Consider the following 57,671-nt stretch of genomic DNA (forward strand, 5'->3'; position numbering starts at 1 on the left):
GGGTTGCGCCCGGCTGGTGCGCCAGCGCATGCACCAGACCCAGACCGGCGCTGTTAAATGCCATACCCGCCAGATACTGACCAAATGCCATTTGTTCACGGGCTTCGAGGTTATGACCATCGTCAACCGCTTTCGGTAGCCACAGATTGATTAAGCGAATCGCTTCCAGCGCGTTGGCGTCAGTGAGTGGATGCGCGCCGACGGAAACATAGGCTTCCACCGCGTGGGTCAGGGCGTCCATACCGGTTGCGGCGGTAACGGAAGCCGGGATTTCCAGCATCACGCTGGCATCATCCACGGCGATATCCGGGATGATGTTCGGGTCGATGATTACCTCTTTAACCTTGCGAGCAGAGTCGATAATCACCGCATTGCTGGTCATTTCTGCAGCTGTACCGGCGGTGGTATTGATGGCGACCAGCGGAACGCCAGCATTTTTCACTTTGCCCACGCCGGAGTATGCGGTAGAAGGACCCGGGTTGGCGGTCAGGATTTTCACCGCTTTAGCGGTATCGATCGGGCTGCCGCCACCGAAGGCGATAATGTAGTCACATTCTGCGCTCTGATACGCCGCAAAACCTTTCTGCACCAGCTCTTCTGTCGGGTTTGGGAACACCTCATCAAACAGGTGGTAAGACATTTGATGTTCATCCAGCGCGCTAAACAGGCTATCCAGTAGGCCCAGCTTTACCAGTTGACCATCGGTAACGATCAGCGCTTTGCCCCATTGCTTATTCGCCACGAGGTTCACCATATCGGCAATCGCTCCAGCGCCATGCAGGCTAATTTTGGGTAGTGCCAACATAAAGCTCATTACTATTCTCCTTATAATGCTAGTGCGCTTGCCAGTGGAGTCACACCAAAACGTTTGCCGAGTGCGACCAGTTCTTCACGCGTGATGGTCTGCCTCATACCGCCCATCGAATAGATTTTGACTAAAACTTCTGCTGATTTCTCTGCGGTGTCGATCAGACCGAATGCTTCATCGAGGGAGGGGCCGCTGCCGAACACGCCATGGAACGGCCAAAGAACAAGCGAATGCTTCTGCATTTCCTGCGCGGTCGCCTGGCCGATTTCATCCGTACCCGGCACCATCCACGGCAAGATGCCGACGCCATCCGGGAACACCACCAGGCACTCGGTGCTGCCTTCCCACAGTTTGCGGGTCATCAGCGCGGTGTCGTTTTCCAGCACATAGGTCAGGGCGATCAGGTTGGTGGCGTGGCAGTGCATGATCACGCGATCTTTGCCGTTCGTCGCTTTAATACGTTCGCAGTGAGAGAGGAAGTGAGCCGGCAATTCGGAGGTTGGTACCGCTTCGTGGGTCAGACCCCAAAGGATGTGATAGCCCGCGCCGTCGCTGTCCACTTTTACTACGCCTAAATTTGCCGCCGGATCGAGCTGAACGTTACGGAAAAATTTACCCGAGCCGGTGACGATAAAGGACGTATTCGCCAGCAACGGCATAGGCTGACTCAGCGCAATATAGCGCGGTTTTTCGTGAAAGTCGGCGCTAAATGGCGCGATGTCTGCTTCATCCAGCCGCAGCGTCAGGTTGCCGCCGTTACGCTCGTCCCAGCCTTTTAGCCACGCATCAGAAGTGGCTTTGATCATCCCCTGGACGAACCAGGAAGTAGTAATGTTTTGCATCTTCGGTGTTCCTGTTTATTGCCCGAAGGTTATCGGGTCTTACGTAGGCCGGATAAGCGCAGCGCCATCCGGCAATCGTGTTTCATTTATTGCCGGATGGCGATGCGAGGCGTCGTATCCGGTCTACAGATCAGGTGTCGCAATCAGCTACGTTTGCTCAGGATCTCTTTTTCATAGGCGCGAACGCTGTCCAGCCACTGGCTGCCCGCTGGCGTGTCGTGGCGCTGGCAATACATTTCCCAAACGGCCTGCCATGGCAGTGATTTTTGCTCTTCCAGCAGCGCCAGACGTGCGGTGTAGTCGCCGCTGGCTTCGAGCTGACGCAGTTGCTCGGTTGGTTCTAACAACGCGCGCAGCAGGGCTTTTTTCATATTGCGGGTGCCGATAACCCACGCGGCGATGCGGTTAATAGAGGCGTCGAAGAAGTCGAGACCGATGTGTACGCGGTCAAACAGGTTGTGGCGGACGATCTCGCTGGCAATCGCCTGAGTTTCATCATCCAGCAGCACCACGTGATCGCTGTCCCAGCGCACCGGACGGCTGACGTGCAGCAGCAGGCGCGGTACATACAGCATGGCGGCGGAGATTTTGTCGGAAATCACTTCAGTCGGATGGAAGTGACCCGCATCCAGGCACAGCGCGGTCTGGCGGCTGGTGGCGTAGCCCATATAGAACTCGTTGGAGCCGACGGTGTAGCTTTCGGCACCGATGCCAAACAGCTTGCTCTCAACGGCGTCGATATGGTGCGCCGGGTCGAGTTTCTCGCTGATCACTTCGTCCAGTGCTTCCAGCAGGCGCTGGCGCGGCGCTAAACGGTCAACGGTGATATCTTTCATACCGTCCGGGATCCAGATGTTCATCACCGACGGTGTACCCAACTGCTCGCCAAAATACGCCGAGACGCGACGGCTGGCTTTGCAGTGATCGATCCAGAACTGGCGAATGTGGTCATCGGCGTGGGCCAGCGTGAAGCCGTCGGCGCTCAGTGGGTGAGAGAAGCAGGACGGATTGAAATCTAACCCTAACTGGTTTGCTTTCGCCCACTCAACCCAGTTTTTGAAGTGTTCCGGTTTGATTTGGTCGCGGGCAACCGGCGTATCAGATTCCAGATAGATCGCATGCAGGTTCAGACGTTTTGGTCCCGGTATCAGGCTCAGCGCCTGCTCAAGATCGGCACGCAGTTCGGTCGCGTTGCGCGCTTTGCCCGGATAGTTGCCGGTAGCCTGAATTCCGCCAGTGAGCGAGCCTTCCGGGTTTTCGAAACCGGCGACGTCATCGCCCTGCCAGCAGTGCATGGAGACTGGCAGACGATCGAGCTGGCGTAAGGCCGCCTCGACATCAATACCTACCGCGGCGAAACGCAGTTTTGCCAGTTCCCAGGCTTGTTCAAGTTGAGTGGTCATGCGCAAAGCTCCTTTGTCTGTCGTAGTGATTGAAACTGCGCCTGGTAGCGGGCAATTTCACTTTCCGGATTGGGAATGAAGGTGGTCAGGTCGTAGTTGGCGCGCACTACCTGACGGAAATCATCGACGTTGTTAAGCTCGTCCAGCGCCATCAACTGGATGCCGATGTTGCCGAGCGTGGAGGCCTCAATCGGGCCGGACATAACGCGAATACCGCAGGCATCCGCGCACAGCTGATTCAGTAACGCGTTCTGGCAACCGCCACCAACAATGTGCAACTGGCTAAACGCTGCACCACGCAGGTCTGCTAACTCTTGCAGAATGTCGGCATACAGCAGCGCCAGGCTGTCGAAGATGCAGCGCGCCAGTTCGGCGTTTTGCAGTGGAACAGGTTGGCCAGATTCACGACAGGCCGCCTGAATTTCCGCACTCATATCGTCGGGGTTGATAAAGCGATCGTCGTTCGGGTTGATCAGGAACTGGCAGGCTGGCAGCGCTTGCGTTTCGGCGATAAGCGTTGGCAGATCGTCGATCTGGCGCTCTTTTAATACGCGCTGGAGCAGCCATAGTCCCATGATATTTTTCAGTACCCGGTAGCGCCCTTCCGCGCCGCCTTCGTTGGTGATATTCGCCGCCAACGCCGCATCGTTGGTATACGGTGTGCTGCTCTCAAACCCCATCAGCGACCAGGTGCCGGAAGAGAGATACGCGCTGTTTTTATCGGCGAGCGGCGAAGCAATGACCGCGCTGGCCGTGTCGTGACTGGCAACCGCCACGACCGGAATTTGATTTTTCTGCGGGCAAATCCAGTGGCCAATGACGTTCCCCGGATGCGTCGGGCGACCAAACCAGGCTTTGTCTGCCCCGGTCCACGCCAGCAGCGTGTCATCCCAGTCGTCGGTATTGATATTGACTAACTGGGTGGTGGTGGCGTTGGTGTATTCCCAGTTCATTTCACCGGTCAGGCGAAAGCTGAAGTAGTCGGGGATCAGTAGGGCATGCGCTACCTGCGGAATCAGTTCTGGTTGCTGTTCAACCAGCGCGCGCAACTGATACAAGGTGTTAAAGGGCAGAAACTGAATACCGCTACGACGGTAAATTTCATTTTTACCCGGCTGCTTCATCGCCTGCGCCATAATGCCCGTCGTGCGGTTGTCACGGTAAGAAACCGGCAGACCGACGCGCTGACCGGCGTTATCGACCAGCACGTAATCCACCCCCCAGGTATCAATGCCGATGCTGTCTATCCGAATGCCTTCATCGCAGACTTTCTTCAGACCCAGACGAATGTCGTTTTCCAGGCTGTCGATGTCCCAGGTGTCAAAACCGTCCGTTTTTTGCAGGCTGTTAACGAAGCGGTGGATTTCACGTAGCGTCAGGGTGCGGTGTTCACTGTCGTAACGCGCCAGCATTACGCGCCCGCTGGATGCGCCGAGATCGACAGCGACACAATGGCGAAAAGTCATAGCGAGGTCCTTCTGAGTTTTATTGCACTCAGTCTAAGAACCCCCAATAAGGCGTACCTTCTCAACAGTGACAGGCATAATTAGCGGCTGGCAACATGGCAAAGGTGAACGTGATGATGTTCACAGTTTCTACTCATGGGGCGGATTCGGGCAGATGTGACGCCTTCCGCAATTCCCGATCTTTCCCGCCGTATCTTGAAGAATTGACCGTGTTTACGCACTTTGGCGTCAAAAATTTAAGGTGAGGGTAGTAACCCTTAATTACTATTCAGCCATATTCGCTAAACAGGGGGAGCCGTCATGACAGTACTGCATTGCGTAGACTTTTTTCCGACAGGTAAAGCGCCAGTGGCTATTGAACCACGGCTTCCTCAACCCGCATTTCCGGAACATCATCATGATTTTCATGAAATTGTGGTGGTTGAGCATGGTACGGGAATCCATGTGTTCAACGGACAGCCTTACACCATCAGCGGTGGTACGGTGTGTTTCGTCCGCGATCATGACCGGCATTTATATGAGCATACGGACAATTTGTGTCTGACCAATGTCTTGTATCGATCCCCGGATGCGTTTCAATTTTTAGCCGGGCTGAATCAGCTTTTACCTCAGGAACAGAATGGGCAGTATCCATCCCATTGGCGGGTAAACCAGGGGGTATTACAGCAGGTCCGACAGTTGGTGGGGCAAATGGAAGCGCTTGGTGACGGGATGGATACGCCAACGGCAGCAAATCGTGAAATTCTGTTTATGCAGCTACTGGTCGTGTTGCGTAAAAGCAGCCTGATGGCAGCGGCAACCGATAACGACGCGCGGCTTAACCTTCTGATGGCGTGGCTGGAAGATAACTTTGCTGACGAGGTGTGTTGGGAGGCGCTGGCCGAGAAGTTTTCGCTCTCTTTGCGCACACTGCACCGCCAGCTTAAACAACAAACGGGATTGACGCCCCAGCGCTACCTTAACCGTCTGCGGCTTATTAAAGCGAGACATCTGCTTCGCCACAGTGATGACAGCGTGACCGATATCGCGTATCTCTGCGGTTTCGGCGACAGTAATCACTTTTCGACGCTTTTTCGCCGTGAGTTCGAGTGGTCGCCACGCGATATTCGCCAGGGGCGCGATCTCATGGCGGGAAGCAGCCTGCAGTAACGCGAAAGCTATCAACGTTTTTTACCGCCCGTTTGCTGATAATCATACCCTTTCATGCCGGATGGCGGCTGCGCCTTATCCGGCAAGTGTCCAGGTTGAGGTAATGCGGTGGCGAATCAGCTAATCCTTCTGAAATCAGATTTTTTTGCGCATGAGCAGCAGGCTGTTGCCGTGGCTGACCGCTATCCGCAGGATGTCTTTGCGGAGCATACCCATGAATTTTGCGAGCTGGTCCTGGTCTGGCGCGGCAATGGTCTGCATGTCCTTAACGATCGTCCATACCGAATAACCCGTGGCGATCTGTTTTACATTCGCGCCGAAGACAAACATTCCTACACTTCCGTAAACGACCTTGTGTTGCAAAATATCATCTACTGCCCGGAGCGGTTGACGCTGAATGTTGACTGGGAAGGGGCGATCCCCGGATTTAACGGTACGCCGCGGCAGCCGCACTGGCGACTCGGCAGCGTTGGCATGACGCAGGCCCGGCAGGTGATAAGCCAGCTTGAGCATGAAAGTAATCAACGCGATGCGCAGGCTTTTAGCATGGCGGAACTGCTATTCGGGCAACTGGTGACACTCCTTAAACGCCATCGTTATGCCACAGATACGCTCCCGGCAACGTCGAGTGAAACGCTGTTGGATAAACTCATTACCGCGTTAGCCGGGAGCCATGAGCATGCTTTCGCACTGGATAAATTTTGCGAGCGCGAACAGTGCAGCGAGCGCGTTTTGCGCCAGCAGTTTCGTAGCCAGACCGGGATGACCATCAACCAGTATCTCCGCCAGGTGCGGGTCTGCCATGCTCAATATCTGCTCAAGCATAGCCGGTTAATGATTAGTGAGATTTCCATGCGCTGCGGCTTTGAGGACAGTAACTACTTTTCGGTGGTGTTTACGCGGGAAACCGGGATGACGCCGAGCCAGTGGCGTCATCTCAGTACCCAGCATGCTTAGCTGGCCATTCCCAGACCAACAATATTTGCCGCGACGATAATCACCACGCAGCCGAGGCTCAGTACGCTGACCGGACGGCGACCCGCATTCTTCCACTCTTTCAATACCAGACCAACAATCCCACCGCACAGGACATAAAAACTCATGTGCAGCATCCAGCTTACATAGTCATACTGTGCCGGAATACGCGCGTGGCCCCAGGCGTAGAAGAAAAATTGCAGATACCACATCAAGCCACCGAGCGCGGAGAGCAGCACGTTGCTGATGATCAGCGGTTTAGCTAGCGAGAAGTCGGCTTTTATCGACAAGTTCTTCACTTTTGCCAGACGAATGAAGCAAAAACCCAGGTTGACCAGCGCACCACCGCCCATGATAACCACATAGCTGGGCAGGGCGACATACAACGGGTCTACACCCAATGCGGCGGCGGCATCGTGCATCGGTTTCGCGGCGTTCATCGCAAATGACATCCCTGCGGAGAAAATGCCGCACATGACCGCCAGAACCAACCCTTTTTTCAGGTTGAACTCTTCGGCTTTGATGCCCATTTTGCGTTCTTTTAATTGACCCGCACGGGTAACAATGCCCACGCCAATCAGTGCGACCAGTACGCCAAGCAGCGTCATGCGTCCGCCGGAGGTGTTGATCAGCACGTCAAAGTTGCCGTTGATAATCGGGGTCATCAGTGTGCCGACAATCAGCGTAATACCTATCGCAATGCCGATACCCATCGACATACCGAGATAACGCATAGTCAGGCCATAGTTAATGTTGCCAATCCCCCACATCGCACCGAAAAGAAATACCGGGGCCAGTGTGGAAAGGCTGAAGGAGCTGAAATAGGCCCAGAAATTGGGAAGTAACATAGCGCTGATAGTCCACGGAAGGATAAGCCAGGAGACGATCCCGCCCACCGACCACATCGTTTCCCATGACCAATGTTTGACCTGCTTGAACGGGGCATAGAAACAGGCGGCACTGGCTGCGCCTATCAAATGCCAAAAGATACCCATCGTAATCGCGTTACTCATGACTTAATCCTCGTTATTTTTTATCGTCGGTAATGACCCCTCCGACCTAACGAGTTTAAAAATTACGCAAGGTGTTAACCTTTTAACGCTTGCCGCCATTTTACGCATGTTGGCAATCATCACGTTAAGTGGGTGATTCGGTTCACAACTTTTGCAATAGACTGAATGACTAAAACCTTGTAAAAAGTACGGCATTGATAATCATTTTCAATATCATTTAATTAACTATAATGACCCAACTGCTTACGCGGCGTTAACACTGGCCGCCCGACAACACTGGAGATGATTATGAGTTATACACTGCCATCCCTGCCGTACGCTTATGATGCCCTTGAACCGCACTTCGATAAGCAGACGATGGAAATTCACCATACCAAACACCACCAGACTTACGTAAACAACGCCAACGCTGCGCTGGAAAGTCTGCCTGAATTCGCCAGCCTGTCGGCTGAAGAGCTGATCACCAAACTGGATCAACTGCCAGCGGACAAGAAAACCGTACTGCGCAACAACGCAGGCGGCCACGCTAACCACAGCCTGTTCTGGAAAGGCCTGAAAACCGGCACTACGCTGCAGGGCGAGCTGAAAGCGGCTATCGAACGCGACTTCGGCTCTGTTGATAACTTCAAAGCTGAATTCGAAAAAGCAGCGGCCACCCGCTTTGGTTCCGGCTGGGCGTGGCTGGTGCTGCAAGGTGACAAACTGGCTGTCGTTTCCACCGCTAACCAGGATTCCCCGCTGATGGGTGAAGCAATTTCTGGCGCTTCCGGCTTCCCGATCGTTGGTCTGGACGTTTGGGAACACGCTTACTACCTGAAATTCCAGAACCGCCGTCCGGACTACATTAAAGAGTTCTGGAACGTGGTGAACTGGGATGAAGCTGCTGCGCGTTTCGCCGCTAAAAAATAAGTTCTACGCTTAAATAATGCCCCTACAAGCGCTGCTTGTGGGGGCTTTTTTGTGATCAAAATCAACATGGGAACATTGATCCATTTAAATTGAAACAATGTTTTATTGTGCGGGTGGGATCACTTTTATAATCCCTCTGAATGTCTATCTTCTGTTCATCAAGACGGGCGCATCTCAAAAGTAAGATGCAATCGCCCATAAAAATTGCCCCATTTTTATGTCTACAGGTGATGGAAATGCAGATCAAACGAACGATAGAGAGAATCCCTGGCGGGATGATGCTGGTGCCGCTTTTCCTCGGCGCGTTATGTCACACCTTTTCACCCGGCGCCGGGAAATATTTCGGCTCATTTACCAACGGTATGATCACCGGTACGGTGCCTATTCTGGCGGTCTGGTTCTTTTGTATGGGCGCGTCGATTAAGCTAAGCGCAACCGGCACCGTGCTGCGTAAATCAGGCACGCTGGTCATCACCAAAATTCTGGTGGCGTGGGTGGTAGCGGCGATTGCCTCACGCATCCTGCCGGAACACGGTGTGGAAGTCGGGTTCTTCGCCGGGTTGTCCACGTTGGCGCTGGTGGCCGCCATGGATATGACCAACGGTGGGCTGTACGCCTCGATTATGCAGCAGTATGGCACCAAAGAAGAGGCCGGGGCATTTGTCCTGATGTCTCTGGAATCAGGCCCGCTGATGACCATGGTGATTCTGGGTACCGCGGGGATTGCTTCGTTTGAACCACACGTGTTTGTGGGGGCCGTATTACCCTTCCTGATTGGTTTTGCGCTGGGTAATCTGGACCCTGAACTGCGGGAGTTCTTCAGCAAAGCTGTGCAGACTCTGATCCCGTTCTTCGCCTTCGCGCTGGGTAACACCATTGATTTGAGCGTGATTGCGCAGACCGGCGTGCTGGGGATTCTGTTGGGCGCGGCGGTGATTATCATCACCGGGATCCCATTGATTATCGCTGATAAACTGATTGGCGGCGGCGATGGAACAGCGGGGATTGCCGCTTCCAGCTCAGCGGGTGCGGCGGTTGCTACACCGGTACTGATTGCTGAAATGGTTCCGGCATTTAAACCGATGGCGCCAGCGGCAACCTCTCTGGTGGCGACCTCGGTGATTGTGACCTCCATTCTGGTACCGATTATCACGTCCATCTGGTCGAAAAAGGTCAAAGCCAGGGCGGCGGAAATTGATCTTCGTGGTACCGTGAAGTAAGCCTCTTTTGCCGGATGGTCTGCGCCATCCGGCTTAGTCAGTTAACCTTTGACGACGAACACCTCATCAATAGTCCGACATTCCCCCTCATTCAACTCTCCGCCAGCATTACGTGACACACCGGTGCAGTAGCCAAACTTACGCGATACCACGGTTTTGATGGTGGTGACAAAATCTTCGCCAATGGCGTAGATGGACATATAGGTGCCAATCTGGTCCTGAATATCGAGAAGCGTCGCCAGATCGCCCTGCTTAAACGCCTCCCGCGCACTGACAAACAGTTCCGGCATAACGTTGTTCAACCCTGAAATAATCCCCGCCCCGCCTGCCAGCAGGTTAGGAATGTAGTATTCGTCATAACCGGACAGTACGGCAAAATCTTCCCGCACGGCGCGCGTTGTCTGAATCATGCTGCGGGTATGTGACTGACAGTCGACGGTATCTTTGATGCCTGCGAAATTTGGGAACTCGGCAGCGAGAGTGGCAACCAGCTCCGGCGTTAAATCACAGCCGGTACGCGCCGGGAAATTATAGGCAAACCATTTACCGCTGAGTTTCTGTCCCAACTGGCGGAAGTAACTCAGCAGCTGTTTCGCCGTTTGTCCGTAGTAATAAGGCGGCAGGATCATCACGGCATCATAACCTGCGCGATACGCTTCCTGCGCCATCAACAGAACATCATTCTGGCAGGTGGATGAGACGTTGGCGACCATCTTCAGCGAGCTCATGGCCCGGGCTTCACGGATCAGCAGCAGTCGTTCTTCGAGCGTAAAGGAAGCAAACTCCCCGATGCTGCCCATCAGCAAAATCACGTCGATTTTGGCCTCGGTAAGGCGTTTAAGATGCTGGCTCAGACCGTTGAGATCGATCTTGCCGTCATTGTCCATTGGCGTAATGGAAGGGCACCAGACGCCAGCAAATTGCGATTGACCAGTCACGTAGTCGACTCCTTATTTGAAATGATGTTTCAAAACCAGATTACATTGATAGCATGTGTCCTTAAGTTTCATGTGAACCGTGCTCTCATTTTGAGCGACTGGGATAAAATAAATATGGTGTAATGGGGGAAATTTATCGGGAGAGGGAACAGATGCGATATCCGGTCGATGTTTTTACAGGCAAGATTCGGGACTATACGGGAAGTCGTCCCAGCGCGATTGCTAAAGTTCAGGTCGATGGTGAGCTGATGCTGACCGAGCTGGGCCTGACGGGGGATGAACAGGCGGAAACGAAAATTCATGGCGGGCCGGATCGCGCGCTGTGCCATTATCCGCGTGAACACTATCAGCACTGGAGACAAGAGTTTCCGGAGCAGGCGGAGTTATTTGTTGCCCCCGCTTTTGGCGAAAACCTCTCCACTGAGGGGCTGACAGAAGAGAATGTGTATATTGGCGACATTTTCCAGTGGGGAGACGCTCTGATTCAGGTCACACAGCCGCGCTCGCCGTGCTTTAAGCTGAATTTCCATTTTGGCATCAGCGATATGGCCAGCCAGATGCAGGATGCGGGCAAGACGGGCTGGCTGTGTAGCGTCATCGCTCCCGGTCAGGTGTCGGCAGACGCGCCGTTGATCCTGGCGTCACGCGTGAGCGACGTCAGCGTGCGCGAGGCGATTGCCATTGCCTGGCATATGCCGTTTGATGACTCGCAGTATCACCGTTTACTGTCGGCTGCCGGGTTATCGAAGAGCTGGACCAGAACGATGCAAAAGCGCCGTTTAAGCGGCAAGATCGAAGATAATTCCCGCCGTTTGTGGGGCAAATAACTCTCACCTTTAGCTTGCCATTAAATCAGGTGGCGACACCTGATTTATCTTCCTCATGGTTCATCTCCTCACGTACTAAAACCTGCCTGTCGCGCCATGTGTCCAGGCCATTCTTGATACCTGGCCCACAAAAAGAAACGCTGCGTTGAAAAAAAACTTGAGTATTTCGTGCACTCAAATATCTTAGCTTCAAATTGGTTTAAACCAGATTGAATGAGATGAAAAAGAAAAACAATGTTGATGTGCTCAGAGAGCGCTTTGAAAGCTGGTTAAACGAGAATAATTTGCCTGCGGGCTCCAAATTGCCTTCGGAGAGAGAGCTATGTGAGCTGCTGGATGCAAAGCGCATGACCTTACGTCAGGTTCTGATCGAGCTGGAGATTGATGCACGTATTTTCCGCAAGAACCGTAGCGGGTGGTTTATTTCATCGAAGCGATTCATTTATAACCCGAAATCACTTTCCAGCTTCAATGCCGAGGCCTGTGCCCAGGGACGTAAACCTTTTTGGGATTATTTGACCAAGGAAACGATTGAGACGGTTCCGCACCATGTTGATGATGTTTTTCTCTCCTCCGGAGATCGTTATTTAGTTACCGGCTGGTGTGGTCTTGATTCACATAAAGTGTTTTACCATGAATCCTATATTGATGCCGATGTTGCACCGGGATTCATAAACAAACTTGGCAATCAGTCTTTTGCCAGCGTCTGGGAAGATGCGTTCGGTCATGTTTTAAATATCAAAGAGATGATTTTTAAACCGGTCAATATGCCGGAAGTGGCCTGCAAAGAACTGGGCGTTGCGCCAAATACTTATGGAATTTTAGTAGAAAAACATCGGGCAACCCGAGACAAAAAAGTGGTTCAGGTTGATTTTGAATACTGGCGACTTGAATCAGTGGAACTTGTTATTCGTGATGAATGAGAAAACTATGGGAAAATATAACCAGGAACTTCTCGCTGAACGCGCGAGAAATATACCGCTGTACCTACATGCTTATGCCTTTCATCTGAATATGCGCTATGAGAGAGTCCTCCCTGGCGATCTTCTGGATATTGCATATCAGCAAAAATTAAAAGGTGTAAAAATACATGTTGAGGATGGCGAGTCCCAGTCACTGCAGAAACTAAACGATCGGCAGTTACACGATTTTAAAGAAAAGGCCAAAAAATATAATTTGGATGTGCATATTGAAACCAGCGCATCGGACCAGGCGACATTGACGGATGCGATCCGTATTGCCATGGCAACTGGCGCAACGTCAGTTCGTTTCTACCCGCGCTATGAAGGGCATCTCAACGATGTTATGGCGAAGATCGCCAATGATATTGCGTGGTTGTCTCAGCATGATGACTGCGGCCTAAGCTTTACCATCGAACAGCATGAAGATCTGCAAGGTCATGAACTGGTGACGCTGGTTAAGAACAGTGGGATGAAGAATCTCTCTATTCTGTTTGATTTTGGCAACATGATTAACGCTAATGAGCAGCCGCTTTCTGCGTTAGAGGTCATGTCTCCTTGGATCACTCAGGTACATATTAAAGACGCTAAAATTATTAAAGAAGGTAAAGGCTGGGGGCATGAGGCTTGTCGTTCAGGATACGGCGACTTACCCATGGAGGAGATGCTCAAGGCATTATTACTCTTAGGTGAAGATAAACCACAAGTACATGCTTTTGGTCTGGAAGAAGAAGTTGAATATTATGCTCCGGCATTTCGTTTCGATGATGAAGGTGATAATCCCTGGATCCCATGGCGCGATGCAAGTTATACGCCGCTACCCGACGCTGACATGATTGATGCGCGACTGGCGCAGGAAAAAGAACATGCTCTGGCTCAAATAAAATATATTCGTGACTTGTGTAATAAATTTATAGGTAATCAATAACTTTTTAAAATTTTACTAAATGCGAACAGGGTTATGAAAATAACTCTACAATTTTATTAATTATATAAATTAATCTTAATATTTCTCTCAACAAGCAATGAGGGTTTACTCATGTTCATGAATAAATGGGCAAGGCTTTGTTTTTTGATTTTAGGCGGCGGCACAATATTCAAACTTTCAAGTATGAAAGATGTTTTCTATGTGCCAATGCAAAATGACTGGGGTTTAACCAATACGCAGATTGGCTTGAGTTTTACGGTTTATACGATTGTTCAGACAACCGGCCTGTTTCTTTCGCTCTATATTGCAGACCGTTATTCTAAGAAAATATTATTACCCTTTGGTCTGATCGGTGTTGGGCTTTGCGGTTTATATCTGGCAACGCTACCGTCATTTACCGGTTATCTCATTTGCTTTGCCGCAATGGCGTTTTTTGCCGATGTGGTGTATTGGCCGGTATTGCTGAAAGCCGTACGTCTGCTGGGTACGAAAGAAGAACAAGGCCGCATGTTTGGCTTTTTAGAAGCCGGACGTGGCGTGGTGGATGTCATCGTCGCTTCTGGTGCCCTGTTTGTTTTTGTTCAGTTTGGTGAAGGCAAAGCGGGAATGCAGGCGGGTCTGTTGTTTTATACGGTCATTACGCTTGCGGCAGGTATTGTGACGTACTTTATAGTCGATGACGACAAAGTGAAAGGCGGCGAGAATACCAGTGCCAATATGGAAGTGTTAAAGGGGATTAAACATGTTTTGTCCTGTCCTAACGTCTGGTTGGCTTCTTTAGGGATTTTCTTCGTTTACGCCGCATATTGTGGGCTGACTTACTTTATCCCCTTCTTAAAAGACATCTACATGTTGCCGGTAGCACTGGTAGGCGCGTACGGCATCATTAACCAGTATGCGTTAAAAATGGTAGGAGGGCCGATTGGTGGGCTGCTGGCGGATAAGGTTGCTAAATCGCCTACGGTGTACCTGAAATGGACCTTTCTGATCTCTGCCGTTGCGATGCTTGTTTTCATGCAGTTGCCGCATCAAACAATGAACGTGTATATCGGTATGGCCGCGACATTAGGATTCGGGGCGATTATCTTCTCACAGCGTGCGATTTTCTTCGCGCCGATGGATGAGATTGGTACGCCACGTGAGTATGCCGGTTCGGCAATGGCGTTTGGTTGCATCATCGGTTATATGCCCGCCATGTTTGCGTACACGTTATACGGATATTTGCTGGATACCAATAGCGGCATCACAGGCTACAACTATGTTTTTAGCGTGATGATTGCGTTCAGCTTAATGGGCTTTATCTGTTCGACAATTCTGGTGAAGCGGATCAAAAAGCAAAAGCTAGCGGCTGCGACCGCAACTGCATAATGTGAGTGCTTCCCCGGCGATACGTGACCGGGGAAGCCTGTTAAGCGCGTTTATACAGCGGTAACCAAATCACCAGCCGTAAACCACCCAGCGGGCTGTCTTCGGCCTTCACCCAGCCACGATGCTGCTGGATCGCGGTTTCCACAATCGCCAGACCCAGACCCGTTCCGCCAGACTCGCGATCGCGCGCCTCATCGGTACGATAGAACGGACGGAAAATCTGCTCCCGGTCCTCAGGGCTGACGCCCGGACCATCGTCGTCAACGGTGATGGTGATCCCGTCTTTATCCACCGCGAAGCCCACTTCAATCTGCGTGTGTGAATAGCGTAGGGCGTTGCGCACAATATTTTCCAGCGCGCTTTCCAGCGCATTTGGGTTGCCGTACAGCGGCCACGGACCCGGCGGGAAATTCACCGTGAGCGATTTACCCATCTGCTCGGCTTCAAAGGCGGCGTTATCCAGTACTTCGCCCCATAGCTGATTGGCTTTCACCGTTTCACTGACCAGCGCGTTTTTCTGCTGATTACGTGACATCACCAGCAGGTCGTTGATCATGCTGTCCAGCCGATGCGCTTCTGTTTCAATGCGCTCCAGCTCTTTGCTCTCACCGCTACGACGGCGCAGCAGAGCGGTTCCCAGTTGCAGACGTGTCAACGGCGTTCTCAACTCGTGAGAGATGTCCGACAGCAGGCGCTGCTGCGTGGTCATCATCCGCTCCAGCGCCGTCACCATCTGGTTAAAGCTGGCGCCCGCCGCCAGAAACTCCTGCGGACCGGCTTCCAGCTCCGGATGCTGACGCAGGTTGCCCTGGGCCACTTCATCCGCTGCATTTTTCAGCTTACGCGCCGGTTTCGCCAGGCTCCAGGCAAGCCAGAGCAATAACGGAGAGCTGACTAACATGGTGACGATCAGCAATAACAGCGGTCGGTCGAACAGCAGGTTGATAAAGTCAGATTGCGAGCTGCTGGCAGGTCGAATGAGATACAGCTGGTAGTTATCTTCACCGTCTCTGACGGAAAAAGGCCCGACCATCTCCACGCGACCGTATTTTTTCTTTTGCGGATGGTCGGCGTTATCGGCTTGACCAATAAAGTTACGAATGATCTGCATTTCGTTGCGTTCTGCGCCGATCACGCGTCCTTCCGTGGTAACAAGTAATAACCGCTGTCCTGGCGGCGCCCACTTGTCTATCGCCCGAAACAAGCGACGCCACCACATTAAATCGTTGGGTGGATCGTTCGCCAGTTCAGCTTCAACGTGTTGCTCAATCATCAACCCCTGGCGCTGCTCGCTGTCCAGTAGCTCGGTCATCTGACGTGAGTCGAGCTTGGGTAGCATCAGTACCAACATCAACACCAGTGCCAGCGTCAACCAGAAGATGGCAAAGATGCGTGCGGTTAAACTCCCTATCATGAAGCGGAGACCATCAGGTAGCCGCGACCACGTAGCGTTTTAAACCACGGATGCCCATCTTTACGCTCTGGCAGCTTACGACGCAGGTTCGAGATATGCATGTCGATCGCGCGATCGAAAGGCGTCAGGCGTTTGCCCAGCACTTCCTGGCTCAGATGTTCACGCGAAACCACCTGGCCGAGATGCTGCGCCAGCAAATAGAGCAGGGTGAATTCGGTGCCGGTTAGCTCCAGCGTTTGCCCGTCGAAGCTGGCTTCCTGGCGACCCGGGTTGAGGCTTAACGCATCCACTTCCAGAGTCGGTGAGCCGTTGTCGCTGCTCTGCTGCTGTTCGCTCCAGTGCGAGCGACGCAGAATAGCGCGGATGCGCGCGACCAGTTCGCGGTCGTTAAACGGTTTAGGTAAATAGTCGTCCGCGCCCAGTTCAAGGCCAAGTACGCGATCCAATTCGCTGCCGCGAGCGGTCAGCATGATTACGGGTGTCTGGTGTGTCTGGCGAAGCGCTTTCAGTGTATCGATGCCGTTTTTCTTCGGCATCATGACGTCGAGCAAAAGTAAATCGATGCTGTCATCCAGAAGCTCGAGCGCCTGTTCCCCATCATGGGCAACCAGCACATCGAAACCTTCCATTTCGAGCAACTCCTTTAACAGGGAAGTCAGCTCTCGGTCATCATCAACTAACAGGATTTTATTCATTGTTTACGTACCTCCGAGGCAGAAATTACGTCATCAGGCGTCGCTAATCTATGACTTTACGTTGTTTTACACCCCCTGACGCATGTTTGCAGCCCGAATCGTAAACTGTCTCTCGTTGAATCGCGACAGAAAAGATTTTGGGAGCAAGTGATGGGCAAAGTAACCGCTGCCGTCATGGCCTCAACGCTGGCACTCAGTACTTTAAGCCATGCAGCTGAAGTCGTCACAGGCGATCACTGGCACCTGGGTGAAGGCTCCTCGCAACGCAGCGTACAGAGCCACATGTTTGACGGTATCAGTTTAACCGAACATCAACGTCAACAGATGCGAGATTTAATGCAGCAGGCAAGACACGAACAGCCTCCTGTTAATGTTAGCGAAATGGAGACAATGCATCGCCTTGTCACCGCAGAGAAATTTGATGAAAGCGCTGTGCGCGCTCAGGCAGAAAGAATGGCGCAGGAACAGGTTGCCCGCCAGGTTGAAATAGCCAAGGTTCGCAACCAGATGTATCGCCTGTTAACGCCCGAGCAGCAAGCGGTTTTAAATGAGAAACATGAACAACGAATGGAGCAACTGCGCGACGTCGCGCACTGGCAAAAAAGCTCATCGTTGAATTTATTGAGTAGTAGCAACTCACGTTCCCAGTAGTAACCCTGTTTTCCTTGCCATAGACACCATCCCTGTCTTCCCCCACATGATGTGGGGGTTTTTTTTGCCCAAAATTTGTCACTCGGTAATTGCCTGACTGTTTTACTTCATCCGTTATACTAGCGGCATATCCTGGCAGGAGTGTTTATGAATCAAACCTATGGGCGGCTGGTTAGCCGGGCGGCAATCGCGGCGACCGTGATGGCATCGCTGTTACTTTTGATCAAAATTTTTGCGTGGTGGTACACCGGATCGGTCAGTATTCTGGCTGCACTGGTGGATTCTTTGGTGGATATCGCGGCGTCGTTAACCAATCTGTTGGTGGTGCGTTATTCATTGCAACCGGCCGATGATGAACACACGTTTGGACACGGTAAAGCGGAATCATTGGCGGCGTTGGCGCAAAGTATGTTTATTTCCGGTTCGGCGCTGTTTTTATTCCTGACCGGGATTCAGCATCTTATCCAACCCACGCCGATGAAAGATCCCGGCGTCGGGGTGATTGTCACCATCATTGCGTTAGTGTGCACCATCATACTGGTCTCGTTTCAGCGCTGGGTGGTGAAGCGTACGCAAAGTCAGGCCGTTAGGGCGGATATGCTTCATTATCAGTCTGATGTTATGATGAACGGTGCGATTCTCATTGCGCTTGGGCTGGCATGGTATGGCTGGCATCGCGCAGATGCCTTGTTTGCGCTCGGAATTGGCATCTATATTTTATATAGCGCATTACGCATGGGGTATGAGGCGGTGCAGTCATTGCTGGATCGCGCTTTACCCGATGAAGAACGTCAGGAAATTATTGATATCGTGACGTCATGGCCGGGAGTCAGCGGCGCTCACGATCTTCGCACGCGGCAGTCAGGGCCGACCCGCTTTATTCAGATTCATTTGGAAATGGAAGATAATCTGCCGCTCGTTCAGGCGCATGTAGTGGCTGAGCAGGTCGAGCAGGCAATTTTGCGACGTTTCCCGGGATCGGATGTCATTATTCATCAGGATCCCTGTTCCGTCGTACCCAAGGAAGGCAAGATGTTTGAGCTTTCATAATTCGTTGTAAAAAAAGTGAACCAGGCCAGCATTTTGTGTATAAATTACCACCATTTGGCCTGACCTGAATCAATTCAGCAGGAAGTGATTGTTATACTATCTGCATATTCGTTGGATCGTTTCGATATGCGGAATCGACTTCCGGCAGCAGATTTCATTTTGCATTCCAAAGTTCAGAGGTAGTCATGATTAAGAAAATCGGTGTGTTGACAAGCGGCGGTGATGCGCCGGGCATGAACGCAGCAATCCGTGGTGTTGTGCGTGCAGCGTTGACGGAAGGGCTGGAAGTCATGGGGATCCATGATGGCTACCTGGGTTTGTATGAAGACCGTATGGTCCAGCTTGACCGCTATAGCGTGTCCGACATGATCAACCGTGGCGGTACCTTCCTCGGTTCTGCCCGCTTCCCGGAATTCCGCGACGAAAACGTGCGTGCGGTGGCTATCGAAAACCTGAAGAAACGTGGCATCGACGCCCTGGTTGTTATCGGCGGTGACGGTTCTTACATGGGTGCGAAACGCCTGACTGAAATGGGCTTCCCGTGCATCGGTCTGCCGGGCACTATCGACAACGATATCAAGGGCACCGACTACACCATCGGTTATTTCACCGCGCTGGGTACTGTAGTCGAAGCGATTGACCGTCTGCGTGATACCTCTTCTTCTCACCAGCGTATCTCTATCGTTGAAGTGATGGGCCGCTACTGTGGTGATCTGACCCTGGCGGCAGCGATTGCCGGCGGTTGTGAGTTCGTGGTGGTTCCGGAAGTAGAATTCAGCCGTGACGATCTGGTTGCTGAAATCAAAGCCGGTATCGCGAAAGGTAAAAAACACGCGATTGTAGCGATCACTGAACACATGTGTGACGTTGACGAACTGGCGCATTACATCGAGAAAGAAACGGGCCGTGAAACGCGTTCAACCGTACTGGGTCACATCCAGCGTGGTGGTTCTCCGGTTCCTTATGACCGTATTCTGGCGTCCCGTATGGGCGCGTATGCCATTGAACTGCTGCTCGAAGGTCATGGTGGCCGTTGCGTAGGTATTCAGAACGAAAAACTGGTTCACCATGACATCATCGACGCTATCGAAAACATGAAGCGTCCTTTCAAAGGTGACTGGCTGGACTGCGCGAAAAAACTGTACTGATTGTTTTTTGCGCGTCTGATGGCGCTACGCTTATCAGGCCTACAGGTTGCAGAAACGTGTAGGCCGGATTAGGCGTTAGCCGCCATCCGGCAATCCCTCAGATTTATTCCTCGAAGTTATAGCAAATCTTTTTTTATTCTTTAATGTTTGGATCGCTTTCTGGCACGCTTTGCTCATCACAACACCACATAAGAGAGCTGGGCGATGAACAAATGGGGCGTAGGGTTAACATTATTGCTGGCATCGACCAGCGTTCTGGCAAAGGATATTCAGTTACTTAACGTATCGTACGATCCAACGCGTGAGCTGTACGAGCAGTACAACAAAGCTTTTAGCGCGCACTGGAAGCAGGAAACCGGCGACAACGTCGTGATCCGCCAATCGCACGGCGGTTCGGGTAAACAGGCGACTTCCGTCATAAACGGCATTGAAGCCGATGTCGTGACGCTGGCGCTGGCTTACGATGTGGACGCTATTGCTGAACGTGGTCGTATCGATAAAAACTGGATCAAGCGTCTGCCGGATAACTCAGCACCTTACACTTCCACCATCGTTTTCCTGGTCCGCAAGGGCAATCCAAAACAAATTCATGACTGGAACGATCTTGTCAAACCGGGTGTGTCCGTCATTACGCCAAACCCGAAAAGCTCAGGCGGCGCACGCTGGAACTATCTGGCAGCATGGGGCTACGCCCTGCACCACAACAATAACGATCAGGCCAAAGCCCAGGACTTCGTCAAAGCCCTGTTTAAAAACGTTGAAGTGCTGGACTCCGGTGCGCGTGGCTCAACCAATACCTTCGTTGAACGCGGTATCGGTGATGTGCTGATTGCCTGGGAAAACGAAGCGCTACTGGCGACGAACGAACTGGGTAAAGATAAATTCGAGATAGTCACTCCGAGTGAATCTATTCTCGCGGAGCCGACCGTTTCCGTGGTCGACAAAGTGGTGGAAAAGAAAGACACCAAAGCGGTAGCGGAAGCCTACCTGAAGTATCTCTACTCGCCGGAAGGTCAGGAGATAGCAGCGAAAAACTTCTACCGTCCGCGTGATGCTGAAGTGGCGAAGAAATACGAAAATGCCTTTCCGAAGCTGAAGCTGTTCACCATTGACGAAGAGTTTGGCGGCTGGACGAAAGCACAGAAAGAGCACTTCTCTAACGGCGGTACGTTCGACCAGATCAGCAAGCGTTAAATAAATCTGTGAGTTACCAACCCGGTGGCATAACGCGACCGGGTTTTTTATTTGTCATGGTTTTGCGTTACTCTTGCCCCTCAATAGGATACAGGGAACGCGTAATGAAAAAAGCAGGCTATCTTTTACTGGCGGTGATTGTGGTGGCTGCCGCTGCTGGCATTGGTTACTGGAAATTCACCGGCAACCCGGACGCGTTACGCCAGATTGTTCTTCAGCAATGCTTGCCGCACCAGTTGCAGCAGCAGGATCCCGCACCGTGCGTGGAAGTGAAACCAGACGCCGGATATGTGGTGTTCAAAGATCGTAATGGTCCGCTGCAATATCTGTTGATGCCTGGTTACCGTATCAATGGTACGGAAAGCCCGTTGCTGTTGGAATCAGGCACGCCGAACTTTTTCTGGCTGGCCTGGCAGGCGCGTAGCTTTATGAGCCAAAAATACGGTCAGGAGATCCCTGACAAAGCGGTATCGCTGACCATTAACTCGCGTAGCGGGCGTACGCAAAATCACCTGCACATTCATATCTCCTGCCTGCGAACCGATGTCAGAAAGCAACTGGATGACAACATGGCGAAAATCAGCACCCGCTGGTTGCCTTTGCCGGGTGGATTACGCGGGCATGAATATCTGGCGCGTCGCGTCACGGAAAACGAACTGGCGCAACGCAGCCCGTTTATTATGCTGGCGGAAGAAGTACCGAATGCGCGAGAACATATGGGCCGCTATGCGCTGGCGATGGTGCGCCAAAGCGATGAGTCTTTTGTCCTGCTGGCGACTCAGCGTAACTTGCTGTCGCTGAATCTCGCTTCTGCTGAGGAAATTCAGGATCATCAATGTGATATTCTGCACTAACCCTACCTAATCTGGCGTTTACTCCGCATGCCTGTCCCCGTATTCTTGTTGAAAAAAACAACAGGAGACAGGCATGTCGCTCTGGCTTTCACACCCTCTGTTTATTCCTTCTCTGGTGGTTGGCATCACCATTATTCTCTGGGCGACATCGCTACTACCGGAATTTATAACGGCGCTGCTGTTCTTTGCTGTGGCGATGGTGGCCAAAATCGCGCCACCGGATGTGATTTTTGGCGGCTTTGCGTCATCGGCATTCTGGCTGGTCTTCAGTGGCTTCGTGCTGGGTATCGCGATTCGTAAAACGGGATTGGCGGACAGGGCGGCGAGGGCGCTGTCATCGCGATTGACCGACTCCTGGCCGTTAATGGTAGCGAGTGTGGTACTGCTAAGTTATGCGCTGGCGTTTGTAATGCCGTCCAATATGGGGCGCATTGCGCTGCTGATGCCGATTGTCGCGGCGATGGCGAAACGGGCGGGAATTAACGACGGCACGCGAGCCTGGTATGGTCTGGCGCTGGCCGTCGGGTTTGGGACGTTCCAGCTTTCCGCGACGATTTTACCCGCTAACGTGCCGAATCTGGTGATGAGCGGCGCAGCGGAAGGTTCTTACGGTATCCACCTGAATTATCTGCCCTATTTACTGTTACATACGCCGGTTCTGGGCTGGCTCAAGGGCGCGGTACTCATCGTACTTATCTGCTGGCTGTTTCCTGGTAAGCCCCATGCGCCGCGCGATCTGACGCCGCCTGAGCCGATGAGCCGGGATGAAAAACGTCTGGCATGGATGTTAGCGGTGGTGTTGTTTTTGTGGGTAAGCGAAAGCTGGCACGGCATTGGTCCAGCGTGGACCGGACTGGCGGCGGCGGTTATCACGCTGCTACCTCGGGTTGGCTTTATTAATGGCGAGGAGTTTTCCAGTGGGGTCAATATCCGTACCTGTATCTATGTGGCGGGTATTCTGGGGCTGGCGATCACCGTCACGCAGACCGGTATTGGCAGTGCGGTGGGCGAGGCGCTGTTACAGGTGATGCCGCTGGACGCGGAAAAACCGTTTACCAGCTTCCTCGCGCTGACTGGCATTACCACCGCACTCAATTTTATTATGACGGCAAACGGCGTTCCGGCGCTATATACCACGCTGGCGCAAAGCTTTGCCGATGCGACGGGATTCCCGCTGCTGTCGGTGATTATGATTCAGGTACTGGGATATTCCACACCGCTACTTCCGTATCAGGCTTCACCCATTGTTGTGGCGATGGCGCTTGGGAAAGTGCCTGCGAGGGCGGGGATGCTGCTGTGTATTGCGCTGGCGGCGGCAACGTATCTGGTGCTTCTGCCGTTGGATTACCTCTGGTTCAGTATGCTGGGTAAATTATAACTGTATCTAAATGTTAATTTTTTGTTTTGTGAGATGATGAATTGTTTTATTTGGGCTGATGGCGGTTAATACCGGGGCGCAGATTTGTGCACTGGAAACTCAAGGATTGATTCATGGACAGTTTGACCCCTATCCGCTGTTGGCCTGCCATCATTTCGCTCGCGATCACGCTGACCATCTGGTTTGTTATCCCGTGTCCGCCTGATGTCACTCCGCAAGCGTGGCATCTGCTGGCGTTGTTCATAGGTACGATCGCAGCGATTATCGGTAAAGCCATGCCCATTGGCGCCATTGCGGTTGTGGCGATTATGCTGGTGGCGATGACCGGCGTCACTAACCCCGGTAAACCCTCGGCCGCACTGAACGATGCGTTGAGTGGCTTTTCTAACCAGTTAATCTGGCTGATTGGTTTATCCATTATGCTGTCGCAAAGTCTGTTAAAGACCGGCCTGGGGGCGCGAATTGGCTACGGGTTTATTGCGCTGTTTGGTAAAAGAACGCTGGGTATTGCGTGGGCATTAACCCTTGCGGAAACGCTGATTGCGCCGGTTACGCCCAGCAACACGGCGCGTGGCGGTGGTATTATCCACCCAGTAATGCGGGCGATTGCGGAAAGCCTCGGATCGCAACCGGGAAACAACGAGAATGGTTCAACGGGTCGCTATCTGGCGCTGGTGAATTACAACATTAACCCCATCAGCTCGGCAATGTTCATCACCGCGACCGCACCTAACCCCTTAATCGTTAGCTTTTTAACGAAGGGGACGGATGGCGTGCTGAACATGACCTGGGGAATGTGGGCTATTGCGGCGCTGCTTCCCGCTGTGGTCTCGCTGGTCGTCATGCCGATTGTAATCTGGTGGCTCTATCCGCCAGCTATCACGCGCACGCCAAATGCGCCGCAGTTCGCACGACAAAAACTGGAGGCGCTAGGTCCGCTTTCACTGGCAGAGAAAATTACCCTGGCCGTCTTCATTTTGCTGCTCTGCCTGTGGGCGGGAGTGCCCGCGATGTTGATGGGCAGCGCCTGGAGCGTAAACCCCACAAGCGCCGCGTTAATTGGTTTGTCGATTCTGTTGATGGCGGGTGTATTAAGCTGGGAAGACATTCTTAAATGCCGTGGAGCGTGGGATACCATAGTCTGGTTTGCCGCGCTGGTGATGATGGCGGATTTTCTCAGCAAGCTTGGGTTGGTCGGTTGGCTGGCGACCAGCGTGGGTAGTGCAATCGACCATCTGGGTGTGCACTGGAGCATTGCGACGCTGTTGTTGATTCTGCTTTACGTCTATTCGCACTACTTTTTCGCCAGTACAACTGCGCATATTACGGCGATGTTCGCTGCGTTCTTCGCTGCAGGTTTAGGCCTCGGCGCGCCGCCAGCGCTGCTTGGTTTAATGCTCGGTTTCTCCTCCTCCTTGATGATGTCGCTCACGCACTATGGCACGGGTACTGCGCCTATTATCTTTGGTTCGGGCTATGTCACGCTGGCGGAGTGGTGGAAAACGGGGCTGGTGATGAGTGTGGTCAACCTGACCATTTGGGGTGTGACCGGCGCCTTCTGGTGGCACTGGTTGGGATACTGGTAGTTAATACAGCGGGAGGAGTGCTCCTCCCGCCTTAACAACTTAAGCCTGTTTAGCGGCTTCTGCTGCTTTAACGATGACTGCGAAAGCGTCTGCTTTCAGAGAAGCACCGCCAACCAGCGCGCCGTCGATGTCTGGCTGAGCGAACAGTTCTGCCGCGTTGCCCGCATTTACGGAACCGCCGTACTGGATAATAACCTGTTCAGCGATTTTCGCGTCAGCTTTAGCAATGTGGTCACGGATGAATTTGTGAACAGCCTGAGCCTGAGCCGGAGTTGCAGATTTACCGGTACCGATAGCCCATACTGGTTCGTAAGCGATGACTACGCCTTCGAATGCCGCAGCGCCCTGAGTTTTCAGAACGGCGTCGATCTGACGTGCGCAGACTTCTTCAGTTTTGCCCGCTTCGTTTTCTGCTTCGGTTTCACCGATGCACAGAACTGGAGTCAGACCCTGCTCTTTCAGCACAGCGAATTTCTTCGCGATCAGCTCGTCAGACTCTTTGTGATAAGTACGACGCTCAGAGTGACCGATAATGATGTACTGCGCGCCGATATCTTTCAGCATTTCAGCGCTTGTTTCACCGGTGAATGCGCCAGACAGGTTCAGGTCAACGTTCTGCGCGCCCAGGATGATGTGGCTACCGGCAGCGGCGTGTTTCGCCAGGTCGATATACATTTCCGGCGGAGCAATCGCTACTGCACAGCCAGCAACGCCAGCCAGTTCTTTACGCAGATTAGCAACCAGTTCGTTTACCATATGGCGGCTGCCGTTCAGTTTCCAGTTACCCATCACTAAAGGATGTCGCATTTCATTTCTCCACGCTTGTCAGCGAATTAAGGAATATGGCCGCCCGTCAGGGCAGCATGGTCTGTGAAACAGTATAGAGATTCATCCCCAGAAAGGCTTTGCTTTTTGTCACTTATTCGACCCTTCGAGGTTTTCAGATAGAGCCAGCTTAATCGGTTCAACAGCGAAGGTCAGCCCCTTTTCACCGTTATCTGCTATGACATAGCGAATAGCGCCTTCTGTTTCGGCGTAATAGTGCTTACCTTTGCCTGCGGCGAGCAATTTTTGCAGCTTTTTCTGGCTCTGTTCTTTCGTCAGCAGCGGCGCGACGGTGCGGATGACGGCGCTCATATATTCCAGCGCTTTCGCTTTCGCCGCCTTTTGTTCTGGCCCCTGAATCGGCAGCCAGGTGATCTGCATACTTTTGATTTTCAATGTACCGCGCTCAAGGGCCGAGGACGCATACAGGTTTTCGTTGATTTTACTGGCGGCGCGGGTGAGATTCGCTCGGTCGCGACTGCTGTCGATGGCGCGGAACTCATTGAGGATAAGCTTCGGATTCTGTGTATTAAAGTTTTCACGAAACTGGCTAATCGATAGATCAAAAGTTGGCGCGCCCGCCAACAAATAGGGGGCCGTGATTGCCGTCGATGGCTCTTCCGCCTGCGCCGTAGTGCTTACGGTTAAGGCTGAAAACAGTAATAAAAACAGTGTAAATCCTTGCTTCATCAATTGTACCTTTCATTCTCACTGCTCACGATTAAAACGGTAACCGTCCGGCTTGTCAAAAGGGTAAACTGTCCTGGAAGGTAATAATAAAGGAACCTACATGACCATACAGCAGTGGTTATTCTCATTTAAAGGGCGTATTGGACGCCGTGATTTCTGGATTTGGATAGGTCTGTGGCTCGTCAGTATGTTGGCGTTGTTCTCCCTGGCGAGTAAGCAATTACTCGATATTCAAACCGCGGCATTTTGTCTGGTGTGTCTGCTATGGCCGACGGCGGCGGTGACGGTAAAGCGTCTGCACGATCGGGGACGTTCAGGGGCGTGGGCGTTGCTGATGATTCTGGCGTGGATGCTGCTGGCCGGAAACTGGGCGATGTTACCTGGCGTCTGGCAATGGGCGGTAGGCCGTTTTCTTCCGACGCTGATTCTGGTCGGCATGCTTATCGATCTGGGCGCGTTTGTCGGCACCCAGGACGAAAATAAATATGGTAAAGATACGCAGGACGTAAAGTACAGAGCTGACTCGTAGGCCGGATAAGGCGCGTTAGCGTCGCCATCCGGCAAGCCCTTACCAGTAGTGCTCAGCAGTCATATGGCCTGGTCGACGGCGCAGGTGTTTGGTCATCTGCCGGGTCTCTTTCAACAGTTGCTGCGTGTCGCGTACCATTTGTGGATTTCCACACAGCATTACGTGGCTGGTTTCTTTATCCATTGGCAGACCTACCGCTTTTTCCAGCTCACCGCTTTCAATCAGCGCCGGCACTCGCCCGGTCAACGAATTTGCCGCAGTTTCACGGCTAACAACGGTCTGGATACGTAATTTACCTTCGTAGCGCTTTTCCAGCGCCTGCATCAATGGCAGGTAGCTTAAATCGGCGGCATAGCGCGCGGCGTGGACCAGCACCAGATTTTTAAAGCGATCCAGATCTTTGCCTAACTGCAAAATCGACAAATACGGGCCGATAGCCGTGCCGGTCGCCAGCATCCATAGCGTATCGCAATCGGGGATCTCATCCAGCACGAAGAAGCCAGCGGCTTCACTGACCACCTGAACGTCATCGCCAGGTTTCAGCGCGGCCAAACGAGGGCTGAGTTTGCCGTCGGGAACTGTCACCAGATAAAACTCTAAATCGGGATTGTCGGGCGCATTGACGTAGGAATAGGCGCGCTGGACGCGCTCGCCGTCGATTTCCAGGCCAAGCTTGGTAAACTGGCCAGCAGTAAAAGGAAGAACTGGAGCTCGCACGGTCAAACTAAATAAGGCATCGGTCCAGTTCTGCACCTTTGTGACTTTGCCTGTTACCCAATCTGCCATGGTTTTCTCCTGTCTGCTTTGATTGCCTTATCTTCGTTCGTTGGACGAAAGATTTCCAGCCCGGATGGGCTGGAAGGCTCTATTGATCAAATCAATTACAGGATGTGCGCCTGCACATCGGGATCTTTGCGATCGAGATAGTGAATCGACTGAATACGGCGGATTGTGCGCGATTTGCCGCGGATCAGCAGCGTTTCGGTGGTCGCGATATTGCCTTTGCGGCTAATGCCTTCCAGCAGATCGCCTTTGGTGATGCCGGTGGCAGAGAAAATGACGTTGTCGCTGCGCGCCATTTCGTCCAGACGCAGCGCTTTGCCCGCTTCAATGCCCATCGCGGTGCAGCGGGCCAGTTCCTGTTCGCCAATGCGGCGGTTTTCTTCGCTGTCGCCTTTGACGTCATGACGCGCCAGGAGACGGCCCTGCATATCGCCATCCAGCGCGCGGATAACGGCGGCGGAGACCACACCTTCCGGTGCGCCGCCAATGCCGTACAGCACGTCAACTTCGCTGTCAGGCATGCAGGTCAGAATTGAAGCCGCAACGTCGCCGTCGGGAATAGCGAATACGCGCACGCCCAGTTTCGTCATCTCTGCAATAACGTCATCATGGCGAGGTTTCGCCAGAATAGTGACGGTCAGGTCACTCAGGGGTTTGTTCAGCGCGGCGGCAATGTTACGCAGGTTAGCTTCCAGCGATAGGTTCAGGTCAATGGACCCTTTTGCGCCTGGGCCGACAATCAGCTTTTCCATATACATGTCCGGCGCGTTCAGGAAGCAGCCTTTGTCGCCCACGGCCAGTACCGCCAGCGCATTTGCCTGGCCCATTGCCGTCATACGCGTGCCTTCGATAGGATCGACGGCGATGTCTACCGCATCACCAAGACCCGTACCGACTTTCTCACCGATAAACAGCATCGGCGCTTCATCGATTTCACCTTCGCCAATCACGATGGTGCCGTCGATGTTGACCTGGTTGAGCATAATACGCATGGCGTTCACCGCCGCGCCGTCAGCGGTATTTTTATCGCCGCGGCCCAGCCATTTGTAGCCAGCCAGCGCGGCCGCTTCGGTCACGCGTGAAAATTCAATGGCAAGTTCTCGTCTCATTGCAAACTCGTAGCTGAAAGGAATGGCGCGAAGTGTAGCACAGGGGAGGGGGCGAGATTATTGATGTGTGTGCGGGTTGTCCCCGCACGAAGATATTGCCGGATAAGACACCTTAGCGTCGCCATCCGGCAATGACGTATTACTCGTCGTGATCTTCCCACGCCATGGCGCGTTTGACTGCTTTTTTCCAGCCGCTGTAACGGAAGTTACGTTCGGTAGTTTCGATGCCGGGACGGAATTCACGCTCGATGACCGCTTTTTCCTGCAGCTCATCCAGGTTTTGCCAGAAGCCGACCGCCAGACCGGCCAGGTACGCCGCACCCAGCGCAGTGACTTCGCGGACTTCCGGACGCTCAACGCGCGTGCCGAGAATATCCGACTGGAACTGCATCAGGAAGTTGTTGGCGACCGCACCGCCATCGACGCGCAGGGCGTGCAGGCGAATGCCGGAGTCAGCCTGCATCGCTTCCAGTACGTCACGGGTCTGGTAAGCGATAGACTCAAGCGTTGCGCGAATGATGTGGTTGGAGTTTACACCACGGGTCAGACCGAAGATGGCGCCACGCGCGTAGGGGTCCCAGTACGGTGCGCCCAGACCGGTGAATGCCGGAACGACGTACACGCCGTTGGTATCTTTCACTTTGGTGGCGAAATACTCAGAGTCGAATGCATCGCTGATGAGTTTCATTTCATCACGCAGCCACTGGATAGAGGCACCCGCCATAAATACTGCGCCTTCCAGGGCGTAGTTCACTTCCCCGGTCGGTCCGCAGGCGATGGTGGTCAGCAGCCCGTTTTCGGACTTAACGGCTTTCTCGCCGGTGTTCATCAGCATGAAGCAGCCGGTACCGTAGGTGTTTTTCGCCATCCCTTCTTTCACGCACAGCTGGCCGAACAGCGCCGCCTGCTGGTCACCGGCGATACCGGAGATTGGAATACGAATGCCGCCTTTACCACCGATGTTGGTCTGACCGTACACTTCAGAAGAACGACGTACTTCCGGCAGCATGGCGCGCGGAATATCCAGCGCATCCAGCATCTTGTCGTCCCAGTCCAGGGAGTGAATGTTGAACAGCATGGTACGTGAGGCGTTGGTGTAATCGGTGACGTGTACACGCCCCTGCGTCATTTTCCAGATAAGCCAGGTGTCTACGGTACCAAACAGCAGTTCACCGCGACGAGCGCGCTCACGCGAGCCTTCTACGTGGTCGAGGATCCACTTCACTTTGGTACCGGAGAAGTACGGGTCAATCACCAGGCCGGTGTTGCTACGAATGTACTCTTCCATACCGTCGCGCTTGAGCTTCTCGCAGATATCCGCGGTACGACGACACTGCCACACAATGGCGTTATAGATAGGTTTACCGGTCTCACGTTCCCAGACGATGGTGGTTTCACGCTGGTTGGTAATACCGATCGCGGCAATTTCATCGGAACTGATATCGGCTTTCGCCAGCACTTCTACCAGCGTGGAGCTTTGGGTCGCCCAAATTTCCATTGGGTCGTGTTCTACCCAACCTGCTTTCGGGTAGATTTGCTCGAATTCGCGCTGTGAAACGGCAACGATATTCGCATCGTGGTCCATTACGACCGCGCGGGAGCTGGTGGTGCCCTGGTCGAGCGCAACGATATATTTTTTTTCAGTCATAATTTTTTGTCCCGTAGTCACATTACTGCGAAGCTTTTTGTTGAGTGTTGGCCGCAACGTCTTTCTCTTCAATCGCGCAGACATCGCACGGTAAATGACGACCAATCAGTTTGCGATAGGCCCATGCGCCCAAAATTGCGCCAGTAATTGGGCCAAACACTGGTACCAGGAAGTAAGGGATATCACGACCACCCGTGAAGGCAATCTCACCCCATCCGGCCAGTCCGGCGAACAGTTTCGGTCCGAAGTCACGCGCCGGGTTCATCGCAAAACCGGTTAGCGGCCCCATGGAAGCACCAATAACGGCAATCAGTAAGCCGATCAGCAGTGGTGCCAGAGGACCACGAGGTACACCGTTACCATCGTCGGTCAGGGCCAGAATCAGCCCCATTAGAATAGCGGTAATGACCATTTCAACCGCGAAGGCCTGCACAAAATTGATATGCGGGTTCGGATAGGTGGAGAAAGTACCTGCCAGACCCAGGCTTTCCGTACTGCCGCGCACGATATGGTTGGTTTGTTCGAAATCGAGGAAAAGATTGTAATAAAGCCCGTAAACCAATGCCGCTGCGCAAAAGGCGCCGGCAATTTGTGAAATAATAAAAGGGATGACTTTGCGTTTATCAAAACAGGCGAACAGCCAGAGTGCGATGGTGACCGCTGGATTCAGGTGTGCGCCAGAAACGCCTGCGGTCAGATAGATAGCCATCGCTACCCCCAGACCCCAGATGATGCTGATTTCCCACTGACCAAAAGTAGCCCCGGCCACTTTGAGTGCAGCGACACAGCCCACACCGAAGAAAATCAACAACCCGGTACCGAGGAATTCAGCAATGCACTGGCCTTTTAAGGTTGATGTTTGACTCATAATCGGATCCTGAAGAGAGTTTAATGTTTATTGTGTGCGAGAAGGTCACTGACATCCCCGGAGCCGGTAGGCACACTGTTAATTTATCGTTAACGCTCAAAAACGAGAAATATCGAAATTAAAATGTGTGTACTGCATCAACAAAATGAGCGTTTTCGCGCCATTGCGCGGTATTTGTTATACAAAAATAGTGTGAGCTGAATCATTTCACCGATCAATCTCTTAACACTTAAGCGTTATGACAGCCATGTCACCAGGAGAAAGACTAAAAGTGTTGCAAACCGCAATCTGCGCGGGATGCCGCTGGACAGGGATGACGCGGCTTCATACAATCGGTGTTAAGTAGAGTGCGCTCGTTTTTATTAAGGCGTCGCCGGTTATCGGGACGAGGATTTTTATCCATCAACGCCTTGCAATTCAGGAGAGGTATGACGATGTCATTAGAAGTGTTTGAGAAACTGGAAGCAAAAGTACAGCAGGCGATTGATACCATCACGCTGTTGCAGATGGAAATCGAAGAGCTGAAAGAAAAGAACAACTCACTGTCGCAGGAAGTTCAGTCTGCACAGCAGCAGCGTGAAGAACTGGAGCGTGAGAACAACAATCTGAAAGAACAGCAGAACGGCTGGCAGGATCGTCTGCATGCCCTTTTAGGCCGTATGGAAGAAGTCTAATTACGCTTTATCTTTCGCGTAATCGCCCCTGTTTGTAGGCCGGATAAGGCGTGAGCCGACATCCGGCAATCAGCGACAACGCATAAAAAAAGGCACCTTGCGGTGCCTTTTTGATCACTCGATATCGAGCGGGTCTTCGGAGAGAATTATCCCGGTGTTGTCGGCGTACAGGTGGTCGCCGGAGAAGAACGTCACGCCGCCAAAGTTGACGCGCACATCGCTTTCCCCAATGCCTTCACCGGAAGCGCCTACCGGAATTGCGGCAATCGCCTGAATGCCGATATCCAGTTCTTCCAGATCGTCTACCTGGCGTACTGAGCCGTAGATGACCAGACCTTCCCATTCATTCTGTACGGCCAGCCGCGCCAGTTCGGCATCGACCAGCGCGCGACGGACAGAACCGCCGCCATCGACCAGCAGAATGCGACCACGGCCGTTTTGTTCGAGCAGATCGTACAGCAACCCGTTGTCCTCGAAACATTTTACCGTGATGATTTGTCCGCCAAACGACGACCGTCCCCCAAAGTTAGAGAACAGCGGTTCCACGACGTTGACATCTTCCTGATAGATGTCACAAAGCTCGGATGTATCGTATTTCATAGGCTTAACGTTTAGTTGCTGCGAGAATTTTTAGTATATCGCGCTATGTGTACTGTTGGCAAAATCATCAATTGTTAATTGATATTTGTCAGTTAAAGAGACCACTGACTTAAGAAAATTCCAACGACAAACAGCAGGTTAGTTAATAGTGCCGCTTTTACGGTGCGTTCCAGCATCGGGCGCATTGCCTCAGGGTTCATCTCACGCATCACGTAACGCGCCTGTTTGAAAAGCAGCGGAGCGGCGAGAATAAACAGCCATCCCCACAGGCTTTGCAGCGAGAACAGGTTAAACAGCGCCAGACAGACCAGCGTACCCATCAGCAGGCAGGCATGGTAGCGGCGGGCATTCACGGCGCCTAAACGCACGACCAGCGTGTTCTTGCCATTCTCTCTGTCGCTGTTGATATCGCGCAGATTGTTGACGTTGAGCACAGCGGTTGCCAGCAGGCCGCAGGCGGTGGCAGGCAGAATCAGCGCCGGAATCAGCGTATGGGCCTGTAAATACCAGCTTCCCATCACGCTGAGCCAGCCGAAGAATACCAGCACGGAAATATCGCCCAGACCGATATATCCGTAAGGGCGATTACCCACGGTGTAAGTGATCGCGGCGATAATTGACAGGCCCCCGAGCACCAGGAAACCGACAAAATCCGCCAGCGTGTGACAGGCCACGGCAACCAGGGCCAGACCAGACAGACAGATCAACACTACGGTGACGATCAGCGCGCGCTTCATCTGCTCTTGGGTGATAACCCCTTTTTGCATACCGCGCAGTGGTCCAATGCGGTCGGGCTTGTCGCTGCCTTTGACGGCATCGCCATAGTCGTTAGCGAGATTGGACAGAATTTGCAGCAGTCCCGCCGTAATTAATGCCAGCAGAGCAACCAGCGGATCGAAGTATCCTTGCCACCATGCTAATGCCGTACCGACGATGATCGCCGCGAAGGCGAGCGGTAAGGTCTTAGGTCGTAAACTTTCCAGCCAGGCTTGTGAGCGGCTAATTTGTTGTTGTTCAGTCATATTTAGCGCCAATAAAAATGGGGCTTTATCAGCCCCATCAACAGTGATGAAAATGCATTGAACGCGATTATAGGATAAAACGGCTCAGATCTTCATCTGCGACCAGCGCATCCAGATGTTTGCTCACATATTCGGCATCAATTGTGATGCTTTGGCCGTTCAAATCGCTCGCATCATAGGAAATATCTTCCATCAGACGTTCCAGAACGGTGTGCAGCCGACGCGCACCGATGTTTTCGGTGGTTTCGTTAACCTGCCAGGCCGCTTCGGCAATGCGTTTAATGCCCGATTCGGTGAAGTTAATGTCCACACCTTCGGTCGCCATCAGCGCTTTGTACTGAACGGTGATGGAGGCATTCGGTTCGGTCAGGATACGCTCAAAATCGCTGGTGGTCAGCGCCTGTAGTTCAACGCGAATCGGCAGACGACCCTGCAGTTCCGGGATCAGGTCAGACGGTTTGGCTACCTGGAATGCGCCAGAAGCGATAAACAGAATGTGATCGGTTTTCACCATGCCGTGCTTAGTGGAGACCGTGCAGCCTTCAACCAGCGGTAGCAGGTCGCGCTGTACGCCTTCACGGGACACGTCCGGGCCAGAGGATTCGCCGCGCTTACAGATTTTGTCGATTTCGTCGATAAACACGATCCCGTGCTGCTCAACGGCGTCGATAGCTTCCTGTTTCAGCTCTTCCGGGTTCACCAGTTTGGCCGCTTCTTCTTCAATCAGCAGCTTCATCGCGTCTTTGATTTTCAGCTTACGCGGTTTTTGCTTCTGACCGCCCAGGTTCTGGAACATGGACTGCAGTTGGCTGGTCATCTCTTCCATGCCCGGAGGCGCCATGATTTCAACGCCCATCGGTGCGGCGGCGAGATCGATTTCGATCTCTTTATCGTCGAGCTGGCCTTCGCGCAGTTTTTTACGGAACGCCTGACGCGCAGCAGAAGGTTCCTGCGGTTGTTCAGACTGCCCCCAGTTATTTTTAGCTGGTGGGATCAGCACGTCGAGAATGCGCTCTTCCGCCATCTCTTCAGCGCGGAAGCGGTTTTTCTCAATTGCCTGAACGCGAACCATCTTAATGGCAGCGTCGGTCAGATCGCGGATGATGGAGTCAACTTCTTTACCAACATAGCCAACTTCGGTGAATTTGGTTGCTTCAACTTTGATGAACGGCGCGTTGGCCAGTTTTGCCAGGCGACGGGCGATTTCGGTTTTACCGACGCCGGTCGGGCCAATCATCAGAATATTTTTCGGCGTCACTTCATGGCGCAGCTCTTCGTTGAGCTGCATACGGCGCCAGCGGTTACGCAGGGCAATCGCCACGGAACGCTTAGCGTTATCCTGGCCGATGATGTGTTTGTTCAGTTCGCTGACAATTTCGCGTGGGGTCATTTCAGACATGGGGGATCCTTACGCTTTGGAGTTCAATTCTTCGATGGTATGGAAGTGGTTGGTATAAATGCAGATATCCCCTGCAATATCCAACGCTTTCTCAGCAATCTCGCGCGCGCCAAGCTCGGTGTTTTCCAGCAGAGCCCGTGCAGCAGCCTGGGCGTAGGGACCGCCGGAGCCGATGGCAATCAGATCGTTTTCTGGCTGGATGACGTCGCCGTTACCGGTGATGATGAGTGATGCCGTTTCATCTGCGACGGCCAGCAGCGCTTCGAGTTTGCGCAGCATACGGTCGGTACGCCAGTCTTTTGCCAGTTCAACGGCCGCTTTCACCAGGTGACCCTGGTGCATTTCCAGCTTGCGTTCGAACAGTTCGAACAGCGTGAATGCATCCGCAGTACCGCCCGCAAAGCCCGCAATGACTTTGTCGTTATACAGACGGCGGACTTTCTTCACGTTGCCTTTCATTACGGTGTTACCCAGTGTGGCCTGACCATCACCGGCGATTACCACATGGCCGTTACGGCGTACGCTTACTATTGTTGTCACGAGCAGACCCCTTGGTTACAAATGCAGAATACAGGCCCCGCACAGGATGCGGGGCGTAATGCAAGTATAGATGGGGGGGATTTTGGGGGTTTCAACCCCCAGTGGCGAGTCGAATGCAGTTTGTGTGACCAGCAACCTTCAGGCGGCTGATGGTGTTGTCGGCATTCTCTTTGCCTTTGACCGGACCAATGACCACGCGATTCCAGCCGTTGTTGGTGGTGATACGCGAGTTGAACCCTTCGAAGGCCAGCTGCGCGCGCACGGTTTCTGCCTGCTCAGCGCCTTTAAATGACCCGCACTGAACCATCCAGCGGCGTTCATCTTTTTTCTCCGCCGTCTGTTTTGGCGGTTGCGTTTCATTCGTTATTGGCGCGGCCGGTTGCGTTTTCGGCTGAACGGCGGTGGTATGCGCAGGCGTTTGCAGCAGATCCTGATACGGCTGTTGCGCCGCCGGTTTTGGCTGCGGTTTCGGCTGTTGTACCGGTGCGGTTTGCGCCGTACGCGTTTGCGGCTGCTGGTAAGGCTGTTCCGTTGCTCGTTGGCGTGGCTGTTGAGCCTGCTGCTGCGTAGTGTTCCACTGCTGCTGTTGCACCTGACGCTGACGCTGCAGCGTTTGCTGGCGTTGTTCAGGCGTTTGTTCGTTCCACGGGACTTCGTTGAGCTGCGTTGGCTGTTGACGCATGTCAGCCTGCATCTGCGCCAACAACTGGCGTTGCTCATTGGTTAACTGGTCGGCGTTCAGCACCTCGCCGCCGGCGGACGGTTCGGTAGGCGCGCGTACGCCAGGCTGACGGCTTTCCAGCTCTTTGATGTATCGCCAGCGCTCTTCCGGTTTTGGTGGAATGCCATTGCCGGTGACTTTCTGGTTTTGCAGCGTTTCGGACTCTTCTTTCTTGTGATGCGTAATGAAGTACAGACCACCGATAAAGGTCACGAGTACGGCTGCAGCAATAGCAACCATTGCGGGCGATACCGCAGGCGTATTGCGTTGTTTTTTCCGTGATGTGCTCTTTTTGCGCCGCGAAGGTGCCGGTTGGCCGCGACGTACATAATCTCGTTGTGCCACTATCGTTTCGCTGTATTTATTCGTTCGTCAGCCCGCCATGTTACTTAAGCGGCGGGCCTTTGACCAGACAGGGGAGTCCGAAAGCACTTTACTTTACGTCAGTGCCCGGGTTGTACCCCGAATAATAAGCTCGCAGTCCAGTAAACGTGAGCCACTGCTGACGTTCTGCCCTTGTAATTGATCGAGCAGTAACAGCATAGCTTCACGTCCGATATCGAAACGCGGCTGTGCGACGGTTGTCAGGGGTGGATCACAAAATTCCGCGAGCGAAATGTTATCGAAGCCGATAATCGATAAATCATCGGGCACCTTCAGGCCCTGACGTTTGGCGTAAGAGAGGGCGCCAAGCGCCATGACATCGCTGTGACAAAAGACCGCGGTAGGCGGCTGTGGTAGCGCCAGGAGCTGTTTAAGCGCATTGGCTCCCGCTTCATAGGTAAAGTCACCGCGCGCGATGAAATGCGGATCGACCGTAATTCCGTTGCGGCGCAGTGCCTGAACGTAACCTTGCAGACGGTAATGGCACAGCGGCATATCCTCTGGTCCGGCGATACAGCCAATGCGTTTATGTCCCAGTTCCAGCAGATAGTTCATCGCGTTAAAGGCGGCGGTGAGGTTATCAATGTGCACGGTGGGAAGTTCCAGCTCTGGCGCGAACTCGTTGGACATAACCATCGGCGGTAAATTACGCTGCTCTTCCACGCTGGCATCAAACGGCAGGCGCGAGCTGAGCAGCACCATGCCATCGATCTGCTTGGTGATAATGAGGTTAAGAAAGGTCTTTTCCTGCTGATTCTGGTGCGCGCAATCGCCGATAAGCACCAGATATCCCTGTTCTGCGGCGGTGACTTCTATGCCACGAATGACTTCGCTAAAAAACGGATCGCAGATATCCGGTACAATCACCAGAATGGTACGTGACTCATTACGCTTTACGTTGCGTCCCATCGATTGAGGTAGATATCCCACTTCCAGAGCAGCTTGCTCAACCTTGTTACGGGTTGACTGCGAAACTTTGTCTGGGTTCATTAATGCGCGGGATACGGTTGCCGTTGAGACTTTCGCCTTCAGAGCAACATCTTTCATCGTAGCGGCGGCAACCTGCTTATTCGGTTTCACTCTTTCTCCTCGCCAGGGCGGCTGGCACAGACTCGTCCCTGGATAACCTTCATCTGAAACATTTTTATCAGATAGTGAATGGAAGCGGTTACAGAATTTTCATAAAAAGTGTGATGGATATTTAATTTTACGATCCGCCTCGCATCGTGAGGGATTATCCCTCGATGGGATCGACATCCAGCACCCATTTAACCTTACGTGCATCGGGTAATGTATTAATCAGCGCCAGCGTGCCGCTGACGATATGCTGCAGGCGAATTCGCGACGGGTGCTGCAACAAAATTTGCCAGCGATAGCGACCGCCACGTTTGGGGGCCAGGGCAGGAACCGGGCCTAACACCCACAGTTTTTCATCGGCCAGCGGACTGGCCTGAATCAGATTTCGTAACTGCTGCAAGAACATCGGCGCATGCTGGTTGTTGTGATCTTCTGCCCGCACGATGACATGGCTGGTCCATGGGGGAAGCTGGAGCGTTTGTCGCTCGGCCAGCGCCTGTTCGGCAAAGGCGTCATAACCTTTATACAGCAAGGTTTGCAGCAGCGGATGTTCAGGGTGGTGCGTTTGCAGCACCACTTCGCCCTGTTTCCCGGCGCGCCCGGCACGCCCGGAAACCTGCGTATAAAGCTGGGCGAAGCGTTCTGCCGACCGGAAATCTGCGGAGAACAGCGCGCCGTCAACGTCCAGCAGCGCCACCAGGGTGACGTCCGGGAAATGGTGGCCTTTTGCCAGCATTTGCGTGCCGATCAGGATCCGCGCGCCGCCGCGGTGTACTTCCGCCAGATGCTGCTCCAGCGAGCCTTTACGGCTGGTCGTGTCGCGATCGATGCGTGAGATTGGCACGCCGGGGAAAAAAGGCGCCAGAGCCTGCTCAAGCTGTTCGGTGCCGAGTCCTACCGGAACCATATGCGTTGAGCCGCAGGAAGGGCACTGACGCGGTATCGGACGCTGACTGTCGCAGTGGTGGCAGCGCAGATGGTGCTGCGCCTGATGCAGCGTGTAGTAGTGATCGCAGCGCGGGCATTCAGCAATCCAGCCACAATCGTGACACAGCAGGGCAGGAGCAAAGCCCCGGCGATTCAAAAACAGGATCACCTGATTATCCGCCTGCAGGTGCTGACGCATACGGGCGATAAGCGCAGGGGCGAGTCCGGCCTGCACCTGCTGACCTTTCAGATCCAGTACGTGCTGAGTGGCTGGGCGGGCATTCCCGGCGCGGCGCGTCAGGCGCAGCATGCGGTATTTTTTCTGCCGCACGTTGCACAGCGTTTCCAGTGCTGGGGTGGCTGAGCCGAGAATGATGGGAATTTGTTCGCTATGGGCGCGATAAACCGCGAGGTCGCGCGCATGATAGCGCCAGCCTTCCTGCTGTTTATAAGAGCTGTCGTGCTCTTCGTCGATGACAATCACGCCCAGATTTTTAAACGGCGTAAACAGCGACGAGCGAGTGCCGATAACAATCGCCGCTTCGCCATTTTTCGCCTTCAGCCATGCCGAAAGACGTTCACTGTCATTTAAACCCGAGTGCAGGACTTCGACCGGCGCATTGAAGCGCTCGCGAAACCGGGCAATAGTTTGCGGCGTCAGGCCAATCTCCGGCACCATTACCAGTGCTTGTTTGCCCTGGGCGAGCACATTTTCCAGTACGCTTAAATAGACCTCTGTTTTACCCGATCCCGTCACGCCCGCTAATAGCCAGGCGCTAAAACTGTCAGAAGCGCTGTGGATCGCCCCGACAGCGGTAGCCTGTTCGGTATTCAGCCGCAGACGCTCACCGGAAACCGCGTAGTGCGTACGCCAGTCGCTAAATCCTGGCGTTTCGCTTGCCAGATCGCACAGGCCTTTTTTACGCAGCGCCTGCAAGGCGGCGTCATTAAATTCCAGCTCTGCCACCTGGTCGCGCCAGATTTTTCCCTGGCGTAATGCTGCCAGCGCCTGCTGCTGCTTGGGAGAGCGCTTCAGGCCGTTGAGATCAATAACCTGGCCCTCTTCAGTGGCAAACCAGTACCACATGGGCGCGTTGGTAGCCGGGCGTCCCTGGCGTAGCAGAATCGGCAGGGCATGAAACAGCACGTCGCCAATAGGATGATGATAATAGTCAGCTGCCCATAACAGCAGACGCCAGACGGAGGTCGAATAGACCGGTTCGCTGTCCAGCACTTCGAGAACGGCTTTTAATTCGCTCCGCGGCAGTTCGCTGTGCTCGCTGACGGAAAGGACGATGCCCACGCGCTCCTGCTGCTTGCCAAAAGGCACGCGTACACGACACCCGGCTTTGGCACTCATGCCTTCCGGCAGGAGGTAGTCAAAGGTGCGAGGTAGCGGAACGGGTAAGGCAACGTGCGCAACGGGCATTGAATCATCCTGACTTGAAATCTGGCGGGTTAGTATACACATTAGTGAAGGGTAGAATGCGGATCAGTTTGCATGAGCAGGTTAATTTCTGTATGATTCGCCGCCTTTGATGCAAATTGATTGCGTCAAACAATGACCATTACCCGAGAATTTCAAGCTGTTGATGCAGTGTGAAAGGTGACGGGGAATAATTAACATCGCGTGGTGTCTGGCGTTAGGGCTGGAAGAGCGACGCGGCCTTAAACCGAGGTTTTCCCATGAAAAAAGATATTCACCCGAAATACGAAGAAATTACTGCAAACTGCTCTTGCGGTAACGTCATTAAAATCCGCTCTACTGTCGGTCACGATCTGAACCTTGACGTGTGCAGCAAGTGCCACCCGTTCTATACTGGCAAGCAGCGTGATGTTGCTACCGGTGGCCGTGTTGATCGCTTCAACAAGCGTTTCAGCATCCCAGGCAGCAAGTAAGTTTCAGCTGTCAGAAAAAAGCGCCTTACGGCGCTTTTTTTGTATCTGCGCCTGAAGACTGAAATTTATATTGATGTGTTGAATAGTGTCTTTTATTTAATAAATAAAACAGTGTTTTTATTTTTTAGGTAAAATGTTTCTACTGGTGATCTGCGTCCTTTTTATCTTCTGGTTTTTGCCACTCATGCTAATTGTTGGCAAAATACCAAAGGTTTCTGCTTTCTTTCTAAAATACACTTTCGTCGAAATATAAAATTATTCTTAATCCTTCATCGTTTCCCATTAATGGACGGAACGAGATGGGTAATTTCCTTGATTTAGTGTGAAGAGGGATGGTCATGAAATTTAAATCTGCGTTATTACTGATTCCATTATTCTCTGTGGCCGCGCAAGCGGGTTATGTTGATTATCGTCATGAATATTATGACGATGGGCGTAATTACGATCGTGTTTATATGTCTCATCGTTTTGCGACTGGTTTTGGTGTTGCAGTTGAAGCTATTTCACGTTCCGAAGATACGCAATCTAATGATGCGTGGAATAATATGGAAAGTAATGGCAACGAGTATACGGCAAGCTACCAGTTTACCTGGCGGGATCTTATCTGGCAGCCGGGTATTGCGATTGAAACGGGCGATAACATCACGATTTATAAACCTTATATCCGCGTACAGTACAATATCAATGACTGCTGGTGGACTGCGTTCCGCTATCGTCAGGAGTACATGCGCAGAAACACTGACGGCAAGGATGACCGCATGGTCTATCGTCCGGAAGCATGGCTCGGTTATAACATTCATGACTGGATGTTTGAGCTTAACGGTATTTATAAAATTGCCGATAGCGAAGATTTATATAACAACCGCAAAGACGATTATGAATATAACTTCCGTGTGGCTTATAAAATAGGTTCCTGGATTCCATTTGTTGAGGTGGGTAACGTTTCCTCCGGTTATAACACCACCACCACAGACGATCGTCAGACTCGTTATCGTGTCGGTCTCGGTTATAACTTCTGACCATTAATACTCTTCATAGCGGTTTATTATGCTGAGCATCGGTATATACATATAGTTTGCGTGAATAATGAGTCTAAGGAGTTGACATCATGTCTAATGATGGAACTACAATCGGAAGTAATCAAAGTATTGCTGTCAGGCCTTTCGGATTAAGAGATAAATTTGGTTATTTGTGTGGTGACCTCGGAACCTGTTTTATTCTTGGGTTGGTGAACAGTTTTCTAATGATTTATTACACTAACGTACTCGGTATTTCCGGCGTTATTGTAGGCTCGCTCTATTTTGTAACCAAACTCTTTGATGCGTTTGTCGACGTTGGCGTAGGGCGTTTATGTGATACCTCTAAACTAACGGTACATGGACGGTTTAACCCGTGGGTGCGCCGTATGAAGTATCCTTTCTGCATCATTGCGGTCGTCTTGTTCCTGCCATTTGTGAATGATTTCTCTTATACGGCGAAAATTATCTACATCTGCTGCTCCTATTTTATCTACGGTTCGTTGTTATCGACGGTCAGTATCCCGTATGGTGCCATGTCTGCGGCGATCAGCTCGAACCCGGAAGATCGTGTTTCGCTCTCAACCTGGCGCAGCGTTGGGTCAGCCATCGGCGGCGGGGCAACCGGCTTTTTTATTCCAATTCTGATGTACACCACCCTGGTGGACGGAAGCCAGGTGATTTCCGGGCAGCATTTCTTTTGGATTGCCATTGGTTGCGCAGTGCTGGGCTTTATCTTTTTAACCCTAACCTGTCAACTAACGACGGAACGCGTGCGTGTGGAGAGAAAAGAGAGCATGCCCGTGTCGGTATTACTGAAGGGGTTGTTACGCAACAAGGCACTGATTGTTCTGGTTGTGGTGGATCTGCTGATTGTGATTAATCAGGGGTTGTCCGGGACCAATATGACCTACCTGTTTAATGACTATTTCCATAACAAAGAGGCCATGTCCGTTGCATTGCTGTTTACCTTTGGCTCTCTGGTTTTGCTGGCGCCATCGGCATCCTGGCTCACGAAGCGGTTTGGTAAAAAAGAAGCGAGTGTAGGCGCGTTGCTCTTTGCGGTAGCGATGTATCTGATTATGTACTTCGTCCACATTACCGACGCGAAAGTCTATTTGGTTTTCCTGTTTCTGGCGACGCTGGGTGTGGGGTTATTCAACCTGATGATATGGGCGTTTATGACTGATGTTTGTGATTATCACCAGTATGTCACTGGCGATCGTGAGGATGGTACCGTTTATGGCGTGAACTTCTTCGCCCGCAAGGTCGGTCAGGCGTGCGCCGGGGCTATTGGCGGCTTTATGCTGGCCATCATTGGTTATCAATCTTCCTCAACGGGTGGGGCTGTGCAAACCAGCATCGTGCAGGAAAATATTTATACGATGGCGAATCTCCTGCCGGCTTTGTGCCTGTTTTTGGCGGCGGTCATTCTGATTTATTGCTATCCATTGAACCGTAAAGAAACGCTCAAAATGGAAGAAACATTGAATAAACTCAATGGAATTAGTAAGTAGCGTTGTGAAAGATGGCGGGAGCAATCCCGCCTTCTTTCATCTTTCTTCAACAATTAGTATTCCCACGTTTCCGGGTTGATACCCAGTTCACGCATGATTACCTTTGCTTCTTCCGGGATTTCATCACTGCGCTCTTTACGCAGGTCGTCATCGTTGGGTAGTGGTTGCCCGGTAAAAGCATGCAGAAACGCTTCACACAGCAGTTCGCTATTGGTGGCGTGGCGCAGGTTGTTCACCTGACGACGCGTGCGTTCATCGGTAAGGATTTTTAACACCTTCAGAGGAATGGAAACCGTAATTTTTTTTACTTGCTCACTCTTCTTACCGTGCTCAGCGTATGGGCTGATATATTCGCCGCTCCATTCAGCCATGAGATACCTAATCCTCTTCGTCATTAATATTGAGGCCAGAACCTGAGCCCGGACCATAATTGCGCGTAGTTTATCGTAGTGGCGCGGCCCTGACACGAAGTAAGCCGACGCGGATGTACGCTAATGCATATAATTTTAACGGCTATTTGCGGTTTGCTCAATCTATACGCAAAGAAGTTTAGATGTCCAGATGTATTGACGTCTATTGTAACTATGATTAATCTGGTGCCTGACTTTTCACCGACTCAGCCAGGATCTCCTCAATATGACGCGTAAACAGGCCACCATCGCAGTGCGTAGCGGATTAAATGACGACGAACAGTACGGTTGCGTTGTCCCGCCGATTCACCTCTCCAGTACCTATAACTTTACCGGTTTTAATGAACCTCGCGCCCATGACTATTCACGCCGCGGTAACCCGACGCGCGATGTGGTTCAGCGCGCGTTGGCAGAACTGGAAGGTGGCGCGGGCGCGGTACTAACCAATACCGGTATGTCGGCGATTCATCTGGTGACGACGGTATTCCTGAAACCTGGCGATCTGCTGGTCGCGCCGCACGACTGTTACGGTGGCAGCTATCGCCTGTTTGACAGTCTGGCAAAGCGTGGCTGTTATCGCGTACTGTTTGTCGATCAAGGCGATGAGCGGGCGTTGCAGGCGGCGCTGGCGGAAAAACCGAAGCTGGTGCTGGTAGAAAGCCCCAGCAACCCGCTACTACGCGTGGTGGATATTGCGAAAATCTGTCAATTGGCGCGTGAAGCTGGTGCAGTCAGCGTGGTGGACAACACTTTTTTAAGCCCGGCATTGCAAAATCCACTGGCATTGGGCGCCGATCTGGTGTTGCATTCATGCACGAAATATTTAAACGGTCACTCAGACGTGGTGGCTGGTGTGGTGATAGCGAAAGATCCGGAAACGGTCACTGAACTGGCGTGGTGGGCGAACAATATTGGCGTGACCGGCGGCGCGTTTGATAGTTATCTGCTGTTGCGCGGCCTGCGTACTCTGTCACCGCGTATGGAGGTGGCGCAACGTAATGCTCAGGCGATTGTTGATTATCTGCAAACGCAGCCGCTGGTGAAAAAATTGTATCACCCGTCATTGCCGGATAATCAGGGGCATGAGATTGCCGCGCGTCAGCAAAAAGGCTTTGGCGCGATGCTGAGTTTTGAACTGGATGGCGATGAGCAAACGCTGCGTCGCTTCCTTGGTGGGCTGTCATTGTTTACGCTGGCGGAATCGTTAGGAGGCGTTGAAAGTCTGATCTCCCACGCTGCAACCATGACACACGCGGGAATGGCGCCAGAAGCGCGCGCGGCAGCAGGGATTTCGGAAACGCTGCTGCGTATCTCCACCGGTATTGAAGATGGCGAAGATTTAATTGCCGACCTGGAAAATGGCTTCCGGGCTGCAAACAAGGGGTAAACATGAGTGTGATTGCGCAGGCAGGGGCGAAGGGTCGTCAACTGCACAAATTTGGTGGTAGTAGTCTGGCTGATGTGAAATGTTATCTGCGTGTCGCAGGCATTATGGCGGAGTACTCGCAGCCTGATGACATGATGGTTGTTTCAGCCGCAGGCAGTACCACTAACCAGTTGATTAGCTGGCTGAAGTTAAGCCAGACCGATCGTCTTTCTGCGCATCAGGTTCAGCAGACGTTACGTCGCTATCAGAGCGAGCTGATTAGCGGTTTGTTACCACCAGAAGTGGCCGACGGCCTGATTGGTGCGTTTATTCACGACCTGGAGCGTCTGGCCGGATTACTCGACAGCGGCGTGAACGATGCCGTTTATGCTGAAGTTGTCGGACACGGTGAGGTATGGTCGGCGCGTTTGATGTCCGCCGTCCTTAACCAACAAGGTATGGAATCGGCCTGGCTGGATGCGCGCGATTTTTTACGTGCGGAGCGTAGCGCTCAGCCGCAGGTGGATGAAGGTCTCTCTTACCCATTGCTGCAGCAACTGCTGGCGCAACATCCGGGTAAACGCCTGGTCGTTACCGGTTTTATTAGCCGTAGCAACGCCGGTGAAACGGTACTGCTGGGGCGTAATGGTTCTGACTACTCGGCGACGCAGGTTGGCGCGTTGGCTGGGGTTTCTCGCGTAACTATCTGGAGCGATGTCGCCGGGGTTTACAGTGCGGATCCGCGTAAAGTGAAAGATGCCTGCCTGCTACCGCTGCTGCGTCTGGATGAAGCCAGCGAACTGGCGCGTCTGGCGGCTCCGGTCCTCCATGCCCGTACCTTACAGCCGGTTTCCGGCAGTGATATTGATCTCCAGCTGCGTTGTAGCTATACGCCGGAGCAAGGTTCAACGCGTATTGAACGCGTGCTGGCTTCCGGGACCGGGGCGCGTATCGTGACCAGTCATGACGACGTCTGCCTGATTGAGTTTCAGGTTCCCACCGGTCAGGACTTTAAGCTGGCCCACAAAGAGGTCGACCAGATTTTAAAACGCACCCAGGTGCGTCCGCTGGCGGTGGGTGTGCATCCCGATCGCCAACTGCTGCAATTTTGCTATACCTCCGAAGTCGCTGACGGCGCGTTGAGAATTCTTGATGAGGCCGGATTGCCGGGAGAGCTGCGTCTGCGTCAAGGGCTGGCGCTGGTGGCGATGGTCGGGGCGGGCGTCACCCGTAACCCGTTGCACTGCCACCGCTTCTGGCAGCAACTGAAAGGTCAGCCGGTTGAGTTCACCTGGCAGTCGGAGGAGGGCATCAGCCTGGTCGCCGTACTGCGTACTGGACCGACGGAGAGCCTGATCCAAGGTCTGCATCAGTCAATTTTCCGCGCGGAAAAACGTATCGGCCTGGTGTTGTTCGGGAAGGGGAATATTGGATCACGTTGGCTGGAGCTATTCGCCCGTGAGCAAAGTACGCTCTCGGCGCGTACCGGATTAGAGTTCGTGCTGGCAGGTGTGGTTGATAGCCGCCGTAGCTTGCTGAATTATGAAGGGCTGGATGCCAGCCGCGCGTTGGCCTTCTTTGATGATGAGGCAGTGGAACAGGATGAAGAGTCGTTGTTCCTGTGGATGCGCGCCCACCCGTATGATGACTTAGTGGTGCTGGACGTAACTGCCAGTGAGCAGTTGGCTGATCAATATCTGGATTTCGCCAGCCACGGTTTCCATGTTATCAGCGCCAACAAACTGGCAGGTGCGAGCAGCAGTAATAAGTATCGCCAAATTCATGATGCGTTTGAAAAAACCGGTCGTCACTGGCTGTACAACGCCACTGTGGGCGCAGGTTTGCCGATCAACCATACCGTGCGCGATCTGATTGATAGCGGAGATACCATTCTGTCGATCAGCGGGATCTTCTCTGGCACGTTGTCGTGGCTGTTCCTGCAATTTGATGGCACGGTGCCTTTCACCGACCTGGTGGATCAGGCGTGGCAGCAGGGGCTGACCGAACCAGACCCGCGCGTGGATCTTTCCGGCAAGGATGTGATGCGTAAGCTGGTGATTCTGGCGCGTGAAGCGGGTTACGACATCGAGCCGGATCAGGTTCGCGTGGAGTCGCTGGTGCCTGCGCATTGTGAAGAAGGCTCTATTGACCATTTCTTTGAAAATGGCGATGAACTGAACGAGCAGATGGTGCAGCGTCTGGAAGCGGCGCGTGAAATGGGGCTGGTGCTGCGCTATGTGGCGCGTTTTGACGCTAACGGTAAAGCACGTGTGGGTGTTGAAGCGGTACGTTCTGAGCACCCGCTGGCGGCATTGTTGCCGTGCGATAATGTGTTCGCCATTGAAAGCCGCTGGTATCGCGATAACCCGCTGGTGATTCGCGGACCTGGCGCAGGCCGCGATGTGACCGCCGGAGCCATTCAATCGGATATCAACCGCCTGGCGCAGTTGCTGTAGTTTGCGTTGCCGGATGGCGCTTACGCTTATCCGGCCTGGCTATGACACGAACCATAGGCCCGGAAAGCGGCAGCGCCACCGGGCAAATCGCTCTGGGTGATCAGGGTGTTGTATTTCTCCGTCAGCGTCCTTATCGTCTGAAACACCGAATGGGCCGAGTAACGGGCGCTATCCCGAAATTTCGGCTGTTGCTGCAGCCAGGCGATAAAATGATGACTTGCGCTCAGCGTTATCGAGGCTCCTTTTTCAACCTGTCCCTCCGTTAACAAACACACCATTTTACGCCTGTTGTTCTGTTGCCAAATCTGCCACTGGTTTTGCCACCATCCCTGATAACTTTTGCCCAGTAATTGCCAGGGCATGGTGTGTTGGTCGTCGCCCATTTCTTCATCCACAAACCAAAGCGAGGCGTGATGTTCGCGAAATTGTTCCGCCCATGCGGTAATCACAGCGCCGCGCAGAAAGCATTCGTGGGCGATGATGTGCATTTTAACCGTTGGCCAGAGATGGCTCAGAATGCGGAAATGCCCATGCGTGGTAATGACCGGGCGTAAAATCTTACCGCTGGCGTTACGTTTGAGCATCGCGCTGCCGTACTGAATTTCGTCAAACTGGCTGCGACGTAAAAACTGCGTTTCTCGCTGATTTACACGTTGGATAACATCGTCATGATTCGCTGTGGCCTCGACCATCCCGCGCCAGCGGTAAACTAATGACTTGCCAACAGAATGAGGGGAAAAGTTGCTGGAAATATGCAAAATATTGCCGCGAATAGCATCAAAACTGAGTAATACATACAGTTTCTGATCTGCACTTGCGCCCTGAAAAGGGACGATAAGCGGCACCGTCACTATTTGTTCTGGCGGATCAATAGTCGTCGATGGCGGTTGTCTGGGGGTCCAGACTTTTCTACAGCTCCGGCACTGTAGGCGCTGGGTTCCCTGTGGGTTATGTCCATAACGGATCGGTTCCCGCTGATAGCAATTTGGGCAAAAAAGACCGCTGTTAATTGCAAAATGTGTAAAACAGGCGGCCAACCACTCGCGGAAATGTTCAGCGTTAAACAGCGGGGGATAACTTCCGCATGCCCGGCAGTGCAGGGCGGCGTAGCCCAGCCGGTAATCGGGCCAGCTGTAATCAACTGAGTTTGCCAGCCCCAGATTTTTGCAGCCAAAAGACTTGCAGCAGTTGATGGTGAACAGAGATGTCATCGCATTACCAACGATTTTTAATGGTCGTTGATTTTGCCCTGCAACTATTACCGATGGGTGTGAGTCTTCTCACATAAAAAAACCTTTCAGAACGTAACGTAGCGATTCTTTATATGACTGAAAGGGATTGATTATGAAGTTAAAAATGCTTGCTGTCGGTGTTCTGGTATCGCTGCCGTTATGGGCATCAGCGAAAGACGTCACGATTATCTATACCAACGATCTCCATGCCCACGTCGAACCTTATAAAGTCCCGTGGATTGCTAATGGCACACGCGATGTTGGCGGTTGGGCCAATATCACGACGATGGTGAAGCAGGAAAAAGCGAAAAATAGCGCGACCTGGTTCTTTGACGCGGGTGATTACTTCACCGGGCCGTACATCAGCAGCCTGACAAAGGGCAAGGCGATTATCGATATCATGAATACGATGAATTTCGATGCCGTCACTATGGGGAATCATGAGTTCGATCACGGCTGGGATAATACGTTGTTGCAACTGAGCCAGGCGAAATTCCCCATTGTGCAGGGCAATATCTTTTACCAGAACAGCAGCAAAATGTTCTGGGATAAGCCCTGGACCATTATTGAAAAAGATGGCGTAAAGATTGGCGTCATAGGTCTGCACGGTGTGTTTGCTTTTGATGATACGGTTTCGGCTGCGACGCGCGTTGGCATTGAGGCGCGGGATGAGGTGAAGTGGCTGCAACGTTATATCGATGAATTAAAAGGTAAGGTCGATCTGACGGTGGCGTTGATCCACGAAGGTACGCCGGCGCGTCAGTCCAGCCAGGGAAGTACAGATGTGCGTCGTGCGCTGGATAAAGATATCCAGACTGCAGGTCAGGTGCATGGCCTGGATATCCTGATCACCGGCCATGCGCATGTGGGCACGCCAGAGCCGATTAAAGTCGGTAATACCTTAATTCTCTCCACCGACAGCGGCGGTATTGATGTCGGTAAACTGGTGTTGGATTACCAGCAAAAACCGCATCAATTTACCGTGAAGAATTTCGAGCTAAAGACTATCTACGCCGATGAGTGGAAACCCGATCCGCAGACGAAACAGGTGATTGATGGCTGGAATAAAAAGCTTGATGAAGTGGTGCAACAGACGGTTGCCAACTCGCCGGTTGAGCTGACGCGTGCTTACGGGGAATCCTCCTCGTTAGGGAATCTGGCGGCGGATGCATTATTGGCTGCGGCGGGTAAAGATACCCAATTAGCGCTTACCAACTCAGGGGGCATTCGTAATGAAATCCCGTCAGGTGCTATTACGATGGGCGCAGTTATTAGTACCTTCCCGTTCCCGAACGAGTTGTCTACGATGGATCTTACCGGTAAGCAACTGCGTAGTTTGATGGAGCACGGCGCAGGTTTAAGCAACGGCGTACTGCAGGTATCCAAAGGGTTTGAGATGAAGTACGACAGCAGCAAACCGGTTGGCCAACGGGTCACCGTATTGACGCTGAACGGTAAGCCAATTGAGGAAGCTGTGATTTATCACATTGCCACCAATAGCTTCCTGGCAGACGGCGGTGATGGTTTTACGGCATTCACCGAAGGCACCGCGCGTAATACATCCGGCGGTTACTATGTCTCTAATGCCGTGGTTGATTATTTCAAAGCGGGAAATACGCTGACGGATGAGCAACTGAAAGGTATGCGCGTGGAAGATGTGAAAAAGTAACACGTTCAGGCCAGCAAACAATCCGCTGGCCTGTTGTTTTAGCCTCTGTGGGAGGCAAACACCTCTTTTGCGGCGAACAAGCCGTTGAGTGCCGCGGGGAAGCCAGCGTATACGGCCATCTGCATAATCACTTCGACGATCTCATCCTGCGTTAAGCCTACGTGTAATGCTGCGCCAATATGCACCTTCAATTGCGGGGCGGCATTACCCAGCGCCGTTAACGCCGCGACGGTAGCAATCTCTCTACTGCGTAAATCCAGACCCGGTCTTGAATAGATGTCGCCAAAAGGAAATTCGAGCAGGTAGCGGGCGAAGTCTGGCGCAATATCTTGCAGACTTTCGACGACCGCATCGCCCCCTTTACCATCCACTTTTTGCAGCATCTTCTGACCGGTAATAAAGCGTTCTGAATGCATAATCTCTTCCTCATTTGTCTGGTATATGGTCTGAGGATAGAGCGTGCAGAATGATTGGGATAATACCGTTTCCGTGATACCTTTTCGGTATGACAACATCGCCTTTGCACACTCTGGATATTCGCCTGCTGCGTTACTTTTCCGTAGTGGCGGAAGAGAACAATATGAGCCGGGCGGCGCAGCGTTTATTTATGTCGCAGCCGCCGCTGAGTCGCCATATTCGCCAGCTTGAAGAACGTCTGGGGATGACGCTTTTTGTCCGTCATACCCGTGGTTTGACGCTGACGGAAGATGGTCTGCGCGTACTGGAAATAGTGCGTCCGCTGCTGACGATGTACGAAGAAACCTGCGCGACGTTGAGTCAGTTAGCGCAAGCTGGGGAGCACTCTTTGCGCCTGGGGCTAAGTACGGCGTTTGAACAAGGTGTTTTTGCTTCGCTTGAATCGCAGCTACACGGGTGTACGGAGAAACTACATATTGTTCGTCATGGTTCGCCTGAGCTGGTGCGGCAGGTTCGTCGGGGAAAACTGGATGCAGCGCTGGTGGCGTTACCGCTTGAGACTCCTGGGCTTACCGCTATGCAACTTGGCTGGCAAGAGCCGATGATTGCCGCATTACCCGCGATCTGGCCAGAGGCGAGCCTGCCGTCACTCTCATTAACGACGCTGAACCACCGGCCACTGTTCTGGTTTAAACGCGAACGGAACCCTGCCTTTTTTGATTACACCCGACATATTTTTCGTCGCGCCGGTTATTCTCCTGCCTGTATTGAAGAGCCGCTGGAACATGACGTGCTGCTGGCGCGGATCGCCCATGGCGACGGTCTGAGTTTACTCCCGGCCTCCTTTTCCGCTATCCAGCGTCAGGGCGTGATATTTCTGCCGCTTACCGATTCCGCATTACGTATCCACGTGGGATTGGTAATGCTGCCTGAGAGCGAAGCAACGTTGCAGTGGTTGCAGACGGTTGCGAACCAATCCCTCGGTCTTTCAGGTTGATGTGAATTTTTTTCACGTTGACTGAGTATTCCTCACCTTTAACGATGATTTTTGTGTTGACGCCAGCGTGCTTTTCCGTCATTTTTACATCTAGACGTCTAAACGTATAGCAGTTCACAACACAACATATAACGACAAAAGATTGATGAGGTAAGGTATGAGCTTTTTTCACGCCAACCAGCGGGAAGCGCTGAATCAGAGTCTGGCCGAAGTACAGGGGCAGATTAACGTTTCTTTCGAATTTTTCCCGCCGCGCACCAGTGAAATGGAGCAAACCCTGTGGAACTCTATCGATCGCCTGAGCAGCCTGAAGCCGAAGTTTGTTTCAGTCACTTACGGTGCAAACTCTGGTGAGCGCGACCGCACGCATAGCATTATTAAAGGGATTAAGGATCGCACCGGGCTTGAAGCGGCGCCGCACCTGACCTGTATTGATGCGACCCGCGATGAGCTGCGCACTATTGCTCAGGACTACTGGAATAACGGTATTCGTCATATTGTTGCCCTGCGCGGTGACCTGCCGCCGGGAAGCGGTAAACCGGATATGTATGCCTCTGACCTGGTGACTCTGCTAAAAGACGTTGCGGACTTTGATATCTCCGTTGCGGCTTACCCGGAAGTACACCCGGAAGCGAAGAGTGCTCAGGCCGATCTGCTGAACCTGAAGCGTAAGGTTGATGCCGGTGCGAATCGCGCGATCACCCAATTTTTCTTCGATGTAGAAAGCTATCTGCGTTTTCGCGATCGCTGCGTGTCAGCGGGTATCGATGTGGAAATTATTCCGGGCATCCTGCCGGTATCTAACTTTAAACAGGCGAAAAAATTTGCCGACATGACCAACGTCCGCATTCCGGCATGGATGTCGACTATGTTTGCTGGCCTGGATGACGATGCGGAAACCCGCAAGCTGGTGGGCGCAAACATCGCCATGGATATGGTGAAAATTCTCAGCCGCGAAGGGGTGAAAGATTTCCATTTCTATACTCTCAATCGCGCCGAAATGAGCTACGCAATTTGTCACACGCTGGGAGTAAGACCGGCATAATCAGTACGTCAGCTCTCTGCGGAGGGTTTTTTATTGATCATTTTGATCTACATCTCTGTAACTAAAAATATAAAAGGATCTGGCTATCGAATCTGTGGGTTATTTCGACTATATCTAATCTTTGGTGGTGTATATCGTAGTCATAACACTGTAAAGGGAGCATATAGATGAGCATGTCCGACGATAGCCAGAACGCATCAACTGCCGGTAAGTGTCCTTTCCATCAGGGCGGGCCGGATCACAGCGCGGGAGCTGGAAGAAGTAACCGCGACTGGTGGCCTAATCAACTCCGCGTTGATCTTTTGAACCAACATTCCAATCGTTCGAACCCGCTGGGTGAGGACTTCGACTACCGCAAAGAATTTAGCAAACTTGACTACTCTGCCCTGAAAGGGGATCTCAGAGCCCTTCTGTCCGAATCTCAACCGTGGTGGCCTGCTGACTGGGGCTCTTATGCCGGTTTGTTTATCCGTATGGCATGGCACGGGGCAGGGACCTATCGTTCCATCGATGGACGCGGTGGCGCGGGTCGCGGACAACAGCGTTTTGCACCACTGAACTCCTGGCCGGACAACGTCAGCCTGGATAAAGCGCGTCGTCTGCTGTGGCCAATCAAGCAGAAATATGGCCAGAAAATCTCCTGGGCCGACCTGTTTATCCTCGCGGGCAACGTGGCGCTGGAAAACTCCGGCTTCCGTACCTTCGGTTTTGGCGCGGGTCGTGAAGATGTCTGGGAACCGGATCTCGACGTAAACTGGGGTGATGAAAAAGCCTGGCTGACCCACCGTCACCCGGAAGAACTGGCAAAAGCGCCGCTGGGCGCAACCGAAATGGGTCTTATCTATGTGAACCCGGAAGGGCCGGATCATAGCGGCGAACCGCTTTCTGCGGCCGCGGCGATTCGCGCGACCTTCGGTAACATGGGAATGAACGACGAAGAAACCGTGGCGCTGATTGGCGGCGGTCATACGTTAGGTAAAACCCACGGCGCAGCAGCAGCTTCCCACGTTGGGGCCGATCCTGAATCTGCGCCGATTGAAGCGCAAGGCTTAGGCTGGGCCAGCAGCTATGGTAGCGGCGCGGGTGCAGACGCGATTACTTCCGGCCTGGAAGTGGTCTGGACGCAAACGCCGACTCAGTGGAGCAACTATTTCTTCGAGAACCTGTTCAAATATGAGTGGGTCCAGACTCGCAGTCCGGCTGGTGCTATCCAGTTCGAAGCGGTGGATGCGCCGGAGATTATCCCCGATCCGTTTGATCCTGAGAAAAAACGCAAGCCGACGATGCTGGTCACCGACCTGACGCTGCGTTTCGATCCTGAGTTCGAGAAGATCTCTCGTCGTTTCCTCAATGATCCGCAGGCGTTCAACGAAGCCTTTGCCCGTGCGTGGTTTAAACTGACGCACCGCGATATGGGGCCGAAAGCGCGTTACATCGGACCGGAAGTGCCAAAAGAAGATCTGATTTGGCAGGATCCGTTGCCGCATGCGTTCTTCAACCCAAGCGAAGAGGATATTCTTAACCTGAAGGCGACCATTGCTGCTTCCGGGTTGTCCGTGGGCGAATTGGTATCGGTAGCGTGGGCTTCGGCATCAACCTTCCGCGGTGGGGATAAACGTGGCGGTGCGAATGGCGCTCGTCTGGCGCTCGACCCACAGCGTGGTTGGGATGTGAATGCTACCGCAGCACGCGTACTGCCCGTGTTAGAGGGCATCTATAAATCAGCCCATACCGCGTCGTTGGCCGATATTATCGTGCTGGCTGGTGTCGTAGGCGTGGAGCAGGCTGCAAGCGCTGCGGGTGTCAGCATCAATGTTCCTTTTGCGCCGGGCCGCGTGGATGCGCGTCAGGATCAAACGGATATTGAGATGTTTGAACTGCTCAAGCCAATTGCGGACGGGTTCCGTAACTATCGTTCTCGCCCTGACGTATCAACCACTGAGTCACTGCTGATCGATAAAGCACAGCAGCTGACGCTGACCGCACCGGAAATGACTGTGCTGGTGGGCGGTATGCGCGTACTGGGCACCAACTTCGATGGCAGCCAGCACGGTGTCTTTACCGATCGTCCTGGCGTACTCAGCACTGACTTCTTCGTCAATTTGCTGGATATGCGTTACGAATGGAAAGCGGTTGATGAGTCACAAGAGCTGTTTGAAGGTCGTGACCGTCTGAGTGGCGAAGTAAAATACACCGCAACTCGCGCCGATCTGGTGTTTGGTTCTAACTCTGTACTGCGTGCAGTGGCTGAAGTTTATGCCTGCAGCGATGCGCACGAGAAGTTCGTGAAGGACTTTGTGGCGGCATGGGTGAAAGTGATGAACCTGGATCGTTTCGATCTGCTGTAAACAAAAACGCCGGATGGCGCTTGCGCGTATCCGGCATGGTATGAATAAAAAATCCCCGTGATTGCGGGGATTTTTTATTGGCAGGTTATTCCCACTCTTGCAGATAACGCTGCCCATACTGGTCAGCGACCAGCAATGCGGCATACACCTGATCCGGCGTTGCGCCGCCAGGCATGTTGTGGATGGTTTCGCCTTCAGCACAGGCAGCCTCTGCCACAATGCGCATTTTCGCCGGGATATCCTGTTTGATATCCAGTTGCGCCAGGGTAATCGGCAACCCAACGGAATGACAGAGTGCCGCCACGGTTTCGATTTCATCGACCGGCGCGTTTTCCAGCACCAACTGCGTTAGCGTACCAAACGCCACTTTCTCGCCGTGGTAGTAATGATGCGCATCCGGGATCGCCGTCAGGCCGTTATGAATGGCGTGAGCCGCTGCCAGACCACCGCTTTCAAAACCGACGCCGCTCAGATAGGTATTGGCCTCAATAACGTGCTCCAGCGCAGGTGTAACCACGTGCTGCTCGGCTGCCAGCATCGCTTTTTCACCTTCTTCTACCAGTGTATTAAAGCACAGCTCAGCCAGTGCCAGCGCCGCCTGGGTACACTGACCGCCCGCCATGGTAGTTGCGCCGCTGCGTGAACAGGCACGCGCTTCGAACCAGGTCGCCAACGCATCACCGATGCCTGCGGCTAACAGACGTGCCGGTGCGCCCGCGACAATTTTAGTATCAACAATGACCCTGTCCGGGTTGTTCGGCAGTAGCAGATAGCGATCGAATTCACCCGCATCGGTGTAAATGACGGACAGGGCGCTGCACGGTGCATCGGTAGAGGCGATGGTTGGCGCAATGGCAACAGGCACGCCCATAAAATGCGCCAGCGCTTTGGCGGTATCCAGCGTTTTCCCGCCGCCAATACCAAGTACTGCGCCACATTGCGCTTTTTCCGCCACGCCGCGCAAACGGTCGATTTCGTTTTGCGAACATTCACCGCCAAAAGGCGCGATCTCCAGCGCCAGTCCGGCATCCTGGAAGCTTTTTTCCAGCGCGGATTGTGCGAAGCCTAAGACAAACTTGTCCCCAACGACCAGCCAGCGTGCTGCCAGTGGTTTGAGGTAGCTGCCAAGACGGGTAATAACATCGGCACCCTGGATGTACTTACCAGGTGATTGAATAATGCGATCCATACTTTATTTCCCTCACAGGTTGATGTGACCAAATGCGTTGTTCCAGTCCTGCTCAAACTTCTCTATTGCTGACTCTACCGCAGGGGTATTGAGCATTTGTTGCGCTACGTCTAAGGGCAGAGTGATTGCTTCACATCCTGCCAGTAAGCAATCCAGCGCCTGACGCGGGGTTTTAAAGCTGGCCGCCAGTACCATGCTGTTTGGCGCATGTAGCTCCAGTAGCATTTGCAGTTCCTGTACCGTGCGGATCCCGTCGCCGCCCTGAGCGTCAATGCGGTTAACGTAAGGCGCGATATATTTTGCGCCAGCCAGCGCGGCCAGTAGACCTTGCGAAGCACTGTACACGGCGGTTCCCAGGGTGGTGATACCCTCTTTTTTCAGTAACTTGATGGCGGCCAGACCTTCAGCAGTAACGGGAATTTTCACCACGATACCCGGTACGGCATTGCTCAGACGTTTGGCTTCTTCCACCATCCCCTGCGCGTCGCGGCTCATGGTTTGGGCAAAAAGAATGCCCTCTTCGCCAATGGCGTTTTGCAGGCGCGGCAGCACATCCCAGATGGATTCTTTGCTTGCCGCCACAATGCTTGGGTTGGTGGTGACACCCGCGATAGGGAAGATGCGGGCCAGACGTTCAACTTCCGCGACGTTGGCGGTATCAAGGTAAAGTTCCATACAAAACACCCTCTTAATTTTGCGTGAGCAGCCCGTTGCCGGAATGCGTTGTTGTGCACAGGATAAGAGCGTTTTGCCGCATCGCGCTATCTGACAAATCTGTCAAAAGCTGGATAAATGTAATGTATCTATAAAAGTGAGATTTACTTCACATGTCAGCTACGAATAGGGTTTGTTGCGGTGATGGGGATGGTGAGTTAGCTTTTGATATTACAAAAATCCAGTTAATGTTGTTTTTATCTTCTTTATTGCTGGCGGATCGCTTTCTCCGTCAACTGGCTGTGATATTGCCGGCGATATTCTGAGGGCGAACGTTCGGTATTCTTGCGAAACAGGCGGCAGAAGTAGTTGCTGTCAACAAACCCACTGGCGTGCGCCACTTCTTTGATCTTCAGCTCGTAACCCTTCAGCAGCGTCTTCGCGTGTTCAAGTCGCGTGTGGTTCAGGTATTCGTTAAAACCGATTGCGCCCGTTTTTTGAAACAGGTGGGAGAGGTAATTGGGCGAGATGTAGAACGCTTGCGCGACTGATTCCCGGGTAAGCGGCGAAGCGTAGCGCTCGTCAATATAGTCGCGAATGGCTTCGAACAGCGCCTGACTGCGCGACGCGGTCTGGATCTGGCTGCCGAGCAGATCGCGGCAGTGGCTCAGTAAGCTCGCGACGATCAGTCTGGCCGTTTGCTGCTCCTGCGGCTGCATCTGTATTTCATTAAGCGTTTGTAGCAGGAAAGAGCCAATACGCGGTCCACGCCGTGCGACATGCTGCCTGGCGAGGTTTTGATATTGCTTGCCGTCCCACTGAACGACGTTGAAACCCAATTGCTGTTTGCCGAACAGGATGCTGAGTGTGGTCACCGGTGTGTGC

At 52.9% G+C, this 57,671-nt stretch carries 53 protein-coding genes (2 of these 53 running past the window's edge); 26 read left to right on the top strand and 27 right to left on the bottom strand.

Translation table 11 applies throughout. From position 1 onward, the window contains the following. The 4 genes from fucO to rhaB form a co-directional block, all read right to left on the bottom strand. Positions 1 to 814, bottom strand: partial view of a lactaldehyde reductase gene (fucO, locus tag FDX11_RS04155; protein WP_042313465.1) — the 5' portion only. It extends 335 nt beyond the left edge of the window; only the first 814 of its 1,149 coding nucleotides appear in the window; it begins with the start codon at positions 812 to 814; its stop codon lies off the left edge, out of view. A gap of 11 nt (positions 815 to 825) precedes the next feature. Further along, entirely contained in the window at positions 826 to 1,650 is an 825-nt protein-coding gene (gene rhaD, locus FDX11_RS04160; RefSeq protein WP_137397547.1) for a rhamnulose-1-phosphate aldolase, read from the bottom strand. A 143-nt stretch (positions 1,651 to 1,793) separates the two neighbouring features. Further along, positions 1,794 to 3,053 carry an L-rhamnose isomerase gene (rhaA, locus tag FDX11_RS04165; RefSeq protein ID WP_042313455.1) on the bottom strand — a complete coding sequence of 420 codons (1,260 nt, stop codon included), beginning with the start codon at positions 3,051 to 3,053 and terminating at the stop codon, positions 1,794 to 1,796. After that, positions 3,050 to 4,519: a rhamnulokinase gene (rhaB, locus tag FDX11_RS04170; RefSeq protein WP_137397548.1), complete on the bottom strand. Its 1,470-nt coding sequence runs from the start codon at positions 4,517 to 4,519 to the stop codon at positions 3,050 to 3,052. Before rhaB ends, rhaA begins: the two co-directional genes overlap by 4 nt. 300 nt (positions 4,520 to 4,819) lie before the next feature. Between rhaB and rhaS the strand changes: the two genes are divergently transcribed. After that, complete coding sequence (gene rhaS / locus FDX11_RS04175) at positions 4,820 to 5,668, top strand: HTH-type transcriptional activator RhaS (RefSeq protein WP_042313449.1); 849 nt, start codon at positions 4,820 to 4,822, stop codon at positions 5,666 to 5,668. A 108-nt stretch (positions 5,669 to 5,776) separates the two neighbouring features. After that, positions 5,777 to 6,625 (top strand): HTH-type transcriptional activator RhaR, encoded by an 849-nt coding sequence (gene rhaR / locus FDX11_RS04180; protein ID WP_137350347.1) that lies wholly within the window; start codon positions 5,777 to 5,779, stop codon positions 6,623 to 6,625. Here the strand turns inward: rhaR and rhaT are convergent. Further along, positions 6,622 to 7,656: an L-rhamnose/proton symporter RhaT gene (gene rhaT, locus FDX11_RS04185; RefSeq protein ID WP_042313441.1), complete on the bottom strand. Its 1,035-nt coding sequence runs from the start codon at positions 7,654 to 7,656 to the stop codon at positions 6,622 to 6,624. The two genes, rhaR and rhaT, sit on opposite strands and share 4 nt — an antisense overlap. A gap of 288 nt (positions 7,657 to 7,944) precedes the next feature. On the opposite strand from rhaT, the gene sodA reads away from it, so the two are divergent. Beyond that, entirely contained in the window at positions 7,945 to 8,565 is a 621-nt protein-coding gene (gene sodA / locus FDX11_RS04190) for a superoxide dismutase [Mn] (protein ID WP_137397549.1), read from the top strand. A 236-nt stretch (positions 8,566 to 8,801) separates the two neighbouring features. Next, positions 8,802 to 9,785: a 2-keto-3-deoxygluconate transporter gene (gene kdgT, locus FDX11_RS04195; RefSeq protein ID WP_137397550.1), complete on the top strand. Its 984-nt coding sequence runs from the start codon at positions 8,802 to 8,804 to the stop codon at positions 9,783 to 9,785. A gap of 41 nt (positions 9,786 to 9,826) precedes the next feature. Here the strand turns inward: kdgT and FDX11_RS04200 are convergent, their stop codons facing one another. Then, entirely contained in the window at positions 9,827 to 10,723 is an 897-nt protein-coding gene (locus FDX11_RS04200; protein ID WP_137350349.1) for a dihydrodipicolinate synthase family protein, read from the bottom strand. A gap of 152 nt (positions 10,724 to 10,875) precedes the next feature. Here FDX11_RS04200 and yiiM point away from each other — a divergent pair, with 152 nt between their 5' ends. From yiiM to FDX11_RS04220, 4 genes are all read left to right on the top strand, one after another. Next, a complete protein-coding gene (gene yiiM / locus FDX11_RS04205) occupies positions 10,876 to 11,550 on the top strand; it encodes a 6-hydroxyaminopurine reductase (protein WP_042313432.1) in 675 nt (224 codons plus the stop codon). Between the two features lie 218 nt (positions 11,551 to 11,768). Further along, complete coding sequence (locus tag FDX11_RS04210) at positions 11,769 to 12,473, top strand: GntR family transcriptional regulator (RefSeq protein ID WP_042313430.1); 705 nt, start codon at positions 11,769 to 11,771, stop codon at positions 12,471 to 12,473. Between the two features lie 7 nt (positions 12,474 to 12,480). Continuing rightward, entirely contained in the window at positions 12,481 to 13,437 is a 957-nt protein-coding gene (locus FDX11_RS04215) for a sugar phosphate isomerase/epimerase (protein WP_042313589.1), read from the top strand. 117 nt (positions 13,438 to 13,554) lie between these two features. Then, positions 13,555 to 14,805, top strand: coding sequence for an MFS transporter (locus tag FDX11_RS04220; RefSeq protein ID WP_087856673.1), 1,251 nt, complete (start codon positions 13,555 to 13,557; stop codon positions 14,803 to 14,805). Between the two features lie 40 nt (positions 14,806 to 14,845). Here FDX11_RS04220 and cpxA read toward each other — a convergent pair whose 3' ends face one another. Both cpxA and cpxR read right to left on the bottom strand, forming a co-directional pair. Then, positions 14,846 to 16,219, bottom strand: coding sequence for an envelope stress sensor histidine kinase CpxA (cpxA, locus tag FDX11_RS04225; protein ID WP_042313425.1), 1,374 nt, complete (start codon positions 16,217 to 16,219; stop codon positions 14,846 to 14,848). Beyond that, the gene (gene cpxR, locus FDX11_RS04230) at positions 16,216 to 16,914 is read right to left on the bottom strand and encodes an envelope stress response regulator transcription factor CpxR (RefSeq protein ID WP_038635960.1); all 699 of its coding nucleotides are present in this window, start codon (positions 16,912 to 16,914) and stop codon (positions 16,216 to 16,218) included. The genes cpxA and cpxR overlap by 4 nt, the downstream gene beginning before the upstream one ends. Before the next feature lie 150 nt (positions 16,915 to 17,064). On the opposite strand from cpxR, the gene cpxP reads away from it, so the two are divergent. The 7 genes from cpxP to FDX11_RS04265 all read left to right on the top strand — a co-directional run bounded on the left by cpxP (position 17,065) and on the right by FDX11_RS04265 (position 24,775). Then, on the top strand, positions 17,065 to 17,565 hold the full coding sequence (gene cpxP / locus FDX11_RS04235) for a cell-envelope stress modulator CpxP (protein ID WP_042313421.1): 501 nt from the start codon (positions 17,065 to 17,067) through the stop codon (positions 17,563 to 17,565). Positions 17,566 to 17,712: 147 nt separating this feature from the next. Further along, positions 17,713 to 18,615: a CDF family cation-efflux transporter FieF gene (gene fieF, locus FDX11_RS04240; RefSeq protein ID WP_038635968.1), complete on the top strand. Its 903-nt coding sequence runs from the start codon at positions 17,713 to 17,715 to the stop codon at positions 18,613 to 18,615. A gap of 185 nt (positions 18,616 to 18,800) precedes the next feature. Then, the gene (pfkA, locus tag FDX11_RS04245; protein ID WP_006686196.1) at positions 18,801 to 19,763 is read left to right on the top strand and encodes a 6-phosphofructokinase; all 963 of its coding nucleotides are present in this window, start codon (positions 18,801 to 18,803) and stop codon (positions 19,761 to 19,763) included. Positions 19,764 to 19,967: 204 nt separating this feature from the next. Next, positions 19,968 to 20,957 carry a sulfate/thiosulfate ABC transporter substrate-binding protein Sbp gene (sbp, locus tag FDX11_RS04250; protein ID WP_042313417.1) on the top strand — a complete coding sequence of 330 codons (990 nt, stop codon included), beginning with the start codon at positions 19,968 to 19,970 and terminating at the stop codon, positions 20,955 to 20,957. Positions 20,958 to 21,061: 104 nt separating this feature from the next. Continuing rightward, entirely contained in the window at positions 21,062 to 21,811 is a 750-nt protein-coding gene (locus FDX11_RS04255) for a CDP-diacylglycerol diphosphatase (RefSeq protein WP_137397551.1), read from the top strand. A 73-nt stretch (positions 21,812 to 21,884) separates the two neighbouring features. Then, positions 21,885 to 23,189, top strand: coding sequence for an SLC13 family permease (locus tag FDX11_RS04260; RefSeq protein ID WP_061382571.1), 1,305 nt, complete (start codon positions 21,885 to 21,887; stop codon positions 23,187 to 23,189). Positions 23,190 to 23,302: 113 nt separating this feature from the next. Further along, positions 23,303 to 24,775: a DASS family sodium-coupled anion symporter gene (locus FDX11_RS04265; RefSeq protein ID WP_042313410.1), complete on the top strand. Its 1,473-nt coding sequence runs from the start codon at positions 23,303 to 23,305 to the stop codon at positions 24,773 to 24,775. Between the two features lie 39 nt (positions 24,776 to 24,814). Here FDX11_RS04265 and tpiA read toward each other — a convergent pair whose 3' ends face one another. Together tpiA and FDX11_RS04275 are read right to left on the bottom strand one after the other, a co-directional pair. Further along, positions 24,815 to 25,582: a triose-phosphate isomerase gene (gene tpiA, locus FDX11_RS04270; RefSeq protein ID WP_038635981.1), complete on the bottom strand. Its 768-nt coding sequence runs from the start codon at positions 25,580 to 25,582 to the stop codon at positions 24,815 to 24,817. Between the two features lie 108 nt (positions 25,583 to 25,690). Beyond that, entirely contained in the window at positions 25,691 to 26,290 is a 600-nt protein-coding gene (locus FDX11_RS04275; RefSeq protein ID WP_042313405.1) for a YiiQ family protein, read from the bottom strand. Positions 26,291 to 26,390: 100 nt separating this feature from the next. Between FDX11_RS04275 and FDX11_RS04280 the strand changes: the two genes are divergently transcribed. After that, positions 26,391 to 26,819 (top strand): DUF805 domain-containing protein, encoded by a 429-nt coding sequence (locus FDX11_RS04280; RefSeq protein WP_042313402.1) that lies wholly within the window; start codon positions 26,391 to 26,393, stop codon positions 26,817 to 26,819. Between the two features lie 39 nt (positions 26,820 to 26,858). On the opposite strand, the gene fpr is transcribed toward FDX11_RS04280, so the two are convergent. The 4 genes from fpr to FDX11_RS04300 all read right to left on the bottom strand — a co-directional run bounded on the left by fpr (position 26,859) and on the right by FDX11_RS04300 (position 31,227). Next, positions 26,859 to 27,605 (bottom strand): ferredoxin--NADP(+) reductase, encoded by a 747-nt coding sequence (gene fpr, locus FDX11_RS04285; RefSeq protein ID WP_042313399.1) that lies wholly within the window; start codon positions 27,603 to 27,605, stop codon positions 26,859 to 26,861. A 95-nt stretch (positions 27,606 to 27,700) separates the two neighbouring features. After that, the gene (glpX, locus tag FDX11_RS04290; RefSeq protein ID WP_038635990.1) at positions 27,701 to 28,711 is read right to left on the bottom strand and encodes a class II fructose-bisphosphatase; all 1,011 of its coding nucleotides are present in this window, start codon (positions 28,709 to 28,711) and stop codon (positions 27,701 to 27,703) included. A 139-nt stretch (positions 28,712 to 28,850) separates the two neighbouring features. After that, complete coding sequence (gene glpK / locus FDX11_RS04295; protein WP_042313394.1) at positions 28,851 to 30,359, bottom strand: glycerol kinase GlpK; 1,509 nt, start codon at positions 30,357 to 30,359, stop codon at positions 28,851 to 28,853. 22 nt (positions 30,360 to 30,381) lie between these two features. Beyond that, positions 30,382 to 31,227 carry an MIP/aquaporin family protein gene (locus FDX11_RS04300; RefSeq protein WP_042313392.1) on the bottom strand — a complete coding sequence of 282 codons (846 nt, stop codon included), beginning with the start codon at positions 31,225 to 31,227 and terminating at the stop codon, positions 30,382 to 30,384. A gap of 428 nt (positions 31,228 to 31,655) precedes the next feature. Here FDX11_RS04300 and zapB point away from each other — a divergent pair, with 428 nt between their 5' ends. After that, positions 31,656 to 31,901, top strand: coding sequence for a septal ring assembly protein ZapB (gene zapB, locus FDX11_RS04305; RefSeq protein WP_019077914.1), 246 nt, complete (start codon positions 31,656 to 31,658; stop codon positions 31,899 to 31,901). Between the two features lie 114 nt (positions 31,902 to 32,015). Here zapB and rraA read toward each other — a convergent pair whose 3' ends face one another. The 7 genes from rraA to priA form a co-directional block, all read right to left on the bottom strand. After that, positions 32,016 to 32,501, bottom strand: coding sequence for a ribonuclease E activity regulator RraA (gene rraA / locus FDX11_RS04310; protein WP_008787034.1), 486 nt, complete (start codon positions 32,499 to 32,501; stop codon positions 32,016 to 32,018). Positions 32,502 to 32,593: 92 nt separating this feature from the next. Next, positions 32,594 to 33,523: a 1,4-dihydroxy-2-naphthoate polyprenyltransferase gene (menA, locus tag FDX11_RS04315; RefSeq protein WP_038636012.1), complete on the bottom strand. Its 930-nt coding sequence runs from the start codon at positions 33,521 to 33,523 to the stop codon at positions 32,594 to 32,596. A 67-nt stretch (positions 33,524 to 33,590) separates the two neighbouring features. Beyond that, positions 33,591 to 34,922 carry an HslU--HslV peptidase ATPase subunit gene (hslU, locus tag FDX11_RS04320; RefSeq protein WP_003028803.1) on the bottom strand — a complete coding sequence of 444 codons (1,332 nt, stop codon included), beginning with the start codon at positions 34,920 to 34,922 and terminating at the stop codon, positions 33,591 to 33,593. Positions 34,923 to 34,931: 9 nt separating this feature from the next. Continuing rightward, positions 34,932 to 35,462 carry an ATP-dependent protease subunit HslV gene (hslV, locus tag FDX11_RS04325; RefSeq protein ID WP_003028805.1) on the bottom strand — a complete coding sequence of 177 codons (531 nt, stop codon included), beginning with the start codon at positions 35,460 to 35,462 and terminating at the stop codon, positions 34,932 to 34,934. 91 nt (positions 35,463 to 35,553) lie between these two features. Further along, complete coding sequence (gene ftsN, locus FDX11_RS04330; protein WP_137350354.1) at positions 35,554 to 36,528, bottom strand: cell division protein FtsN; 975 nt, start codon at positions 36,526 to 36,528, stop codon at positions 35,554 to 35,556. A 93-nt stretch (positions 36,529 to 36,621) separates the two neighbouring features. After that, entirely contained in the window at positions 36,622 to 37,647 is a 1,026-nt protein-coding gene (gene cytR, locus FDX11_RS04335) for a DNA-binding transcriptional regulator CytR (RefSeq protein WP_042313387.1), read from the bottom strand. Positions 37,648 to 37,801: 154 nt separating this feature from the next. Next, positions 37,802 to 40,000: a primosomal protein N' gene (gene priA / locus FDX11_RS04345; RefSeq protein WP_042313385.1), complete on the bottom strand. Its 2,199-nt coding sequence runs from the start codon at positions 39,998 to 40,000 to the stop codon at positions 37,802 to 37,804. Between the two features lie 257 nt (positions 40,001 to 40,257). Between priA and rpmE the strand changes: the two genes are divergently transcribed. From rpmE to FDX11_RS04360, 3 genes are all read left to right on the top strand, one after another. After that, entirely contained in the window at positions 40,258 to 40,470 is a 213-nt protein-coding gene (gene rpmE, locus FDX11_RS04350) for a 50S ribosomal protein L31 (RefSeq protein ID WP_003028810.1), read from the top strand. A gap of 338 nt (positions 40,471 to 40,808) precedes the next feature. Continuing rightward, positions 40,809 to 41,489, top strand: coding sequence for an oligogalacturonate-specific porin KdgM family protein (locus FDX11_RS04355; RefSeq protein ID WP_042313383.1), 681 nt, complete (start codon positions 40,809 to 40,811; stop codon positions 41,487 to 41,489). An 89-nt stretch (positions 41,490 to 41,578) separates the two neighbouring features. Continuing rightward, positions 41,579 to 43,003, top strand: coding sequence for an MFS transporter (locus FDX11_RS04360; protein WP_137397552.1), 1,425 nt, complete (start codon positions 41,579 to 41,581; stop codon positions 43,001 to 43,003). 53 nt (positions 43,004 to 43,056) lie between these two features. On the opposite strand, the gene metJ is transcribed toward FDX11_RS04360, so the two are convergent. Further along, positions 43,057 to 43,374, bottom strand: coding sequence for a met regulon transcriptional regulator MetJ (gene metJ, locus FDX11_RS04365; protein ID WP_003825168.1), 318 nt, complete (start codon positions 43,372 to 43,374; stop codon positions 43,057 to 43,059). A gap of 265 nt (positions 43,375 to 43,639) precedes the next feature. Here metJ and metB point away from each other — a divergent pair, with 265 nt between their 5' ends. Continuing rightward, on the top strand, positions 43,640 to 44,800 hold the full coding sequence (gene metB / locus FDX11_RS04370) for a cystathionine gamma-synthase (RefSeq protein WP_042313378.1): 1,161 nt from the start codon (positions 43,640 to 43,642) through the stop codon (positions 44,798 to 44,800). A 2-nt stretch (positions 44,801 to 44,802) separates the two neighbouring features. Continuing rightward, positions 44,803 to 47,235: a bifunctional aspartate kinase/homoserine dehydrogenase II gene (metL, locus tag FDX11_RS04375; RefSeq protein WP_042313376.1), complete on the top strand. Its 2,433-nt coding sequence runs from the start codon at positions 44,803 to 44,805 to the stop codon at positions 47,233 to 47,235. Positions 47,236 to 47,261: 26 nt separating this feature from the next. Here metL and FDX11_RS04380 read toward each other — a convergent pair whose 3' ends face one another. Beyond that, positions 47,262 to 48,446 (bottom strand): cytoplasmic protein, encoded by a 1,185-nt coding sequence (locus FDX11_RS04380; RefSeq protein WP_137397553.1) that lies wholly within the window; start codon positions 48,444 to 48,446, stop codon positions 47,262 to 47,264. A 133-nt stretch (positions 48,447 to 48,579) separates the two neighbouring features. Here FDX11_RS04380 and FDX11_RS04385 point away from each other — a divergent pair, with 133 nt between their 5' ends. Next, positions 48,580 to 50,136, top strand: a complete 1,557-nt coding sequence (locus FDX11_RS04385; RefSeq protein WP_137397554.1) for a bifunctional UDP-sugar hydrolase/5'-nucleotidase — start codon at positions 48,580 to 48,582, stop codon at positions 50,134 to 50,136. A gap of 38 nt (positions 50,137 to 50,174) precedes the next feature. Here the strand turns inward: FDX11_RS04385 and FDX11_RS04390 are convergent, their stop codons facing one another. After that, the gene (locus FDX11_RS04390; RefSeq protein ID WP_087856665.1) at positions 50,175 to 50,552 is read right to left on the bottom strand and encodes a carboxymuconolactone decarboxylase family protein; all 378 of its coding nucleotides are present in this window, start codon (positions 50,550 to 50,552) and stop codon (positions 50,175 to 50,177) included. 89 nt (positions 50,553 to 50,641) lie between these two features. Between FDX11_RS04390 and FDX11_RS04395 the strand changes: the two genes are divergently transcribed. From FDX11_RS04395 to katG, 3 genes are all read left to right on the top strand, one after another. After that, positions 50,642 to 51,550 (top strand): LysR family transcriptional regulator, encoded by a 909-nt coding sequence (locus FDX11_RS04395; RefSeq protein WP_042313366.1) that lies wholly within the window; start codon positions 50,642 to 50,644, stop codon positions 51,548 to 51,550. 157 nt (positions 51,551 to 51,707) lie between these two features. Continuing rightward, positions 51,708 to 52,595 carry a methylenetetrahydrofolate reductase gene (metF, locus tag FDX11_RS04400; protein WP_038636049.1) on the top strand — a complete coding sequence of 296 codons (888 nt, stop codon included), beginning with the start codon at positions 51,708 to 51,710 and terminating at the stop codon, positions 52,593 to 52,595. A gap of 167 nt (positions 52,596 to 52,762) precedes the next feature. After that, complete coding sequence (gene katG / locus FDX11_RS04405) at positions 52,763 to 54,943, top strand: catalase/peroxidase HPI (RefSeq protein WP_042313364.1); 2,181 nt, start codon at positions 52,763 to 52,765, stop codon at positions 54,941 to 54,943. 85 nt (positions 54,944 to 55,028) lie between these two features. Here the strand turns inward: katG and FDX11_RS04410 are convergent, their stop codons facing one another. The 3 genes from FDX11_RS04410 to FDX11_RS04420 form a co-directional block, all read right to left on the bottom strand. Next, positions 55,029 to 56,132, bottom strand: a complete 1,104-nt coding sequence (locus FDX11_RS04410) for a glycerol dehydrogenase (protein WP_137397555.1) — start codon at positions 56,130 to 56,132, stop codon at positions 55,029 to 55,031. Positions 56,133 to 56,144: 12 nt separating this feature from the next. Further along, positions 56,145 to 56,807 carry a fructose-6-phosphate aldolase gene (fsa, locus tag FDX11_RS04415; protein WP_061382560.1) on the bottom strand — a complete coding sequence of 221 codons (663 nt, stop codon included), beginning with the start codon at positions 56,805 to 56,807 and terminating at the stop codon, positions 56,145 to 56,147. 245 nt (positions 56,808 to 57,052) lie between these two features. After that, positions 57,053 to 57,671, bottom strand: partial view of a helix-turn-helix domain-containing protein gene (locus tag FDX11_RS04420; RefSeq protein ID WP_061382559.1) — the 3' portion only. It continues 242 nt past the right edge of the window; only the last 619 of its 861 coding nucleotides appear in the window; its start codon lies beyond the right edge, outside the window — the gene reads right to left on this strand; the stop codon is at positions 57,053 to 57,055.

Origin of the sequence: Citrobacter sp. wls714 (assembly GCF_005281025.1) — a bacterium.
Taxonomy (GTDB): domain Bacteria; phylum Pseudomonadota; class Gammaproteobacteria; order Enterobacterales; family Enterobacteriaceae; genus Citrobacter; species Citrobacter werkmanii.

Bases quoted from the DNA above. Each gene is read 5' to 3' on its own strand.
- rhaD (WP_137397547.1), bottom strand. From the start codon at position 1,650: ATGCAAAACATTACTACTTCCTGGTTCGTCCAGGGGATGATCAAAGCC.
- rhaA (WP_042313455.1), bottom strand. From the start codon at position 3,053: ATGACCACTCAACTTGAACAAGCCTGGGAACTGGCAAAACTGCGTTTC.
- rhaB (WP_137397548.1), bottom strand. From the start codon at position 4,519: ATGACTTTTCGCCATTGTGTCGCTGTCGATCTCGGCGCATCCAGCGGG.
- rhaS (WP_042313449.1), top strand. From the start codon at position 4,820: ATGACAGTACTGCATTGCGTAGACTTTTTTCCGACAGGTAAAGCGCCA.
- rhaT (WP_042313441.1), bottom strand. From the start codon at position 7,656: ATGAGTAACGCGATTACGATGGGTATCTTTTGGCATTTGATAGGCGCA.
- sodA (WP_137397549.1), top strand. From the start codon at position 7,945: ATGAGTTATACACTGCCATCCCTGCCGTACGCTTATGATGCCCTTGAA.
- kdgT (WP_137397550.1), top strand. From the start codon at position 8,802: ATGCAGATCAAACGAACGATAGAGAGAATCCCTGGCGGGATGATGCTG.
- yiiM (WP_042313432.1), top strand. From the start codon at position 10,876: ATGCGATATCCGGTCGATGTTTTTACAGGCAAGATTCGGGACTATACG.
- FDX11_RS04210 (WP_042313430.1), top strand. From the start codon at position 11,769: ATGAAAAAGAAAAACAATGTTGATGTGCTCAGAGAGCGCTTTGAAAGC.
- FDX11_RS04215 (WP_042313589.1), top strand. From the start codon at position 12,481: ATGGGAAAATATAACCAGGAACTTCTCGCTGAACGCGCGAGAAATATA.
- FDX11_RS04220 (WP_087856673.1), top strand. From the start codon at position 13,555: ATGAATAAATGGGCAAGGCTTTGTTTTTTGATTTTAGGCGGCGGCACA.
- cpxA (WP_042313425.1), bottom strand. From the start codon at position 16,219: ATGATAGGGAGTTTAACCGCACGCATCTTTGCCATCTTCTGGTTGACG.
- cpxR (WP_038635960.1), bottom strand. From the start codon at position 16,914: ATGAATAAAATCCTGTTAGTTGATGATGACCGAGAGCTGACTTCCCTG.
- cpxP (WP_042313421.1), top strand. From the start codon at position 17,065: ATGGGCAAAGTAACCGCTGCCGTCATGGCCTCAACGCTGGCACTCAGT.
- fieF (WP_038635968.1), top strand. From the start codon at position 17,713: ATGAATCAAACCTATGGGCGGCTGGTTAGCCGGGCGGCAATCGCGGCG.
- pfkA (WP_006686196.1), top strand. From the start codon at position 18,801: ATGATTAAGAAAATCGGTGTGTTGACAAGCGGCGGTGATGCGCCGGGC.
- sbp (WP_042313417.1), top strand. From the start codon at position 19,968: ATGAACAAATGGGGCGTAGGGTTAACATTATTGCTGGCATCGACCAGC.
- FDX11_RS04255 (WP_137397551.1), top strand. From the start codon at position 21,062: ATGAAAAAAGCAGGCTATCTTTTACTGGCGGTGATTGTGGTGGCTGCC.
- FDX11_RS04260 (WP_061382571.1), top strand. From the start codon at position 21,885: ATGTCGCTCTGGCTTTCACACCCTCTGTTTATTCCTTCTCTGGTGGTT.
- FDX11_RS04265 (WP_042313410.1), top strand. From the start codon at position 23,303: ATGGACAGTTTGACCCCTATCCGCTGTTGGCCTGCCATCATTTCGCTC.
- tpiA (WP_038635981.1), bottom strand. From the start codon at position 25,582: ATGCGACATCCTTTAGTGATGGGTAACTGGAAACTGAACGGCAGCCGC.
- FDX11_RS04275 (WP_042313405.1), bottom strand. From the start codon at position 26,290: ATGAAGCAAGGATTTACACTGTTTTTATTACTGTTTTCAGCCTTAACC.
- FDX11_RS04280 (WP_042313402.1), top strand. From the start codon at position 26,391: ATGACCATACAGCAGTGGTTATTCTCATTTAAAGGGCGTATTGGACGC.
- fpr (WP_042313399.1), bottom strand. From the start codon at position 27,605: ATGGCAGATTGGGTAACAGGCAAAGTCACAAAGGTGCAGAACTGGACC.
- glpX (WP_038635990.1), bottom strand. From the start codon at position 28,711: ATGAGACGAGAACTTGCCATTGAATTTTCACGCGTGACCGAAGCGGCC.
- glpK (WP_042313394.1), bottom strand. From the start codon at position 30,359: ATGACTGAAAAAAAATATATCGTTGCGCTCGACCAGGGCACCACCAGC.
- FDX11_RS04300 (WP_042313392.1), bottom strand. From the start codon at position 31,227: ATGAGTCAAACATCAACCTTAAAAGGCCAGTGCATTGCTGAATTCCTC.
- zapB (WP_019077914.1), top strand. From the start codon at position 31,656: ATGACGATGTCATTAGAAGTGTTTGAGAAACTGGAAGCAAAAGTACAG.
- rraA (WP_008787034.1), bottom strand. From the start codon at position 32,501: ATGAAATACGATACATCCGAGCTTTGTGACATCTATCAGGAAGATGTC.
- menA (WP_038636012.1), bottom strand. From the start codon at position 33,523: ATGACTGAACAACAACAAATTAGCCGCTCACAAGCCTGGCTGGAAAGT.
- hslU (WP_003028803.1), bottom strand. From the start codon at position 34,922: ATGTCTGAAATGACCCCACGCGAAATTGTCAGCGAACTGAACAAACAC.
- priA (WP_042313385.1), bottom strand. From the start codon at position 40,000: ATGCCCGTTGCGCACGTTGCCTTACCCGTTCCGCTACCTCGCACCTTT.
- rpmE (WP_003028810.1), top strand. From the start codon at position 40,258: ATGAAAAAAGATATTCACCCGAAATACGAAGAAATTACTGCAAACTGC.
- FDX11_RS04355 (WP_042313383.1), top strand. From the start codon at position 40,809: ATGAAATTTAAATCTGCGTTATTACTGATTCCATTATTCTCTGTGGCC.
- FDX11_RS04360 (WP_137397552.1), top strand. From the start codon at position 41,579: ATGTCTAATGATGGAACTACAATCGGAAGTAATCAAAGTATTGCTGTC.
- metJ (WP_003825168.1), bottom strand. From the start codon at position 43,374: ATGGCTGAATGGAGCGGCGAATATATCAGCCCATACGCTGAGCACGGT.
- metB (WP_042313378.1), top strand. From the start codon at position 43,640: ATGACGCGTAAACAGGCCACCATCGCAGTGCGTAGCGGATTAAATGAC.
- metL (WP_042313376.1), top strand. From the start codon at position 44,803: ATGAGTGTGATTGCGCAGGCAGGGGCGAAGGGTCGTCAACTGCACAAA.
- FDX11_RS04380 (WP_137397553.1), bottom strand. From the start codon at position 48,446: ATGACATCTCTGTTCACCATCAACTGCTGCAAGTCTTTTGGCTGCAAA.
- FDX11_RS04385 (WP_137397554.1), top strand. From the start codon at position 48,580: ATGAAGTTAAAAATGCTTGCTGTCGGTGTTCTGGTATCGCTGCCGTTA.
- FDX11_RS04390 (WP_087856665.1), bottom strand. From the start codon at position 50,552: ATGCATTCAGAACGCTTTATTACCGGTCAGAAGATGCTGCAAAAAGTG.
- FDX11_RS04395 (WP_042313366.1), top strand. From the start codon at position 50,642: ATGACAACATCGCCTTTGCACACTCTGGATATTCGCCTGCTGCGTTAC.
- metF (WP_038636049.1), top strand. From the start codon at position 51,708: ATGAGCTTTTTTCACGCCAACCAGCGGGAAGCGCTGAATCAGAGTCTG.
- katG (WP_042313364.1), top strand. From the start codon at position 52,763: ATGAGCATGTCCGACGATAGCCAGAACGCATCAACTGCCGGTAAGTGT.
- FDX11_RS04410 (WP_137397555.1), bottom strand. From the start codon at position 56,132: ATGGATCGCATTATTCAATCACCTGGTAAGTACATCCAGGGTGCCGAT.
- fsa (WP_061382560.1), bottom strand. From the start codon at position 56,807: ATGGAACTTTACCTTGATACCGCCAACGTCGCGGAAGTTGAACGTCTG.